We start from the raw sequence: 57,671 nt of genomic DNA, 5'->3' as shown, positions 1-57,671 counted from the left end.
GAGAGGGTCGCGACGACGGCGTAGAGCACGCCCATCGGAGCGACCGGCACCAGCAGGAGCGAGCACACGACCGTCGCCCAGGCGTAGAGCACGACCTGGAGGCCGACCGCCGCCCGGCCCCGCACGACGGACAGCATCGGCACCTCCGCCGCCGCGTAGTCGGCCTGGTAGCGCATCGACAGCGGCCAGTAGTGGGGCGGTGTCCAGAGGAAGACGATCGCGAACAGGATGACGGGGGTCCAGCTGAGCGACCCGGTGACCGCAGCCCAGCCGATCAGCACCGGCATGCACCCGGCCGCACCGCCCCACACGATGTTCTGCGGAGTGCGGCGCTTCAACAGCATGGTGTAGACGAGCACGTAGTAGAGGATCGCGACCAGCGAGAGCACGGCGGCGAGCCAGGTCGTGAAGACCCACAGGAACACCACCGACGCGATCCCGGTCGCGAAGGCGAACACGAGCGCCTCGCGTGGCGAGAGCTCTCCGGTCACCAGCGGGCGACCGCTGGTGCGCTTCATCACCCGGTCGATGTCGCGGTCGATGTAGCAGTTGAACGCATTCGCCGACGCGGCCGAGAACGTGCCGCCGACGAGCGTCGCGAGCACGAGCCACAGATCCGGGATGCTGCGCTCCGCGAGGATCATGACGGGTGCCGTCGTCACCAGCAGCAGTTCGATGACGCGGGGCTTGGTGAGCGCGACGTACGCCCGCAGTTTGCGGAAGGGTGCGATCCGGACCCCTGGGGGGGTCTCGACCGGGCTGTCGACGGCTCCCTGCATGGCTCCTCGGATCGTTCGTGAATCCCAGCAAGTCTAGGCGACCGTGTTTCGTCTCCTTACGCCCGCGCGCAAGAGGCCCGATCCGGCCTCGGTATGCTGGACATCGGTCCCTGCCACCCGGACCGTTCCCCACTGCGAAAGGCCCCTTTTCCGTGCCAGAACTCTCTTGGGATGACGTCGACGCTCGTGCCGTCGACACCGCTCGGATCCTGGCGGCAGACGCCGTCGAGAAGGTGGGGAACGGGCATCCGGGAACGGCGATGAGCCTCGCCCCCGCCGCCTACCTGCTCTTCCAGAAGGTCATGCGCCGCGACCCGGCCGACAACGAGTGGATCGGCCGCGACCGCTTCATCCTCTCTGCGGGCCACTCCTCGCTCACGCAGTACGTGCAGCTCTACCTGGGCGGCTACGGCCTCGAACTCGACGACCTGAAGGCGCTGCGCACCTGGCGTTCGAAGACGCCGGGTCACCCCGAGTACGGCCACACCGACGGCGTCGAGATCACCACCGGGCCGCTCGGCCAGGGCCTCGCCTCCGCGGTCGGCTTCGCCTACGCGTCCCGCTTCGAGCGGGGGCTCTTCGACCCCGACGCGGCCGCCGGCACCAGCCCGTTCGACCACTTCGTCTACGTCATCGCCTCCGACGGCGACCTGCAGGAGGGCGTCACGAGCGAGGCATCGTCGCTCGCCGGCCACCAGCAGCTCGGCAACCTCGTGGTGATCTACGACGCGAATCAGATCTCCATCGAAGACGACACCGACATCGCTTTCACCGAGGATGTGGCGGCCCGCTACGCCGCGTACGACTGGCACGTGCAGACGGTGGACTGGAAGAAGACCGGCGAGTACGTCGAAGACGTGCACGAACTGCACCGCGCGATCGAGGCGGCCAAGGCCGAGACGTCGAAGCCGAGCATCATCATCCTGAAGACGATCATCGGCTGGCCCGCCCCGAAGAAGCAGAACACCGGCAAGATCCACGGATCCGCCCTGGGCGCCGAGGAACTCGCAGCGACCAAGGCGGTGCTCGGGTTCGACCCCGAGAAGCACTTCGACGTCGCCGACGACGTCATCGCGCACACGCGTCAGGCCCTCGACCGTGGGGCGGCCGCGCACGCCGAGTGGCAGAAGTCGTTCGACGCCTGGGCCGCCGCGAACCCCGACCGCAAGCAGCTGCTCGACCGCATCCTGAGCGGTGCGTTGCCCGACGGCGTGGTGGAGGCCCTCCCGGTCTTCCCTGCCGACAAGGAGGTGTCGACGCGCGCCGCGAGCGGCAAGGTGCTGTCGGCGCTCGGCGCCGTCATCCCGGAGCTGTGGGGCGGCTCGGCCGACCTCGCCGAGTCGAACAACACCACCATCGAGGGTGCGCGCTCGTTCATCCCGAGCGAGCACTCGACGCACGAGTGGACCGGCGAACCGTACGGCCGCGTGCTGCACTTCGGCATCCGCGAGCACGCGATGGCGTCGATCCTCAACGGCATCGTGCTGCACGGCAACACGCGCCCGTTCGGCGGCACGTTCCTGATCTTCAGCGACTACATGCGCCCCGCCGTGCGGCTCGCGGCGCTCATGGGCGCCCCGTCGATCTTCGTCTGGACGCACGACTCGGTCGCGCTCGGCGAAGACGGCCCGACGCACCAGCCGATCGAGCAGCTGACGACCCTGCGCACCATCCCGGGGCTGGACGTCGTGCGCCCCGCCGACGCCAACGAGGTCGCCTGGGCCTGGAAGACGATGCTCGAGCGCCGCAAGGGCCCCGCCGGCATCGCGCTCAGCCGGCAGAACCTGCCCGTGTTCGACCGCAGCGTCGTCGCGGGCGCCGAGGGCGTCGCGAAGGGCGCGTACGTGCTCGTCCCGGCGTCGAAGCCCACCCCCGATGTCATCCTCATGGGTTCGGGTTCCGAGGTGCAGTTCGCCGTCGAGGCGGCCGCAGCCCTCGAAGCCGAAGGAATCGCGGCGAGTGTCGTCTCCGTGCCGTGTCAGGAGTGGTTCGCCGAACAGGATGCCGCCTACCGCGAGTCGGTGCTCCCGAGCGCCGTACGCGCCCGGGTGTCGGTCGAGGCGGGCCTGGGGCTCACCTGGCTCCCCTACGTCGGCGACGCCGGGCGCAGCGTCTCCATCGAGCACTTCGGCGCATCCGCCGACTACAAGACCCTGTACCGCGAGTTCGGGATCACCACCGAGGCCGTTGTCGCGGCCGCGAAGGAATCGCTCGCCGCGGCGAGCTGAGAGGCACCTGAAATGACCAGCACCACCCAGCAGCTCTCCGCACTCGGCGTCAGCATCTGGCTCGACGACCTTTCCCGCGAACGCATCGTCTCGGGGAGCCTGCAGAAGCTCATCGACGAACGCGATGTCGTGGGAGTCACCACCAACCCGACGATCTTCGCCGGCGCCCTCGCCAAGGGTCAGGCATACGACGAGCAGGTCTCCGCCCTGGCGGAAGCCGGAACGTCGGCCGCGGACGCGGTCTTCGAGATCACGACGGATGACGTCGCCGCGGCCTCGGAGATCTTCGCGCCGGTCTACGCCCGGTCGGGCGGGGTCGACGGCCGCGTCTCGATCGAGGTCGAGCCGGGTCTCGCCCACGACGCCGCGGGCACCATCACCCAGGCCCAGCAGCTCTGGGCGAAGGTCGCCAAGCCGAACGCCATGATCAAGATCCCCGCGACCGTGGAGGGCCTCGAGGCCATCACCGCGACGATCGCGGCCGGCATCAGCGTCAACGTGACGCTCATCTTCAGCCTCGAGCGGCACCGCGCCGTCATCCACGCCTACCTCGACGGCCTCGAGAAGGCGAAGGCCGCAGGCCACGACATCTCGGCGATCCACTCCGTCGCGTCGTTCTTCGTCTCGCGCGTCGACACCGAGATCGACAAGCGCCTCGAAGCGATCGGAACCCCCGAGGCCCTCGCGCTCAAGAGCAAGGCCGGCATCGCGAACGCGCAGCTCGCCTACCAGCTGTTCGAGCGTGAGTTCGCGACCGACCAGGCGAAGGCGCTCCTCGCGGCGGGCGCCAACCCGCAGCGGCCGCTGTGGGCCTCGACCGGAGTCAAGGACCCGGCGCTGCCCGACACGCTCTACGTCACCGAGCTCGCCGTCGCGGGCGTCGTCAACACGATGCCGGAGAAGACCCTCGAGGCGACGTTCGACCACGCTCCGCTCCACGGCGACGCCGTGACCGGCTCCTACGCCGACGCGCAGAAGGTGCTCGACGACCTCGCCGCCGTGGGCGTCGACTACGACGACGTGACCGCGCTGCTCGAAAAGGAAGGCGTCGAGAAGTTCATCGTCTCCTGGAACGAACTGCTCGACACCGTCACAGCGGCCCTCGAGGCCGCGCGTCCGGAAGCAACACAGTGACCGTCACGATCGCGGCGACCGGCGCCGCGGCGGAGGCGATCGAGCGGGTCGTGCCGCAGCTCGTGTCCGACGGCGTCGCCGGCGCGATCACCGCCCAGGATCCGACGTTGTGGGGCGCGGCCGCCGAAGCCGAAGCCGCCATCCGCCTCGGCTGGACCGAAGCCGTGGCCGTCTCGCGCGGGCTGGTCGACGACATCGCCGCCCTGCGCGAGGATCTGGCCGCCAAGGGCGTCCACCATGTGGTGCTGTGCGGCATGGGCGGTTCGTCGCTCGCGCCTGAGGTCATCACGAAGACCTACGGAGTCGAGCTCGTCGTGCTCGACTCCACCGATCCGGAGCAGGTGCAGGGCGCCCTCGCCGGACCGCTGGCGTCGACGGTGGTCGTCGTCTCCTCGAAGTCCGGCTCGACCGTCGAGACCGACAGCCAGAAGCGGGCGTTCGCCGCCGCGTTCGAGGCCGCCGGCATCGACCCGCTCGAGCGCATCGTCATCGTCACCGACCCCGGCTCGCCCCTCGACCAGGCTGCGCGAGCCGACGGCTACCGGGTGTTCAACGCCGACCCGAACGTGGGCGGTCGCTATTCCGCGCTCACCGCCTTCGGCCTCGTGCCGTGCGGCCTCGCCGGTGTCGACCTCGGTCAGCTGCTCGACGAGGCCGACGCGGTCAGCTACTCGCTCGCGCTCGACAACGAAGACAACCCGGGTCTCGTGCTCGGCGCCGTGTTGGCGGGCACCCGCCCGCTCAAGGACAAGATCGGGATCGTCGCCGACGGCACGCACATCGTCGGGTTNCGGTCAGCTACTCGCTCGCGCTCGACAACGAAGACAACCCGGGTCTCGTGCTCGGCGCCGTGTTGGCGGGCACCCGCCCGCTCAAGGACAAGATCGGGATCGTCGCCGACGGCACGCACATCGTCGGGGGCGGCGACTGGGCCGAGCAGCTGATCGCCGAATCCACCGGTAAAGAGGGCAAGGGCCTGCTGCCCATCGTCCTCGAAACGGACGCGCCGGAGCTCACCCTCGGTCTGCCCGACCTGCAGGTGATCCGACTGGTGAAGGACGCCCGGGCCACCCACGAGGTGACCGCGGGCGAGGTGGAGATCGCGGGCAGCCTCGGCGCCCAGTTGCTCACCTGGGAGTACGCGACGGTCGTCGCGGGACGCCTGCTCGGCATCAACCCGTTCGACCAGCCCGATGTGGAGTCGGCGAAGATCGCGGCCCGAGCGCTGATCGACGACCTCGCCCCTTCCGCTCCCCCGGCCTTCACCGACGGCACCGTCGGAGTCCGCGCCGCGGGTCTGGTGCTGCCCGCCGAGAAGACGGTGGATGCGGCCCTCGATGCGCTGCTCGCGACCGTCCCGGCCGACGGCTACCTCTCGGTTCAGGTCTACCTCGATCGCATCGCCTACCCGGAACTCGAAGAGCTGCGGGCCTCACTCGCCGCGCGCATCGGTCGCCCGGTGACGTTCGGCTGGGGACCCAGGTTCCTGCACTCGACCGGTCAGTTCCACAAGGGCGGCCCCGCCTACGGCAGCTTCCTGCAGATCATCGGCGCGGGCGCGGACGACGTCGCGATCCCCGACCGACCGTTCACCTTCGGGCAGTTGATCACCGCCCAAGCGGCTGGTGACGCGAGCGTGCTCGCCGATCACGGCCGGCCCGTTCTGACGCTCATCCTCGGCGACATCCGAGGCGATGGAGAGAGGCTGCGGGAGCTCAGCGGCCGATGAGCGTGCAGATCTCTGCGGGCTCGAACCCGCTGCGCGTCGCCTCCGACCGGAGGCTCAACCGCATCGCCGGACCGAGCGCGCTCGTCATCTTCGGGGTGACCGGCGACCTGTCGCGCAAGAAGCTCATGCCTGCCGTGTACGACCTGGCGAACCGTGGGCTCCTGCCCCCGGGTTTCGGCCTGGTCGGCTTCGCCCGCCGCGAGTGGACCGACGAGGACTTCGAACAGGTGGTGCTCGAGGCGGTCAAGCAATACGCGCGCACCCCGTTCGACGAAGCCGTCTGGCAGCAACTGCGCCAGGGCATCCGGTTCGTCATTGGCGAGTTCGACGACAATGACGCCTTCGACCGCCTGACCGAGACGCTCGCGGCCCTCGACGCCGAACGCGGCACGATGGGCAACCACGCGTTCTACCTGTCGATTCCGCCGAAGTCCTTCCCGGTCGTCACGGAACAGCTGCGGCGTTCCGGCCTCGCGGAACAGAAGAACGGCGCCTGGCGACGGGTGGTCATCGAGAAGCCGTTCGGCTCCGACCTGACCACTGCACGCGAGCTCAACGACGTCGTCGAGAGCGTCTTCCCGCCGGACAGCGTGTTCCGCATCGACCACTATCTCGGCAAAGAGACGGTGCAGAACATCCTGGCGCTGCGGTTCGCCAACCAGCTCTACGAGCCGATCTGGAACGAGCGCTACGTCGACCACGTGCAGATCACGATGGCCGAAGACATCGGCGTCGGCGGCCGGGCCGGGTATTACGACGGCATCGGCGCCGCGCGCGACGTCATCCAGAACCACCTCCTGCAGCTGTTCGCCCTCACCGCGATGGAGGAACCCGTCTCGTTCGACGCCGGTGACCTCCGCGCCGAGAAGGAGAAGGTGCTGTCGGCCGTGCACCTGCCGAAGGATCTCTCGCTGGTCTCCGCCCGCGGACAGTACGCCGGCGGATGGCAGGGCGGCGAGCGGGTGCGCGGCTTCCTGGAAGAGGACGGGATGAGCCCGACCTCGACCACCGAGACCTACGCGGCGCTGCGACTCGACGTGAACACGCGACGGTGGTCGGGCGTTCCGTTCTACCTTCGCGCGGGCAAACGCCTGGGACGCCGGGTCACCGAGATCGCCGTCGTCTTCAAGCGCGCCCCGCAGTACCTGTTCGCCGAAAGCCAGACGTCGGCGCTCGGCCAGAACGCGCTCGTGATCCGGGTGCAGCCCGATGAGGGGGTCACGATCCGATTCGGGTCGAAGGTACCCGGTGCCGGAATGCAGGTGCGCGACGTGACGATGGACTTCGGCTACGGCCACGCCTTCACCGAGGCGAGCCCCGAAGCCTACGAGCGGCTTATCCTCGACGTGCTGCTCGGCGACCCGCCGCTCTTCCCCCGGCACGAAGAGGTCGAACTGTCCTGGAAGATCCTCGACCCGATCGAGGAGTACTGGGAGAGCATCGGCGGACCGCTCGAGCAGTATCGGCCCGGAACCTGGGGCCCGCCCTCCGCGGACGAGCTGCTCGCCCGCAACGGACACGTCTGGAGGCGGCCGTGATCGTCGATCTGCCCGACACGACGGTCAGCGCCGTTTCCAAGGCGCTCGTCAAGGTGCGCGAGGAGGGTGGGGCCGTCGCGCTCGGACGCGTGCTCACGCTGGTGATCTCCAGCGCCGGACGCACCGACGAAGCCGCGATCGAGGCGGCGAACGACGCCTCCCGTGAGCATCCGATGCGCGTGATCGTGCTCAGCACGACGCCCGACGCCGAGACCCGGCTGGATGCCGAGATCCGGGTGGGTGGCGACGCCGGCGCCAGCGAGGTCGTCGTGCTGCACGCCAGCGGCGAGACGACTTCCGACCCGGAGAGCCTCGTGACGGGCCTGCTGCTCCCCGACGCACCCGTCGTCGTCTGGTGGCCGGGCGAGGCGCCACCCGATCCCCACGCGTCGCCGCTCGGCCGCATCGGAACCCGTCGCATCACCGATGCCGCGGCTGCCGCCGATCCGGTCGAGGCGCTCGTGCGACTCGGAACGCACTACACGCCCGGCGACACCGACTTCGCGTGGACCCGCCTGACCCTGTGGCGCGCCCAGCTGGCGGCAGTGCTGGATCAGCCGCCGTACGAACCGGTGACGGGAGTCTCGGTCATCGGCTCATCCGACTCGCCGTCGACGGAGTTGCTCGCGCAGTGGCTGGGCCTCCAGCTGCAGGTCGAGGTCGACCTCGTCATCAAGCAGCCCGGCGACGGACCCAGCGGCATCCACAGCGTGCGGCTCGACCGCGCGTCGGGGTCGGTCGTCCTCTCGCGCGACGAAGGCGGGGTGGCGACGCTCACGCAGCCGAACCAGCCGACGCACGATATCGCCCTCCCCCGTCGGAGCCTGCGGGACTGCCTCGCCGAGGAGTTGCGTAGGCTCGATCCTGACGAGCTCTTCGGCGACGTCGTGCGACAGGAAGGTTCCCCTCGATGACGAGCGAACGACGCGTGCTGGTTCATCCGGATGCCGCAAGCCTGGAGGCCAGCGTCGCGGCGCGGTTTCTCACCAAGGTGATCGACCTCCTCGACGAGCATCCGACGATCGACGTCTGCCTGACCGGTGGTTCGACTGGGATCGCCGTCCTCGCGGCCGTCGCGCAGAACCCGGCCCGCGAGGGGATCGACTGGTCACGCGTGAGGTTCTGGTGGGGCGACGAGCGTTACCTCCCGAACGGCGATGCCGACCGCAACGAGACGCAGGCCCGCAACGCCCTGCTCGACCACCTCGCGCTTCCGCCGGAGAACGTGCATCCGTTCCCGGCGCCCGGCGATCACCCGACCATCGAGGCCGCGGCCGAGGCCTACGCGACCGAACTCGGCGACACGACCTTCGACATCACCTTCCTCGGGGTCGGACCGGACGGGCACGTCGCCTCGCTCTTCCCCGACCACGCGACGGTGCTGGAGACGACGAAGAAGGTCGTCGCCGAGACGAACTCGCCCAAACCCCCGCCGGAGCGGCTGTCGCTCACCCTCCCGGTGATCAACTCCTCGGAGCGCATTTGGGTGGTTCTCGCCGGCGCCGACAAGGCCGGGGCGCTCGGGCTGGCCCTCGCCGACGCCAACGTCGCATCCGTTCCGGTTGCCGGCGTGCGCGGACGCAAGCGCACCGTCTTCTTCGTCGATCAGGATGCCGCGGCCGAAGTGCCCGAAGGGCTCATCGACCGCGATCGGTACTGGACCGCCAGCGACGAAGGCTAGGCCGTTCCGCCTCCGCGACGCGAGCGCAGCTGATCGAGCGCCTCGTCGAGCAGCTGGGCCGCTTCGGCGTCGCTGCGGCGCTCCTTCACGTACGCGAGATGAGTCTTGTACGGCTCGGTCTTGGCGAGCTGCGGGGGGTTGTCCTTGTCGCGACCGGCCGGCAGTCCCGTCTGCGGGCTGTCGATGACGTCGGGGATCTCCTCGTCGGGAAGGTTCGCGGCGAAGTGGCGCACGATCTCGTTGCCCGCCGCATCCCAGTAGGAGACCGAGATGCGATCGGCGTGATACCCGCGGTCCTGTTCGCCCATAGGACCGGAACCGACTCGCGAGCCACGGATCGCGCTACCACCAGATGCCACGACTACTCCTAGCCAGAGAACTTGACGATGAGCCCCAGCACGACGATGCTCGCGACCCAGAGCAGGGCGAGGATCACGGTGATGCGGTTGAGGTTGCGTTCGGCCACGCCGGACGCGCCGAGGTTCGAGGAGGTGCCGCCGCCGAACATGTCGGAGAGACCACCGCCGCGACCGCGGTGCAAGAGGATGAGCAGGGTCAACAGGAGGCTCGTGATTCCGAGCAGCACCTGGACGATGGTCTGAAGGATGAACATAACCGGCCTATCCTACGATGCTTCTCAGGTTCCGACGTGCTTCTGGAAGCGCACGATGCTGGCGAATTCCTCGAGGAGCAGGCTGGCGCCGCCGACGAGGGCGCCGTCCACATCCGCCTCGCGCATGAAGCCGGCGATGTTCGAGGCCTTCACGCTGCCGCCGTAGAGAATGCGCGTCGCCTCGGCGACGTCGTCGCCGAGCACCTCCGCGACCACCCCGCGCAAGGCGGCACAGACCTGCTGAGCCTGCTCACTGGTGGCCGCCAGGCCGGAGCCGATCGCCCAGACGGGTTCGTAGGCGACGACGATATCGGAGCCCGTGGCCGCACCCTCCAAAGCGACGCGCAACTGCGCCACCGGAACCGCGCTCGGCCCGTGCTGCTCGAGATCCTCAGCCGTCTCGCCGACGCAGATGATCGGAACGATGCCGTGGCGGTGCGCGGCGGCGACCTTGGCGGCGATGTCGGCATCCGTCTCGCCGTGGTACTGACGTCGCTCGGAATGACCGACGATCACGTACTTCGTGTCGAGCGCCTTGAGGAAGGCCCCCGAGATCTCACCGGTGTAGGCGCCGCTGTCGTGGGCCGACAGGTCCTGACCGCCGAACGCGATCGGCAGGTCGTCGGCGTTCACGAGGGTCTGCACGCTGCGCAGATCGGTGAACGGCGGGAACACCGCGACCTCGGCGGTCGCGAAGTCGTGACGCGCGTCCTTCAGCGTCCACGCCAGCTTCTGCACGAACGCGATCGACTGCAGATGGTCGAGGTTCATCTTCCAGTTGCCCGCGATCAGCGGGACTCTCTGGTTCTGGGAAATCATGTCTGCCATCCGAGGACCTCCAGGCCGGGAAGCGTCTTACCTTCGAGAAACTCCAGGCTCGCTCCGCCGCCCGTCGAGATGTGACCGAAACGATCGTCGGTGAACCCGAGCGCGCGCACCGCGGCCGCGGAGTCGCCGCCGCCGACGACACCGAGGCCGTCGACCTCGGTGAGGGCCTGAGCTACTGCTCGGGTTCCTTCGGCGAATGCCGGGAACTCGAACACGCCCATCGGGCCGTTCCAGAAGACCGTGCTCGACGAGCGGATGTGCGCGGCGAATGCCGCGGCCGTCTCCGGTCCGATGTCGAGCCCGATGCCCTCCGCGCCGAATGGCGTCTCCTCGAGGGCCTCGACCGGCGCGACGACGTGGTCGGCATCCGCTGAGAAGCCCGAGGCCATCACGATGTCGGTCGGCAGCACCAGCTCGACGCCGCGTTCCTTCGCCTCCACGACGTAGCGCTTCACGGTCTCGAACTGGGAATCCTCGAGCAGGCTCTTGCCGATCTTGTGGCCCTGCGCGGCCAGGAAGGTGAACAGCATTCCGCCCCCGATCAGCAGGCGGTCGACCTTCGGCAGCAGGGCGTCGATGACGCCGAGCTTGTCGGAGACCTTCGAGCCGCCGAGCACCACGGTGTAGGGCTTCGCGGGTCGAGCCGTGAGGCGATCGAGCACGTCGAGTTCCGTGGCGATGAGCAGGCCGGCCGCGGATGGCAGTGCCTTCGCCAACTCGTAGACACTCGCCTGCTTGCGGTGCACGACGCCGAAGCCGTCCGAGACGAACACGTCGCCCAGGGCGGCGAGCTCGGCCGCGTACGACTCGCGCTCGGCGGCATCCTTCGACGCCTCCCGCGGGTCGAACCGCAGGTTCTCGAGCAGGGTCACCCCCGCACCGATGGTCTCCGGCGCGAAGGCGACCGGCTCCCCCAGCAGTTCGGCCAAGCGCGCGGCGACCGGCGCCAGGCTGTACTTCGGGTCGGGAGCGCCGTCGGGCCTGCCGAGGTGCGACATGGCGACGACCGACGCGCCGGCGTCGCGCAGCTTCCGGATCGTGGGGACCGATGCGCGCACGCGTCCGTCATCCGTGATCCGACCGCCGTCGAGCGGCACGTTGAGGTCGCAGCGAAGCAGCACGACCTTGCCGGCGAGATCGCCGAGGGTCTCGATGGTGCGAAGAGTCATTGTGTCGATGCGCCGAGCCGGGCGGGCTAGAGACGGTCGGCGACGTACTCGGTGAGGTCGACGAGACGGTTGGAGTAGCCCCACTCGTTGTCGTACCAGCTCGAGAGCTTCACCTGGTCGCCGAGAACGCGCAGCAGACCCGCGTCGAAGATCGACGAGTGCGGGTCGGACACGATGTCGCTCGAGACGATCTCGTCTTCGGTGTACTTGAGAATGCCCTTCATCGGGCCCTCGGCAGCAGCCTGGTAGGCGGCCTTGATCGCGTCGACCGAGACGGCCTTCGAGGCCTGCACGGTGAGGTCGGTGATCGAGCCGGTCGGCACCGGCACGCGCAGGGCGAAGCCGTCGAGCTTGCCGATCAGTTCCGGCAGCACCAGACCGATGGCCTTCGCGGCGCCGGTCGACGTGGGCACGATGTTGATCGCGGCGGCACGGGCACGGCGGAGGTCGCTGTGCGGTCCGTCCTGGAGGTTCTGGTCGGCGGTGTAGGCGTGGATGGTGGTCATCAGCCCGCGCTCGATGCCGAACTCGTCGTTGAACACCTTGGCGAGCGGCGCGAGGCAGTTCGTGGTGCACGACGCGTTCGAGATGATGTGGTGCGCCTCGGGGTCGTAGGTGCCCTCGTTGACGCCCATGACGAAGGTTGCGTCTTCGCCGGTCGCCGGTGCGGAGATGAGCACCTTCTTGGCGCCGCCGCCGTCGATGTGCTTGCGGGCATCCTCGGCCTTGGTGAAGCGGCCGGTCGACTCGATGACGATGTCGACGCCATAGTCCGACCACGGCAGCGCGGCCGGGTCGCGCTCTTCGAAGACGCGGATCGGCTTGCCGTTGACGACGATCTGGTCGCCGTCGTACTCGACCGTTCCGTCGAGCCGCCCGGTGATCGAGTCGTACTTCAGCAGATGCGCGAGCGACTTGTTGTCCGTGAGGTCGTTGACGGCGACGATCTCCAGGTCGCTGCCCTTGGCGAGAGCGGCGCGGAGGTAGTTGCGTCCGATCCGTCCGAAGCCGTTGATACCGATCTTGACCGACACAGATGCTCCTTGAAAGTGGTCGTAGGGGGGTGTGGTGGCGGTGCCCGAGGCGGCCGAGAACATGGCCCGGCCGCCTCGAAAGTCCTCTACGACAGTAGCAGCAGCCCCGCGGCTCCCTTGCGCGCCGCCTCGAACCGCGCACCGGCATCCGCCCAGTTCGCGATGTTCCAGAACGCCTTCACGTAGTCGGCCTTGACGTTGACGTAGTCGAGGTAGAAGGCGTGCTCCCACATGTCGAGCTGCAGGATCGGCGTGACGCCGAGCGGCGTGTTGTTCTGCTGGTCGTACAGCTGGTGGATCAGCAGGCGCGAACCCACCGGATCCCAGGCCAGCACGGCCCAGCCGGAGCCCTGGAGGCTGTTCGCGGCAGCGCTGAAGTGACCGACGAACTTGTCGAACGAGCCGAAGAACTCGTCCACCGCGGCAGCGAGTTCGCCCTCGGGCTTGCCCGCGCCATCCGGCGTGAGGTTCTTCCAGAAGATCGAGTGGTTGATGTGGCCGCCGAGGTGGAAAGCGAGATCCTTCTCGAGCTTCGGCACGTTGCCGTAGTCGCCCGATTCACGCGCCTCGGCGAGCTTCTCCAGGGCGGTGTTGGCACCCGCGACATAGGCCGCGTGGTGTTTGTCGTGATGCAACTCCATGATCCTGGCGCTGATGTGCGGCTCGAGTGCCGCGTAGTCGTACGGGAGGTCCGGAAGCGTGTAGTCAGCCATGAACTCAGCCTACGCCGGGGGCGTGGGCGCCCGCCGCGACTAGTCCAGGTCGGGCAACCCGGCGTCGGTACCCGGCACGCCCAGGTCGGAAGCCTTCTTGTCGGCCATCGCGAGCAGGCGGCGGATGCGGCCGGCGACCGCATCCTTCGTCATCGGCGGGTCGGCGTGGTGACCGAGTTCGTCGAGGCTCGCGTCGCGGTGCCCGAGGCGCAACTCCCCCGCGTACCGCAGGTGGTCGGGCACCTCGTCGCCGAGGATCTCCAAGGCTCGCTCCACCCGGGCGCAGGCGGCGACCGCCGCCTGCGCGGATCGGCGCAGGTTGGCGTCGTCGAAGTTGACCAGGCGGTTGGCGGTCGCCCGCACTTCGCGGCGCTGGCGCAGCTCCTCCCAGGCGGCGACACTCGCCCCGGCCCCCATGAGCCGGAGCATCGTGCTGATCGCCTCGCCGTCGCGCACGACGACCCGGAACGATCCGCGCACTTCTCTGGCCTTCGCGGAGACCTTGAGACGTCCGGCCGCGCCGACGAGCGCCATGGCGGCCTCGTTACCGGGGCACACCACTTCGAGGGCGGCCGAACGGCCGGGGTCGGTCAGTGACCCCGTGGCGAGAAAGGCGCCACGCCAGATCGCGGCGAGCTCTTCGCGGGAGCCGGTCGTCAGCCGGTTCGGCAGCCCGCGCACCGGGCGGTTGCGCGCGTCGATGAGTCCGGTCTGGCGAGCGAGCGTCTCCGCGCCGTCGATGACGCGCACGAGGTAGGTGTTGGTGCGGCGCAGGTTGCTGCCCGAGATCACCGAGACCTCGCTGCGCACCCCGTACAGCTCCGCGAGGTCTTTGCGCACGCGTCGGGCGATCTTGGGCGACTCCAGCTCGGCCTCCACCGCGATGCGGTGCGAGATCGTGTGCAGACCGCTCGAGAACCGCAGGAGGGCCGCGAGTTCGGCGGCACGCACCGCCGTCTTGCCCACGTCGACTCCGGCGAGTTCTTCTTTGACATCGGCGGTCAGTGCCACGCAGTCGTCCTTCGGTCTGTCATCAGGTCGGTCATTCTCGACCGAGGTCGCGGTGCTTGACGCTGACCGCGATGCCCGGGAGCACGCTCAGCCGGGCCTTGAGCTCCTCCGCCATCGCCACGGAGCGGTGCTTGCCGCCGGTGCATCCCAGAGCGATCGTAGCGTGCCGCTTGTTCTCGCGACCGTACCCGTCGAGCACCGGGCGGAGTGCCTCGACGTAGCCGTCGATGAACTCCCGGGCTCCCGGAAGCCCGAGCACGTAGTCGCTGACGCGCGGGTCCATCCCGGTGAGCGGCTTGAGCTCCGGAACCCAGAACGGGTTGGGGAGGAAGCGGCAGTCCGCGACGTGATCGGCGTCCGAGGGGAGGCCGTACTTGTACCCGAAACTGAGAATCGTGACCCGGGTCGTCGGCTCGTCGACGGCGGCGAAGTGCTCGGCGACGAGCATCGCCAGTTGGTGGATGTTCAGTTCGCTCGTGTCGATCACCAGATCGCTCTGCGACCGGAGTTCGGCGACCCGGGCCCGCTCGGCGGAGATGCCGTCGAGCAGCGTGCCGTCACCCTGCAGCGGATGCGGACGGCGCACCGACTCGAACCGTCGCACCAGGGCGGCATCGGTCGCGTCGAGGAAGAGCACGCGGGTGTCGTCGGTTCCGCGCAGCGACTCGAGCTCTTGCTGCACGTCGGCGAAGAGCTTGCCGCCGCGGATGTCGACGATCGCCGCGACCCGCGGGATCGTCTCGCCGGTGTGCCGGGAGAGGTCGACGAGCGGGCGCAGCATCTGCGGAGGAAGGTTGTCGACGACGTACCAGCCGAGGTCTTCCAAAGCGTTGCCGACGGTGGACCGGCCGGCGCCCGACATCCCCGTGACGAGCAGGAGCTCGCGACGTGGTGCGCTCGCCTCGACCCGGGTCTGGTCGCCGGTCACTGCCACGGTCACTGCCCTTCGCTGTCTCCGCTCAGCCTACCGACGATCGCCGCGGCGAGGGACGGCCCGACGCCGCGCACCTCGGCGATCTCGTCGACGGATGCCGCACGCAACCGGGCGACCGACCCGAAGTGCGCCAGCAGAACCTTGACCCGCGCCGGCCCCAGACCGGGAACCTCCGACAGCACCGATCCGATGTCGTTCCTGCGCTTCTGCCGCTGGAAGGTGATCGCGAACCGGTGCGCCTCGTCACGGATGCGCTGGATCAGGAAGAGCGCTTCGCTGTTGCGCGGCAGGATGACGGGGAACGAATCCCCCGGAAGCCAGATCTCCTCGAGCCGCTTGGCGATTCCCGCGACCGGGATGTCGTCGATGCCGAGTTCATCGAGCACGGCGGCCGCGGCGTTGACCTGAGGCTCCCCGCCGTCGACCAGGATCAGCCCCGGCCGATAGGCGAAACGCTTCCGGGGCGCTGGATCGTCGGCGGTGGGCTCCGCCTCGTCTTCGGAGAGCCGCGTCAGCCGTCGACGCAGCACCTGGGAGAGCGACTCGAGGTCGTCGGCGTACTCCCTGATCGCGAACTTGCGGTAGGCGTTCTTGATCGGCAGGCCGTCTTCGAAGACCACCATCGACGCCACGATGTTGGTGCCACCGAGATGGGAGACGTCGTAGCATTCGATGCGCAGCGGCGCCTCATCCAGCCCCAGCGCCTCCTGGATGTCGGTGAGCGCCTGGGTGCGCGCGACGTAATCGCCGGTGCGCCGCATCTTGTAGAGCGCGAGTGCCTGCTTCGCGTTCATCGTCGCGGTCTGCAGGATCGCCGCCTTGTCGCCGCGCTGTGCGGCCCGCAACGCGACGGAGCCCTTGCTTCGTCGATCGCCGAGCCACGCCTCAAGGGCCGCGGCGTCGTCGGGCAGCTTCGGCACGACGATCTCCCGGGGCGGCTCGTCGTTCTCGTACGCGGTCTGCACGACGGCTTCGACCAGTTCGCCCACGGTGACGTCGATCTCGGTGTCGACGACCCAGCTGCGGGTACCGGTGATGCGGCCGCCGCGCACCATGAACTGCTGCACGGCGGCGGCGAGTTCGTCGTGCTCGATGCCGAAGACATCCGTGTCGCTGGCGTCTTCCGACAGCACCACGGCGCTGCGCTCCAGAACGTTCTCGAGGGCCTGCAAACGGTCGCGGATGATCGCGGCGCGCTCGTACTCGAAGGCCGCGGCGGCGGACTTCATCTCGCGCTGCAGCAGCGTCACGACGCCTCGGTCGGGATGCGCCATGAACGCGACGAAGTCGTCGACGATCCGGCGGTGCTCCCCGATCGACACCCGGCCCGAGCACGGGCCTCCGCATCGACCGATCTGGCCCGGGAAGCACGGCCGGCCGGTGGCCATCGCGCGCTTGTAGCTCGAGTCGGAGCAGGTGCGGATGGGGAACGCCCGCACCATCAGGTCGATCGTGTCGCGCACCGCCCAGATCTTCGGGTACGGGCCGAAATAGCGGGCTCCGGGGATGCGGCGGTTACGGGTGACCATCACCCGCGGAGCCTCGTCGGCGAGCGTCACGACCAGGTACGGGTAGGTCTTGTCGTCGCGGAACTTCACGTTGAACGGCGGCGCGTACTCCTTGATCCAGGCGTACTCCAGGTCGAGCGCCTCGCGGTCGCTGCCGACGACCGTCCACTCGACCCCCGCCGCGGTGAGCACCATCGCGCGGGTGCGCTGATGCAGGTTGCGCATCGGCTGGAAGTAGTTGCTGAGCCGCTGGCGCAGGTTGATCGCCTTGCCGACGTAGAGCACCCGGCCGCGGGCATCCCGGAAGCGGTAGACCCCGGGTGAGGTGGGGATCTCCCCTGCCTTCGGACGCCACTCGAGCGCATCCGACCGGGTGGAACCGGCCACCTAGCCCGCCTTGCGCGCCGGCACGTCGCTCGCGTCCTCGAGGCGCAGGATCTCGCGGAGGAAGACCCCCGTGTGGCTCTCCTCGACGGTCGCGAGGTGCTCGGGACTGCCGGTCGCGATGACCTGGCCACCCCCCGAGCCGCCCTCGGGCCCGAGGTCGATGACCCAGTCGGCGCTCTTGATGACGTCGAGGTTGTGCTCGATGACGATGACCGTGTTGCCCTTGTCGGCCAGACCGTTGAGCACCATCAGCAGCTTGCGCACGTCTTCGAAGTGCAGGCCCGTCGTCGGTTCGTCGAGCACGTAGACGCTGCGCCCGTTGGAGCGCTTCTGCAGTTCGGTCGCGAGTTTGACGCGCTGCGCCTCCCCACCCGAGAGCGTCGTCGCCGACTGCCCGAGGCGCACGTAGCCGAGTCCGACCTCCACGAGGGTCTTCAGGTAGCGGTGGATGGCGCTGATCGGCTCGAAGAACTCGGTCGCCTCACTGATCGGCATGTCGAGCACTTCGGCGATGTTCTTGCCCTTGTAGTGCACCTGCAGGGTGTCGCGGTTGTAGCGCGCTCCCCCGCAGGTCTCGCACGCGACGTAGACGTCGGGCAGGAAGTTCATCTCGATCTTGATCGTGCCGTCGCCCGAGCAGGTCTCGCAGCGGCCACCCTTGACGTTGAACGAGAAGCGGCCGGGCTGGTAGCCCCGGGCCTTGGCTTCCATCGTCTCGGAGAAGAGGGTGCGGATGCGGTCGAAGACCCCGGTATAGGTCGCCGGGTTGGAGCGCGGGGTGCGCCCGATCGGCGCCTGGTCGACATGCACGACCTTGTCGAGGTGCTCCAGGCCGGTGACGCGCCGGTGCTTGCCGGGCACCTGACGGGCGCCGTTGAGTTCGTTGGCGAGCACCTTGTAGAGGATGTCGTTGACGAGACTCGACTTGCCCGAGCCGCTCACGCCGGTGACGGCGACGAACGCGCCGATCGGGAAGCTCACCGTGACGTCCTGGAGGTTGTTGGCCTTCGCGCCTTCGACGATGATCTGGCGGTTCTTGTCGATCGGGCGACGGCGGGCGGGCATCTCGATCGAACGGCGTCCGGCGAGGTAGTCGCCGGTCACGGATCGCGGGTTGCCCAGCAGCGAGGCGTAGTCGCCCGAGTGCACGACCTCTCCGCCGTGCTCGCCGGCCCCCGGTCCGATGTCGACGAGCCAGTCGGCGGTGCGGATGGTGTCTTCGTCGTGCTCCACGACGATGAGCGTGTTGCCGAGGTTCTTGAGCTTCACCAGGGTGTCGATGAGTCGCCGGTTGTCGCGCTGGTGCAGGCCGATGCTCGGTTCGTCGAGCACGTAGAGCACTCCGGTGAGTCCCGATCCGATCTGCGTCGCCAGGCGGATGCGCTGCGCCTCGCCGCCGGAGAGCGTCGCCGCCGCGCGCGCCATCGTGAGGTAGCCCAGGCCGACCTCGAGCAAGAACTCCAACCGAAGGCGGATCTCGCGCAGCACTTGGGCGGCGATCTGCGCCTGCCGCTCGGTGAGGTCGAGTCGGTCCATGAACTGGTGGGCAGCGGCAAGGCTGAGGTTCGCGACCGCTGAGATGGATTCGCCGTCGACCAGCACGGCGAGTACTTCGGGCTTGAGCCGCTGACCGTCGCACACCGGACACGGGATCTCGCGCAGGTACTCGCCGTAGCGCTGCTTCGACCATTCGCCTTCGGCCTCATGGAACTTGCGCTCGATGTAGGGCATGACGCCCTCGAAGCCCGTCGAGTACTTCACGGTGCGGCCGTAGCGGTTGCGCCACGACACGACCACCTCGAAGTCGTTGCCGCGCAGGATCGCCTGCTGGGCCTCTTCGGAGAGGTTCTGCCACGGGGTGTCGAGGTCGAAGCCCAGGTCTTTGCCGAGGCCCTGCAGCAGGCGGGAGAAGTAGGAGTACATCCCCTTGCCGGCCTGGTTCCACGGCAGCACGACGCCCTCGTTGAGGGTGAGGCTCGGGTCGCCGATGAGCAGGTCGGTGTCGACCGCCATCTTGATGCCCAGGCCCGAGCACTCCGGGCACGCGCCGAACGGGGCGTTGAACGAGAAGGTGCGCGGCTCGATCTCGGTGAGCTGGATGGGGTGGTTGTTCGGGCAGGACAGCTTCTCGCTGAACGTGCGCACACCCGCCGCCCCGTCGACATCCACGAAGTCGATCGTGACGACCCCGCCGGCGAGCCCGAGTGCCGTCTCGACCGAGTCGGTCAGCCGGGTCAGCAGATCGTCGGACGCGACGAGACGGTCGACGACGACCGAGATGTCGTGCTTGTACGACTTCTTGAGTACGGGCGGCTCGGAGAGCTGCACCGTCTCACCGTCGACGACGGCGCGCGAGTAGCCGCCCGCCTGCAGTTCGGCGAAGAGGTCGACGAACTCGCCCTTCTTCTGCGACACGATCGGCGCGAGCACCTGGTAGCGGGTGCCGGTCTCGAGCTCCATGAGCTGGTCGGCGATCTGCTGCACCGTCTGACGCTGGATCTTCTCACCGCACTCCGGGCAGTGCGGCTCGCCGATGCGTGCCCAGAGCAGACGCATGTAGTCGTAGATCTCGGTGATCGTTCCGACCGTCGAGCGCGGGTTGCGGTTCGTCGACTTCTGGTCGATGCTCACCGCGGGCGACAGCCCCTCGATGAAGTCGACGTCGGGCCGGTCGACCTGGCCGAGGAACTGCCGGGCGTAGGCGGAGAGCGACTCGACGTACCGACGCTGGCCCTCGGCGAAGATCGTGTCGAACGCGAGGCTCGACTTGCCGGAGCCCGAAAGCCCGGTGAAGACGACGAGAGAATCCCGCGGGATCTCCAGATCGACGTTCTTGAGGTTGTGAACGCGCGCTCCGCGGACGCTCAGCTTGTGGGCACCCGGGACTGACGCAATCGACACCCCGCAAGTGTACGGAGGGTCACTGACATCCGCCGGGGTGCGCCCGATTCACCGACTAGCGGACGTGGCCCGCGGTCTCCATCTGGCGCAGTTCCTTCTTGAGGTCGCTGAGCTCGTCGCGCAGCCGCGCCGCGAGTTCGAACTTCAGTTCCCCCGCCGCCTGCAGCATCTGCGCGTTGAGGTCGGCGATGATCGACTCGAGTTCGCCCGCGCCGGCGGCCCCGATGCCCTCTCGGCGGAGGTTCGGGGTGGGGCTGCGCCGACGGGAACCGTCGGGCGTCGAGCGGCCGGCGAGCAGCCGCTCGGTGTCGGCGCCTTCGCGCGCGAGCACCTCGGTGATGTCGGCGATGCGCTTGCGGAGGGCGGTCGGTTCGATGCCGTGCTCGGTGTTGTAGGCGATCTGCTTCTCGCGACGCCGGGTCGTCTCGTCGATCGCTCGCGCCATCGAGTCGGTGATGTTGTCGGCGTACATGTGCACCTCGCCGGCGACGTTGCGGGCGGCACGACCGATCGTCTGGATGAGCGACGTACCCGAGCGCAGGAAGCCCTCCTTGTCGGCGTCGAGGATCGCGACGAGCGACACCTCGGGCAGGTCGAGGCCCTCCCGCAGCAGGTTGATGCCGACGAGCACGTCGTAGACGCCGGCCCGCAGTTCGGTGAGCAGCTCAACGCGGCGCAGCGTGTCGACATCCGAATGCAGGTACCGCACGTTGACGCCGTGTTCGGCGAGGAACGCGGTCAGCTCTTCTGCCATCTTCTTCGTCAGCGTCGTGACGAGCACCCGCTCGTCACGTTCGACCCGGATGCGGATCTGCTCGAGTAGGTCGTCGATCTGGCCCTTGCTGGGCTTGACGACGATCTGCGGGTCGACAAGACCGGTCGGCCGGATGATCTGCTCGACCACCCCGTCGGCCATGCCGAGTTCGTACTTGCCGGGGGTTGCCGAGAGGTAGATCTTCTGGCCGACGCGCTCGAGGAACTCCTCCCAGCGCAGCGGACGGTTGTCGAGGGCGCTCGGCAGCCGGAAGCCGTGTTCGACGAGGGTGCGCTTGCGGGAGGCATCCCCCTCGTACATCGCGCCGATCTGCGGCACCGTCGCATGCGACTCGTCGATGACAACGAGGAAGTCGTCGGGGAAGTAGTCGAGCAGCGTGTTCGGCGGCTCCCCCGGAGCCCGCCCGTCGATGTGGCGGGAGTAGTTCTCGATGCCGTTGCAGAAGCCGATCTGCTCCATCATCTCGATGTCGAACGCCGTGCGCATGCGCAGTCGCTGGGCTTCGAGCAGCTTGCCCTGCTTCTCGAACAACGCGAGCTGCTCGGCGAGTTCGACCTTGATCGACGCGATCGCCCGGTGCATCGCCTCCGCGCTCGCGGCGTAATGCGTCGCCGGGAAGACCGACACGGCATCCAGCTTGCGCAGCACGTCGCCGGTGAGCGGATGCAGGGAGTAGAGCGCCTCGATCTCGTCGCCGAACATCTCGATGCGGATCGCGTGCTCTTCGTAGACCGGGATGATCTCGATCGTGTCGCCGCGCACCCGGAACTTGCCGCGCGAGAAGTCGACGTCGTTGCGGTCGTACTGCATGTTGAGGAACCGGCGCACGAGCTTGTCGCGCGAGATGGTGTCACCGACCTGCAGCGAGGTCATGGCGCCCAGGTACTCCTCGGCGGCGCCGAGACCGTAGATGCACGACACTGTCGAGACCACGACGACGTCCCGGCGGCTGAGCAGCGAGTTGGTGGTCGAGTGACGCAGCCGCTCGACTTCGGCGTTGATCGAGCTGTCCTTCTCGATGAAGGTGTCGGTCTGCGGAACGTACGCCTCGGGCTGGTAGTAGTCGTAGTACGAGACGAAGTACTCGACCGCGTTGTGCGGCATCAGCTCGCGGAACTCATTCGCGAGCTGGGCGGCCAGGGTCTTGTTGTGGGCGAGCACGATCGTCGGCCGCTGCACCTGCTCGATGAGCCACGCGGTGGTCGCCGACTTGCCGGTTCCGGTGGCGCCGAGCAGCACGACATCCGTCTCGCCCGCGTTGATGCGCTGGGCCAGCTCCTTGATCGCCTGCGGCTGGTCCCCACTCGGCGAGTAGTCGCTCACGACCTCGAACGGTCGCACGGCGCGGGTGGGTTGCATACCTTCCAGGCTAGGCCGAGCCCCTGACACGCGCCCGCAGGTTCTCCCAGAGCGCATCCGTCTGCTCGAGGGTCTGTTCCAGCGTGCCGTCGGCGTCGATCACGACATCGGCGATCGCGAACCGGTCGGTGTCGGTCGCCTGCGAGTTGATGCGATGCAGGGCTTCTTCACGGGTCATGCCCCGCAGCTCGACCATGCGCCCCACCCGGGTCTCGGTCGCCGCGTGCACCACCACCCGCAGATCGAACTCATCGACGCGTCCTGCTTCGACCAGCAGCGGGATGTCGTAGACGACGATCGCGTCGGGGTCGGCCTCGGCCGCCGCGGCGAACAGTTCGCGCGAACGCGCGAGCACGGCGGGATGCGTGATCGCGTTGAGTTTCTGACGCCCCTCGGGGTCGTTGAAGACGATCGCGCCGAGCGCCGCCCGATCGAGCGAGCCGTCCGCGGCGATCACTCCCGGGCCGAACTCTTCGGCGATGCGCGCGAGCGCGGGCTCCCCCGGCTCGACGACCTGCCGGGCGACCTGGTCGGCATCCACGATCACGGCACCGTGTTCCTGGAGCCTGCGTGCGACGGTCGACTTGCCCGACGCGATCCCGCCAGTCAAGGCAACGAGCAGCATGTGGCTATCGTATGGGCATGCTCGAGCTCCTCACGGGGACCGGCCTCGCGGCCGCCGCCGGACTCAACGCCTACATCCCGCTACTGCTCGTCGGACTGTCGAGCCGGTTCCTCGACTGGATCCAACTGCCGCCGGCCTGGGCGTGGCTCGAGAACGAATGGGTGCTCGTCGTTCTCGGGGTGCTGTTCGTCATCGAGATCATCGCCGACAAGATCCCGGTGGTCGACACCGTGAACGACTGGATCCAGACCGTCGTCCGGCCCGCGGCCGGCGGCATCCTGTTCGGCTCCGGCACCTCGTCGGAGACGGTCGCCGTCACCGACCCCGCCGAGTTCTTCGCGAGCAACCAGTGGGTGCCGATCGTCATCGGCATCGTGCTGTCCCTCGTCGTGCACGCCGGCAAGACGTTCAGCCGACCCGCCGCCAACGCCGTCACCGCCGGGGTCGCAGCTCCCGTGCTGAGCACCCTCGAAGACATCACCTCGGTCGTGCTCAGCCTGCTCGCGATCCTGTTCCCGATCCTCGTGATCGTGGGGGTCGTCGGCCTTGCGGTCGGCCTCGTCGCCCTGTTCCGACGCATGCGGCGGAAGCGTCGCACCGACGACGCGATCGACATCTCGATCCCCGAGCCGCCCGACGCGGACCGCGTCGTCGACGGCGCATAGCGCCTTCGGCGACGCGGCCGGCTCGGCCGACAAACGAAAGGGCCGGACGATCTCTCGTCCGGCCCTTCACATCTGGATGCGACTAGCTGTTGCTCGCGAGCTTCTCGCGCAGCGCGGCCAGCGACTCGTCGTCGGCGAGAGTGCCGGTCGACGAACCCTCGCTCGAGAACGAGTTGCCCGACGGGGTCGACGAGGCGGCGGGGGCATCGGCGATGCCCTTCTCCTCGGCGGCGAGCACCTGGGACTTGTGCAGCTCCCAGCGAGCCTGGGCGGCGGCGTACTCGGCCTCCCACGTCTCGCGCTGAGCGTCGAAGCCCTCGAGCCACTCGCCCGACTCGGCGTCGAAGCCCTCCGGGAACTTGTAGTTGCCCTGCTCGTCGTACTCGGTGACCATGCCGTAGAGCGCGGCGAGACCGGAGTCGAACTCGGTGCCGTTCGGGTCGACCGACTCGTTCGCCTGCTTGAGCGAGAGCGAGATGCGGCGACGCTCGAGGTCGATGTCGATGACCTTGACGAAGACCTCCTCGCCGACCGACACGACCTGCTCGGCCAGCTCGACGTGCTTGCCGCTGAGCTCCGAGATGTGCACGAGGCCCTCGATGCCGTCTGCGACGCGCACGAACGCACCGAACGGAACGAGCTTGGTGACCTTGCCCGGTGCGATCTGACCGATCGCGTGGGTACGGGCGAACACCTGCCACGGGTCTTCCTGGGTCGCCTTGAGCGACAGCGACACGCGCTCGCGCTCCATGTCGACCTCGAGGATCTCGACGGTGACCTCCTGGCCCACCTCGACGACCTCGCTGGCGTGCTCGATGTGCTTCCACGACAGTTCGGAGACGTGCACGAGGCCGTCAACGCCGCCGAGGTCGACGAACGCACCGAAGTTGACGATCGACGACACGACACCCTTGCGGACCTGGCCCTTGGCGAGGTTGTTGAGGAACGTCGAGCGCGACTCCGACTGCGTCTGCTCGAGCAGCGCGCGGCGGCTCAGCACGACGTTGTTGCGGTTCTTGTCGAGCTCGAGGATCTTCGCTTCGATCTCCTGGTCGAGGTACGGCGTGAGGTCCCGCACGCGGCGCAGCTCGATGAGCGAGGCCGGCAGGAAGCCGCGGAGGCCGATGTCGACGATGAGGCCACCCTTGACGACCTCGATGACCTTGCCGGTCACGACGCCGTCGGTGTCCTTGATCTTCTCGACGTCACCCCACGCGCGCTCGTACTGGGCGCGCTTCTTCGACAGGATGAGGCGACCCTCCTTGTCCTCCTTCTGGAGAACGAGGGCTTCCACCATGTCACCGACGTTGACGACCTCAGACGGGTCGACGTCGTGCTTGATGGAGAGTTCGCGGGAGGGGATGACACCCTCGGTCTTGTAGCCGACGTCGAGCAGAACCTCGTCGCGGTCGATCTTGACGACGGTGCCTTCGATGAGGTCTCCGTCGTTGAAGAACTTGAGAGTCTTTTCGACCGCGGCCAGAAAGTCTTCAGCAGATCCGATGTCGTTGATGGCGACCTGCTTGGTAGCCGTGGCGGTCGTTGCGGTTGTCATGTAGTGGTTGCTCCGGGCAGTTGCCTCTGCGAGAGAGGGCATAGTTCGGGCCATTGACGAGAGAGTGCGTGTTGGTTTCGCCGATGGCAGGCGGATACGGATCGCGTCAAACGCGACTCTCTAGCCTAGCGTGCGGGGGTGGATGGCGCCAGCGGCTCAGCGGCGGCGGCGTTCCGCGACGATCTGGCGCACCGCATCCTCGACTCCGGGGTAGGCGAATCGGTAACCCGCGGCCAGCAACCGTTCGGGGACGACCCAGCGGCTCTTCAGAACGAGTTCGGTCTCAGTGCGGATCGCCCACGCCCCCGGCTCGAGCACCCACCTGTGCAGCGGGATGCCGAACGGCACGCGAAGAGCGCGACGGATGCTGCCCATCACCGTGACGCTGTCGACCGGATTCGGCGCCGCGACATTGACGACTCCGTCGATCTCGGGGTGATCGATCAGGAACCGGATGATGCCGAACACGTCGTCGAGATGCACCCACGAGAAGCGTTGACGTCCGCCGCGCGCGCCGTACTCGTGGAAGGTGCCCGCGGCGATCCGCCGTCTCGACCGGAACCACGGTCCGTCGATCTGCGCGCCGCCGAATCCGATGCGCGCGAGGGTGAGCAGCGGGACGAGCACACTGCCGTCGCCCAGCACGATGGCGGTGCGCAGCGCCACCCGGCGGGTGGCGGGCAGGTCGTCGCGCTCGAAGAACGCCTCTTCCCAGGCCCGCGCGATGCTCACCGAGAACCCCGTGCCGAGCTCCCCCGTCGACTCGGTCATCGGCCGGTCCTCGCCGTGCCGGTAGATCGTCGCGGTCGACGAGTTGAGCCAGAGCGCCGGCGGGCGGGCGACCGAGGCCACCGCGTCGCCGAGCGCGCGGGTCGTCTCGACCCGCGACCGCAGGATCTCGGCACGGTTCGCCGGTCCGTAGCGGCAGTTCACGCTCTTGCCCGCCAGATTGATCAGCACCTGCGCCCCGTCGACCGCAGCGGCGATCGCGGCGGCATCCCCCCAGGTCGCGTCGGCACCGGAACGCCCGATCGTGGTGACGTCGTCACCCGCCGCGCGGAACTGCCGCACCAGGTAGCGGCCCATGAAGCCCGACGCGCCCGCGATCGCGACCTTCACGCGGCCTCGATCCGGTAGTCGAACGCGCCAGCGTAGCGGTAGATGACGCCGATCAGCGGGGCGGTCATCGTGAACTCGACTCGCTGACGGTGGCCGTCGCGTCGCTCCACGAGGTGGATGCGGGGCGCGAGCGGGATCGGGATGCGCGCGCCTCCGAGCCGCACCCTCAGCCCGGTCGACCGCAGCTCGAGGCGGCCGTCCACGGTGCGGGCCGCCAGGGTCGCCTCGAACCGCCCGTGCGTGCCCAGAACATCGACCAGCCCTTGCGGCGACATCCGGATCTCATGGCGCATCACCCGCTCTCCCCCGCGGAATCCGAACGCGATCGTGGCGCGCACCGTCCCGTCGCCCGGAACGTTCACGACCTCGAACGGAACGTCGCGCTCCCACACCGGAAAGGCGATCGCCGCCCGTGCCAGCAGTGCGAACACCGGCCACAGCCAGCGCCGCGGCGTGCCGACGTGCTCGAACGTTCCGCTGCCGCGCCCCACGCTCCCCGCCGGGACGGTCGAGAAGTAGGTGGCCAGAGCCGGGTCGAGCTGCTGCAGCCGCGTGCCGAGCGCGAGCTGCCAGGGTGACGTCACGCGCGTGAGGTCACTTGAGCAGCGTCGCCTTCAGGGTGTCGAGTCCGACGCCGCCGATGTCGAGGGCCTTCTTGTGGAAGTCCTTGAACGAGAACGACGCCCCGTCACGGGTCTGCGCGGCATCCCGGATCTGCTCCCAGATGCGCTGCCCGACCTTGTACGACGGAGCCTGGCCCGGCCAGCCGAGGTACCGGTTCACCTCGAATCGCACGAACGAGTCGTTCATGTTGACGTTCTCGCGCATGAAGCCGAGTGCGTAGTCGTGGTCCCAGACGCCGGTGCCGTCGAGACGCGGCTTGCCGAGGTGCACGCCGATGTCGAGAACGACGCGGGCGGCGCGCATCCGCTGGCCGTCGAGCATCCCGAGCCGGTCGGCCGGGTCGTCGAGGTAGCCGAGCTCTTCCATGAGTCGCTCGGCGTAGAGCGCCCAGCCCTCGGCGTGGCCGCTCGTGCCGCCGAGCTGGCGGCGCCAGAGGTTGAGCGTGGCGCGGTTGTAGACGGCCTGTCCGATCTGCAGGTGGTGGCCGGGAACGCCCTCGTGATACACCGTCGTCAGCTCACGCCAGGTGTCGAACTCGGTGACGCCCTCGGGAACGCTCCACCACATCCGGCCGGGGCGTGAGAAGTCGTCGGCGGGACCCGTGTAGTAGATGCCGCCCTCCTGCGTCGGAGCGATCATGCACTCCAGGTTCTTGATCGCATCCGGGATGTCGAAGTGGTGCTTCGAGAGGTCGGCGACCGCCTTGTCGCTCGTCTCCTGCATCCACCGCTGCAGCGCGTCGGTGCCGTGCAGTTTGCGGCTGGGGTCCTTCTCGAGCGCCTCGATCGCGTCGGCGACCGAGCCGCCGGGCACGATCTCGCCGGCGATGCGGGTCTGCTCGGCGACCATGCGGGCCAGCTCTTCGATGCCCCACTCGTAGGTCTCGTCGAGGTCGATCTTCGCCCCGAGGAAGTGCTGCGAGCGCAGGGCGTAGAGGTCGCGCCCCACCCCGTCGACCTCGGTGGCGGCGGGCGCCAGCTCGGTCTCGAGGAACTCGGCGAGCCGGTCGTAGGCCTCGGCCGAGGCCTCGGCGCCCTTCTTCAGGTCCGCGACGAGCGACGCGGGCAGCTCCGCCCCGTCGCCGAGTTTCGCGGCCCCGGTGAAGTCGAAGAAGAAGCCGAGCGGGTCGCCGTGCTTGCGCGCCTGCTGCGCGACCTCGGCGACCTGACGTCGGGCCGGGACCGAACCCGTCGCGATGCCCTTCTTGAGCGTCTCGATGTACCCGTCGATCGCGTCGGGCACGTTGCCGAGGCGGGTGGAGATGACCGACCAATCGGCCTCCGACTCGGTCGGCATGAGGTCGAAGATCTCGCGGATGCCCTGCGACGGCGAGGCGATGACGTTGAGGTCGCGCAGGTGATAGCCGGCTTCTGCGGCCGCGATCTCGAGCGAGAGCTCCGAGGTGATGTCGGTCTTGGTGACCTCGTCGACCTCGTCGACGGGGTTCGCCGCGGCGAGGGCGCTGACCACCTTCTTGGCTTCGGCGACCAGCTTGTCGTGGCCGGCCGGGGAGTAGTCGCCGATCTCGCCGATGCGCCCCTCCACCCCCATCCAGATCGCGGTGTCCGGGTCGAGGTCGACCATCGTGGCCACCCAGTCTTCGGCGATCTTGTCGATGGGCGTGGCGGAACGGCTGGGCTGAGCGGTCATGTCCTCAGCCTACGACGGAGCCTCCCGACGGGTCAGTCTTCGGTGAGGTCGCGTTCCAGGAGAGCGATCAGGGCGTCGACCGCCGCGGGGTCGTCGGCACTGACGACGACTTCGTCGCCGTGACTGACGTCGAGCGACAGGATGCCGAGGATGCTGGCGGCGTTGACGCTGCGCCCGTGCGCCTCGAGCAGCACCGGCACTCCGGTGCCGGCGGCCGCGAGGCTCACGAGCGATGCGGGTCGGGCGTGCAGTCCGATGCGGGACGCGACGACGGCGGTGCGAGTGGGCATGGGATCCTCCTCGATCGGTCGCGCGTCAGGACCCGGTGGGGGGACGCGTTCCCGACATTCTGCCCGCCCGCCCCGACATCCGTCGAGGGATGGATGCTGGGGGTTTACAGTGAGCCGGCGCGAGTGAGCCCCGGGTCAGTGGGCCGCCGCGTCCCAGTTGGGGCCGGAGCCGACCTGGACGTCGAGGGGGACGCTGAGATCGGCGGCGTGCGCCATCCGATCGGTGACGATCGCGGTGACCTCGTCGACCTCGGCGGCGACCACCTCGAGGACGAGTTCGTCGTGCACCTGCAGCAGCATGCGCGACGCGAGGCCGCGCTCGCGGATGTCGGCGTCGATTCCGAGCATCGCGATCTTGATGACGTCGGCGGCCGAGCCCTGGATCGGCGAGTTGAGAGCTTGCCGCTCGGCGTTCTCCCGCAGGGTGCGGTTCGTCGACGTGAGGTCGCCGAACGGGCGGCGGCGACCGAACAGCGTCGTCGTGTAGCCGTCGATCCGGGCCTGCTCGACGACGCCGCGCAGGTAGTCGCGCACGCCCCCGAACCGCGCGAGGTAGTCGGCGATGAGCTCTTTGGCCTCCGAGACGTCGATGCGCAGCTGCTTGCTGAGGCCGAACGGCGACAGCCCGTAGGCGAGACCGTACGACATCGCCTTGACCTTGGTGCGCATCGTCGGCGTCACGTCGGCCGGGTCGACCCCGAAGACGCGGGCGCCGACGAAACGGTGCAGGTCTTCCCCGGAGTTGAAGGCCTCGATGAGGCCGGCATCTTCGGAGAGATGCGCCATGATGCGCATCTCGATCTGCGAGTAGTCGGCGGTGAGCAGGGTGTCGAAGCCCTCCCCCGGCACGAACGCGGTGCGCACCTCGCGGCCGACCTCGGTCTTGATCGGGATGTTCTGCAGGTTCGGGTCGTTCGAGGCGAGGCGCCCGGTCGCCGACCCGGTCTGCTCGTAGTTGGTGTGCACCCGGCCGTCGGGGCCGAGACCCTTCTGCAGCGTCTCGACGATCTGCTTGATCTTGGTCGCGTCACGATGCTGCAGCAGCAGTTCGAGGAACGGATGCGGGTGCAGGTCTTGCAGGTCTTGCAACGACTGGGCGTCCGTCGAGAAGCCGGTCTTGTTCGACCGGGTCTTCGGCATACCGAGCTGATCGAACAGCACCTCCTGGAGCTGCTTCGGCGAGCCCAGGTTCACCTCGCGGCCGATCTCGGCGTAGGCGCGGGCCGCGATGTCGGCCACCTGAGTGCCGAGCCGCTCGTTGAGGCCGGAGAGCACGGTTGCGCTCACCGTGATGCCCTGCACCTCCATGCGCGCGAGCACGGGGCCGAGCGGCACCTCGATGTCGTGCAGCACGCGCAGCGACCCCGGGTCGAGACGGCCGGCGAGTTCGACGGCGAGACGGCGCACGAACCAGGCCTCGCTCGCCGGGCTCAGCGCTTCCGTCTCGGGCACCAGCTGGTTCGGGTCGGGCTGCGGGAGGTTCTCGCCCAGGTAGTAGTAGACGAGCGAGGCGAGCGTCTCGGACTTCTGCGAGGGACGCAACAGCCACGCCTGAAGCGCGGGGTCGAGGTCGACGCCGCCCAGCTCCACCCCGGCCGCCGCGAGAGCCTTTCCTTGGCGCTTCGCGTCGTAGACGTGCTTGGGCGACGATCCGGCCAGCCAGGCCTCCAGCACGGCGTCACCCCAGGGCACCCACGCCGAATCGGACTCCCCCGCGATGCCCACACCGTCGACGGTCCCGTTGAGGAGGGCGACCCGCACCCCCAACGGGGCCGTGCCGCCGTCGGAGTGCTTGTCGAGCCACGCCTCGAGGTCGACGCCGGCCGGCGTCTGCACCGGCGGCAGCTCGCTTGCCGTCGCTCCGCCGCTCGTCAGCTTCGCCTCGTCCGTCACACCCTCGATCTTGAGCAGTCGTTCGAGCAGCGCCTTGAACTGGAGCCGCCCGAACAGCTCGGTGACCGCCTCGACGTTCATCGGCTTCCGCGCGAGGTCAGCCGGGGCGTACTCGAGCTCCATGTCGGTGACGAGCCGGTTGAGTTTGCGGTTGCGGATGGCGCGGTCCTGCTGGTCGCGCAGGTAGCCGCCGACGACGCCCGTGATCTCGTCGGCGTGGGCGAGCAGGTTGTCGAGAGAGCCGTACTGCTGGATCCACTTGACGGCCGTCTTCTCGCCGACCTTCTCGATGCCGATGAGGTTGTCGCTGGTCTCTCCGACGAGGGCGGCGATCTCGGGGTACTGCTCGGGTTCGATGCCGTACTTCTCGACCACCGCATCCCGGTCGTAGCGCTTCAGCTCCGAGACGCCGCGGGCGTTCGGGTAGAGCAGGATGATGTCGTCGTTGACCAGCTGGATCGTGTCGCGATCGCCCGAGGTGACGAGCACTTGGAACCCGTCGGCGGCGCCCTTGGTGGCGAGCGTCGCGATGATGTCGTCGGCCTCGTAGTTGTCGACCTCGAGGGTCGGGATGTTCATCGCCGCGAGGGCCTCCTGCAGCAGCGGGATCTGGCCCTTGAACTCCGGCGGGGTCTCGCCGCGGGTGCCCTTGTACTCGGGGTACTCCGCCGTGCGGAACGACACCCGCGACTTGTCGAAGGCGACCGCGAGGTGCGTGGGCCGTTCGTTCTGCAGCAGCAGGTTGAGCATCGACAGGAACCCGTGGATGGCGTTCGTGTGCTGACCGTCACGCGTGACGAACGAGTCGACCGGGAGGGCGTAGAACGCGCGGAACGCGAGTGAATGGCCGTCGATGAGCAGGAGCGTAGGCTTTTTCGAGTCCGGCACGGCGTAAGCCTAGCCGCCGCATCCGACAGCCCTGGAGGGCCCGCACGTGACCCAGTACCCCGCCGATCTGCACCCCGATCTGCTTGCCCGGTTCTCGAACAACGGCGGTGCGCTGCCGGTGAAGATGGGGATCGAGTACGACATCCTCGGGGCGGACTACTCGGTCGCGCGGATGCCCGTCGAAGGCAACACGCAGGTGGTCGGCATCCTGCACGGCGGAGCGCACGTCGTGCTCGGCGAGTCGCTCGGCTCGCTCTCGTCGGCCATCCACGGTGGACCGGACTACGTGGCGGTCGGGATCGAGATCAACGCGAGCCACACGCGTTCGATCGACTCCGGGTGGGTGACCGGCACCTGCACCGCGATCTCACTCGGCCGCACGCTGTGCACGCACGAGATCGTCATCACCGACGAGGCCGGCAACCGCCTCTCGACGGTGCGGATGACGAACTTCCTGAAGAAGATCCGCTAGCCGCGCCGCCTCTTCGGCGGAACTACCTGTTCGGCGGCACTACTTCTTGGGCGCGAGTTGCTCGATGATCGCCAGAGCGACATCGTGCATGGTCAGGCGGCGATCCATCGACGCCTTCTGAATCCAACGGAACGCCTCGGGCTCCGACAGGCCCATCTTCTCGTTGAGCAGACCCTTCGCCCGGTCGACGAGTTTCCGGGTCTCGAACCGCTCGACCATGTCGGCGACCTCGGCTTCGAGGGTCACGATCTGCTGGTACCGGCTGAGCGCGATCTCGATCGCGGGCAGCAGGTCGTTCGGAGTGAACGGCTTCACGACATACGCCATCGCGCCGGCCTCGCTGGCCCGCTCGACGAGTTCCTTCTGGCTGAACGCGGTGAGGAGCACGACGGGGGCGATGTGGTTCTTGGCGAGGCGCTCGGCCGCCGAGATGCCGTCGAGCTGCGGCATCTTGACATCCATGACGACGAGGTCGGGCTTCAGCTCGGTTGCGAGCTGCACGGCGGTCTCGCCATCACCCGCTTCGCCGACGACCTCGAACCCGTTGTCGCGCAGAATCTCGACGATGTCCATGCGGATGAGCGACTCGTCTTCGGCGACGACGACGCGGCGCGGCGCGGTCGGAACTTCGGTGGCATCACTCACAGATCGAGCCTACGGTACGTTGAGGATGTGCCGTGCGCCCGCAGCGCACGTGCGCCGGATTGGCGGAATGGCAGACGCGACCGACTCAAAATCGGTTGTCCGTGAGGACGTGTGGGTTCAAGTCCCACATCCGGCACCCTGGGAAGCGGGAGAGGCACGCGCGTGTTGAACCCGGCATGACCGAGTTCGCTCACCTGGCGGCACACATCGCCACCACCGAGACCGTCACGATCGTCACGACCCGCTCCAGCGGCGACGAGGTCGCCACCCCGATCTGGGCGGTCACGGTCGACGGCGTGCCGTACGTGCGCTCGGCCTACGGCGAGAAGGCGGCCTGGAATCGACGGGCGCGTTCCGGCCGGCCGGTCGCGTTCACGCTGGCCGACGGCCGCAATGCCGAACGCGACGCCCGGGCCGCGCTCGCCGACCGGCGTCTCGCGGTGACGGTGCGGCACATCGCGCACGACGCGCCGGAACAAGACGCGGTGGATGCGGCGTTCCGGGCCAAGTACGGACACACCCCGCACATCGGCGCGGTCGTCAGCGACGACGCCCGTGCACTCACCCTCCGAGTCGAGCCCGCCTAGTGGCCGAACTCGTCTAGTCCTCGATCGCCGTGAACCGAGGGCCGGAGTAGCCGTCACGCTCGACGGACTCCCCCCACATCGCTGCGGGCCGCACCCAGAGCCGCTCGTCGCCTTCTCGGTGGTAGACGACGAACGGCTCCTCGGTTTCGCTGTGGGTCGCGGTGTTCACGACGACGTAGACCGCGCCCTTGAAGTGCCGGTAGCGGCCGGGTCGGATCTCAGCGGGTGCGACGCTAGTCAGCGTGCTTTCCCGACTCCCAGACGGGGCGCTTCGGCTTGATCGCCGATCCGATGACGTGCACGCGCATGTCGTTCGTCGACCCGGGCACGCCGGGAGGGGATCCCGAGATCACGACGACCTTGTCACCCTCCTCCGCGAGCCCCGCGGCGAGAAGCACCTCGTCCACCTGCTTGTACATGGCGTCGGTGTGGTCGACGCGCTCGACGAGGAAGGACTCGATGCCCCAGGTGAGGTTCATCCGGCGACGGATCGCCTCGTCGGTTGCGAACGCCTTCATCGGGATGCGGAAACGCAACCGCGACATGCGGCGCGCCGAGTCGCCCGACTCGGTGAAGACGCAGACGTACTTGGCGTCCACGAAGTCGGCCACCTCGGCGGCGGCGAGGGTGATCGCCCCGCCCTGGGTGCGCGGCTTGGTGCCGAGCGGCGGGATGCGCTCGAGCCCGTGGTCTTCGGTCGACGCGATGATCCGCGCCATCGTCTGCACCGTGACGACCGGATACTTTCCGACACTCGTCTCGCCGGAGAGCATGACCGCGTCGGCACCGTCGAGCACCGCGTTGGCGACGTCGGAGGCCTCGGCGCGGGTCGGCACCGGGTTGTCGGTCATCGACTCGAGCATCTGCGTCGCGACGATGACCGGCTTCGCCATGCGGCGGCTCAGTTCGATCGTGCGCTTCTGCACGATGGGCACCGCCTCGAGCGGCAGCTCGACGGCGAGGTCGCCGCGGGCGACCATGATGCCGTCGAAGGCGTCGATGATCTCCTCGAGGTTGTCGACCGCCTGCGGCTTCTCGATCTTGGCGATGACGGGGATGCGGCGGCCCTCTTCGGCCATGATCTCGTGCACGCGGGTGACATCGGCGGCGTTGCGGACGAACGACAGGGCGATGTAGTCGGCGCCGAGCTTGAGGCCCCAGCGCAGGTCGTCTTCGTCCTTCTCCGACAGCGCGGGGACGTTGACCGCGACCCCGGGCAGGTTGATGCCCTTGTTGTTCGAGACCGGACCGGCGACGATGCACTTCGTGACGACGCGCACGCCGTCGGTCGAGACGACCTCGACCTTGACCTTGCCGTCATCGATCAGCAGGAAGTCGCCCGGCGCGACGTCGCCCGGCAGGCCCTTGTAGGTGGTGCCGACGAGATCCTTCGTGCCGAGCACCTCTTCGGTCGTGATCGTCAGGATGTCGCCGACCTCGAGCTGGTGCGGGCCGTCGGCGAATTTGCCGAGCCGGATCTTCGGACCCTGGAGGTCGACGAGCACCGCGACCGGGGCGCCGAGATCCTCCGCCGCCTTGCGCACGTTCGCGTAGACCTCGTTGTGCACCTCGTAGGTGCCGTGGCTGAGGTTCATGCGAGCGACGTTGACGCCGGCTTCGATGATCGCTCGAAGGGATTCGTAGCTGGATGTCGCGGGCCCGAGGGTGGCGACGATCTTGGCTCTTCTCATGGGGTGGCGGGGTTACTTTCTCATGGTGGCGGTGGCGAAGCGGGAAAGTCAGACGGTGAGGGCGCGATCGGTCGGGCGCACCGGGAAGGGCAGCTGCGTCTCGCCTTCCAGGTAGCGGTCGACGGCGGATGCCGCGGCGCGGCCCTCGGCGATGGCCCAGACGATGAGCGACTGCCCGCGACCGGCGTCGCCGGCGACGAACACGCCCGCCTCGCTGGTGGCGTAGTCGCCGTCGCGCTCGACGGTGCCGTTCTCGAACGGCACGCGCAGCTGGCCGTGCAGGGTGTCGCTCTCGGGTCCGGTGAAGCCCATCGCGATGAGCACCAGGTCGGCCGGGATCTCGCGCTCGGTGCCCGACTTCGGCACCCGCCGGCCGTCGAGGTACTCGGTCTCGGCGACCCGCAACGCGCGCACCTCACCGGCCTCGTTGGCGAGGAACTCCACGGTCGAGGCGAGGTACACCCGCTCGCCGCCCTCCTCGTGGGCGCTGGAGACCTCGAACAGGGTCGGCGTCGTCGGCCACGGCTGGTGCTCGGGGCGCTCCGCGGGCGGCTGGATGCCGATGGCCAGGTTGGTGACGCTGAGAGCGCCCTGGCGGTGGGCGGTGCCGATGCAGTCGGCGCCGGTGTCGCCACCGCCGATGACGACGACGTGGCGCCCCTCGGCGGTGATCTGCGCGGCGACCTGGTCACCCGCGACGACCTTGTTCTGCTGCACGAGGTAGTCCATCGCGAAGTGCACCCCGAGCAGGTCGCGGCCCGGGATCGGCAGGTCCCGCGGAACGGTCGCGCCGGTCGCGATGACGACCGCGTCGTATCGCGATCGGAGGTCATCCCAGGCGATGTCCTCACCGATGGTGACGCCGGCCCGGAAGCGCGTGCCCTCGGCCTGCATCTGCGCGAGTCGCGCATCCAGCCGCTTCTTCTCCATCTTGAAGTCGGGGATGCCGTAGCGCAGCAGGCCGCCGATGCGGTCGTCGCGCTCGTAGACCGCCACGGTGTGTCCGGCCCGGGTGAGCTGCTGTGCGGCCGCGAGTCCCGCCGGCCCGGAGCCGACGACGGCGACGGTCTTGCCGGTCAGCCTCTCCGGCGGATGCGGGGTGACCCAGCCGTTCGCCCAAGCCTGGTCGATGATCGACACCTCGACCTGCTTGATCGTGACCGCGGGCTGGTTGATGCCGAGCACGCAACTCGCCTCGCACGGCGCCGGGCACAGGGTGCCGGTGAACTCCGGGAAGTTGTTGGTGGCATGCAGGCGCTCGATCGCCTGGCGGCCCTCGCCCCGCCAGATGAGGTCGTTCCACTCCGGGATGAGGTTGCCGAGCGGGCAGCCGGAATGGCAGAACGGGATGCCGCAGTCCATGCAGCGCCCGGCCTGACGCCGCAACTGGGTCGGGTCCTGGTTCTCGTAGACCTCTTTGAAGTCCATGATGCGCACCGGCACCGGCCGGCGCTTCGGCAGCTCGCGCTCCTGGACCTTGAGGAATCCCTTGGGATCAGCCACCGGTCACCTCCATGATCCGTGACCAGACGACGTCGCCGTCGGGGTCGAGGCCTTCTTCGATCGCGTCGGCGCGCGCCTTGATGACGGCGGCGTAGTCGCGGGGCAGCACCTTGACGAACGCGGCCATCGTCGCATCGGGGTCGGCGAGCATCTTCGCCGCGAGTGCGGAGTCGGTCTCGGCCACGTGCTTGCGCAGCAGGTCGGTGAGGATCTCCACGTCGGCGCTCTCCAGCGGCATGAGCGACAGCTCACCGTTGGCGAGGGCATCCCGGTTGACTCGCTCGGGGCGCAGGTCGTACACGTAGGCCGTGCCTCCCGACATCCCGGCGCCGAGGTTGCGCCCGGTCGTTCCGAGGATCACCGCGAGACCGCCGGTCATGTACTCGAGGGCGTGGTCGCCCACCCCTTCGACGACGGCGGTCGCGCCCGAGTTGCGCACCAGGAACCGCTCCCCCACGACGCCGCGGATGAACATGCTGCCCTGCGTCGCGCCGTAGCCGAGAACGTTGCCGGCGATGACGTTGCGCTCGGCGGCGAAGACGGCGGAGTGCGGCGGACGCAGGATGATCTGGCCGCCCGAGAGACCCTTGCCGACGTAGTCGTTGGAGTCGCCCTCGAGACGCAGGGTGATGCCGTTGGGCATGAACGCGCCCAGCGACTGGCCCGCCGACCCGGTCATCGACACCTGGATCGTGCCCTCGGGAAGGCCGTGCTCACCGTGGCGCTTGGTGACCTCGTGGCCGAGCATCGTGCCGACGGCACGCTCGGTGTTCTTCACCGGCAGCTCGATCGTCACGGGCTCACCGTTCTCGAGGGCGGCGGCGGCGCGACGGATCAGCTCGACGTCGAAGTGCTCGTCGAGTTCGTGCTTCTGCGCCACCCGGTTGCGACGCGGCTCGTCCTCGGCGAACACCGGCCCGACGAGGATCGGGCTGAGGTCGAGCCCGTCGGCCTTCCAGTGCTCCACGGCGCGGTCGACATCGAGCAGGTCGGCGCGACCGATCGCCTCGTCGAGCGACCGGAACCCGAGCTCCGCGAGGTACTCGCGCACCTCCTGGGCCAGGTACTCGAAGAACGTCTCGACGAACTCGGGCTTGCCGGTGAACCGGGCACGCAGCTCCGGGTTCTGGGTCGCGACGCCCACGGGGCAGGTGTCGAGGTGGCAGACCCGCATCATGACGCAGCCCGAGACGACCAGAGGTGCGGTGGCGAATCCGTACTCCTCGGCCCCAAGCAACGCGGCGATGATGACATCCCGACCGGTCTTGAGCTGGCCGTCGACCTGCACGACCACCCGGTCGCGCATGCCGTTGAGCATGAGCGTCTGCTGGGTCTCGGCGAGGCCGATCTCCCACGGGGTGCCGGCGTGCTTGAGCGAGTTGAGCGGGCTCGCGCCGGTGCCGCCGTCGTGACCCGAGATGAGCACGACATCGGCGAGTGCCTTCGACACACCCGCGGCGACCGCGCCGATTCCCGACTGCGAGACGAGCTTCACGTGGATGCGCGCCTCGGGGTTCGCCCGCTTCAGGTCGAAGATCAGCTGCTTGAGGTCTTCGATCGAGTAGATGTCGTGGTGCGGCGGCGGCGAGATGAGCGCGACGCCGGCCGTGGAGTGCCGGGTGCGGGCGATCCACGGGTACACCTTGGTGGCCATCAGCTGGCCGCCCTCGCCGGGCTTCGCGCCCTGCGCCATCTTGATCTGGATGTCGGTGGCGTTCGTGAGGTACAGGCTCGTGACGCCGAACCGGCCGCTCGCGACCTGCTTGATCGCGCTCCGGCGTGCCGGGTCGAGAAGCCGGTCGACGTCTTCGCCGCCCTCGCCGGTGTTCGAGCGTCCGCCGATGCGGTTCATCGCGATCGCGAGGGTCTCGTGAGCCTCCTGCGAGATCGAGCCGTAACTCATCGCACCCGTGTTGAAGCGCGCGATGATGCTCTCGATCGGCTCGACATCGTCGAGCGGGATCGGCTTGCGCTCGTCGTCCTTGAACTTGAACAACCCGCGCAGGGTCATCAGGTTCTCGGCCTGCTCGTCGACGAGCCGCGTGTAGTCGCGGAAGATGTCGTACCGGCGGGCGCGCGTCGAGTGCTGAAGCCGGAACACCGTGTCGGGGTTGAACAGGTGGGAGGGCCCCTCGCGGCGCCACTGGTACTCGCCGCCGACCTGCAGGCGCTCGTGCACGGTGATCGCGCCGTCTTCCGGGTACGCCGCCGCATGCCGGGCGGCGTTCTCGGCCGCGATCACGTCGATGCCGACGCCCCCGAGCAGGCTCGTGGTCCCCGTGAAGTACTGGTCGACGAACTCCTGGCTGAGGCCCACGGCTTCGAACGCCTGCGCTCCGGCGTACGATCCGACGACCGAGATGCCCATCTTGGACATGATCTTCAGCACGCCCTTGCCGAGCGCCTTGATGAGGTTCTTGACCGCCTTCTCGGGCGTGACCCCGGAGATCATGCCCGAGTTGACGAGCTGCTCGGCAGTCTCCATCGCCAGGTACGGGTTGATCGCCGACGCGCCGTAGCCGACGAGCAGCGCGACGTGGTGCACCTCGCGCACGTCACCGGCTTCGACCACGAGACCGACCTTCATCCGCGTCTCCTGTCGGATGAGGTGGTGATGCACCGCCGAGAGCATGAGCAGCGACGGGATCGGCGCGAGGTCGGCGTTCGAGTCGCGGTCGGAGAGCACCAGGAACTGCGCGCCGTCGGCGATCGCGTCGTCGGCCTCCTCGCACATCCGGGCCAGCCGATCGGCCATCGCCTCGGTGCCCTCGTCGATGCGGTACAGCCCCTTGATGACCCGTGCCAGCTTCGGCCCGCGCTGGCCGGGCTCGGCCGGCCCTTCGATGTGCTGGATCTTCGCGAGCTCGTCGTTGTCGATCACCGGGAAGTCGAGCACGACCTGGCGGGCGTGCTCGGGCGTCGCGGTGAGCAGGTTGCGCTCCGGACCGAGGCCGAGCTTCATGCTCGTGACGACCTCTTCGCGGATGCTGTCGAGCGGCGGGTTCGTCACCTGCGCGAACGCCTGGGTGAAGTAGTCGAACAGCAGCCGCGGGCGGTCGCTCAGCACCGCGATCGGGGTGTCGGAACCCATCGCCCCGAGGGGCTCGGCGCCGTTGATCGCCATCGGCGTCAACAGGATCCGCACCTCCTCCTCGGTGTACCCGAAGGTGCGCTGACGACGCACGACCGACGCGGGAGTATGCGAGATGTGCTCCCGCTCCGGCAGGTCGGCCAGTTCGATGCGGCTTTCGTCGAGCCAGTCCTGCCACGGTTCGGATGCCGCCAGCTCGGCCTTGACCTCGTCGTCTTCGACGATGCGCCCCGCGACGGTGTCGACGAGGAACATCTTCCCCGGACGCAGCCGTCCCTTGCGCACGATGCGGTCGGGCGGGAAGTCCAGAACGCCGATCTCGCTCGCCAGCACGACGAGGCCGTCGTCGGTCACCAGGAAGCGGCCCGGCCGCAGGCCGTTGCGGTCGAGCGTCGCCCCGACGAACTCGCCGTCGGTGAAGACGAGCGCGGCGGGGCCGTCCCACGGCTCCATGAGCATCGAGTGGAACTCGTAGAAGGCGCGACGGGCCGGGTCGATGTCGACCTGGTTCTCCCAGGCCTCCGGCACCATCATCATCATCGCGTGCGGCAGCGAGCGGCCGCCGAGGTTGAGCAGCTCCACGACCTCGTCGAACGATGCCGAGTCGGACGCGCCGGGGGTGACGATCGGGAACACCGGCTTGAGGTCGCCGAGCAGCTCGCTCTCCAGCTGCGACTGGCGGGCCCGCATCCAGTTGCGGTTGCCTTCCACGGTGTTGATCTCGCCGTTGTGGGCGATCATGCGGAACGGCTGGGCGAGCGGCCACGACGGGAACGTGTTCGTCGAGTACCGGGAGTGCACGAGAGCGAGCTTCGAGACGAAGCGCTCGTCGGAGAGGTCGGGGTAGAACGGCTCCAGCTGGAGGGTCGTCACCATGCCCTTGTAGACCAGGGTGCGTGCGCTCAGCGAGGGGAAGTAGGCGCCCAGCTCCCGCTCGGCCCGCTTGCGCAACCGGAAGGTGAGCCGGTCGAGCTGGATGCCGGACAGCGGCTGGCCGTGCGCGTCGCCGCGGGTGGCCTCGACGAACACCTGCTCGAAGACCGGCGCGGCTTCACGCGCCAGGGTTCCGAGGTGCGCGGGGTCGGTGGGCACGTCGCGCCACCCGATGACCCGCAGCGACTCCTGCTCGGCGATGGTCGTGATCGCCGCCTTCTGCGCGTCGCGCTCGGTCTTGTCGGTGGGCAGGAACGCCATCCCGACCGCGTACCGTCCGACGGGCGGCAAGTCGAAGCCCGCGACCGCGCGCAGGAACTGGTCGGGGATCTGGGTGATGATGCCGGCACCGTCGCCGGTGCCCGCGTCGGATCCGATCGCCCCGCGGTGCTCGAGGTGCCGCAGGGCATCCAGAGCCTGCGTGACGATGTCGTGGCCGGCCGTTCCGCGCAGCGTGGCGACCATGGCGAGGCCACAGGCGTCCTTCTCTGACGCAGGGTTGTAAAGCCCCTGCGCCTGCGGAACGGTGCTGAACCGTTCGTATGCGCTCTGAACCATGGGTACCGTCCTCACGATGGTGCTGGAGTGGGACTGCGCTGGCCCAACGGATGCTGTGTGGCGACGTGTCGACGAAGGCCACGGGCCGCGAGGGGTGCGCGGAGGCGGGACTATTTTCGGGAAGCTCCGCTTGTGGCAGGCGCCGGAGTCGTGGATCCGGCGCCATCGCCGGTCTCATCGTCCGTGTAGATCTCGTCGGAGTCTACCGCAGAGTCGGGCGTCCACTCTTTGCCGGGCAGGTAAACGCTCGGTTCGATGCCCGGATGCCGCTTCGTCTGCACGACGATCACGATGATGCCGACCAGGATGAAGAGCAGCGCGCCCCACACGTTGGAGCGGATGCCGAAGAGCGTTTCGCTCGGGTCGAGGCGGATCGACTCGAACCACGCGCGGCCGATGCCGTACCAGATCGCATAGAGGCCGACCATCTTGCCCCAGTGCCACGCGTCGCGACGCGTGAACGTGGGCCACACCGGCAGGAACTTGCCGATGCCCGACTGAACCTTGCCGAGCGAGACCCGGTTCTCGATCAGCATCAGCACGCCGAAGCCGGCGAGCAGCCAGATGATCTCGTAGAGGAAGGTCGGGTGGAAGAGGGCGTCTGCGGGGATGCCGACCGGGATCGCCGGGTTCGGGCGGTCGATCTCGAGGCCCCACGGCAGGTCGGTGGGGAGGCCGAACAGCTCCTGGTTGAAGTAGTTGCCGAGGCGGCCGAAGGCCTGGGCGAGCAGCAGCGTGGGGGCCATCGCGTCGACGGCGGCCGTGAAACGCAGGCCGGCGAGTCGGCAGGCGATGTACACGCCGAGGCCGCCGAACAGCACGGCGCCGAAGATCGCCACGCCGCCTTCCCAGACGGCCCAGACGCTGCCGGGTTCGAAGGCGTTCCAGGTGTTCTTGCCCTCGCCGAAGAAGTCGTCGGGGTGAGTGGCGACGTGCCAGATGCGGGACCCGACGATTCCGAACACGACGGCCCAGATCGCGAGGTCGATGACGATCCACGGCTCGGCGCCGCGGGCGGTCAACCGGTAGTTGGAGACGGTGATCGCGACGGCGATGCCGAGCAGGATCGCCAGGGCGTACACGTGGATGACGAACTGCTCGGGAAACCACGGAAGAACGCCCACGAGTGCGTCGTGGATGAACCCCAGAGGGATCTCGAACGACGACCAGTCGGACGGCGGGCTGGGAAGGCTCGTCGGGATCACGTCGGCGAGTCTACTTCCTGGTCGCGGTCGTGCCGGACGCGAGCTCGGCGGCCTTCGCGGCGACTCCCGCGACGCCTCCGTCGGCCAGCGCGCTCACCAAGGCCGAGCCGACGATCGCGCCGTCGGCGTAGCCGAGAACCTCGGCGACCTGCTCGCCCGTCGAGATGCCGATCCCGACACAGACGTTCTCCGCGCCGACGCCCCGCAGGCGCGCCACGAGCGAACGCGCGGCGGCGTCGACATCCTGTCGCGCTCCGGTGATGCCCATCGTCGAGACGGCGTAGACGAAGCCACGGCTCGCCTCGACGGTCGTCTTCAGGCGCGCATCGGTGGATGACGGCGCCGCCAGGAAGACGCGGTCGAGACCCGTGCGGTCGCTCGCCGCGATCCACTCGTCGGCGGAATCCGGGGTGATGTCGGGGGTGATGAGTCCCGCTCCCCCGGCGTTCACGAGCGCGTCGGCGAAGGCATCCACTCCGTACTGCAGCACGGGGTTCCAGTAGGTCATCACCAGCACCGGGATGTCGACCCGCGCGCGCACCGCTTCGACGGCGGTGAAGACATCGCGCACCCGGAACCCGCCGGCGATCGCGGCCTCGGTGGCCTTCTGGATCGCGAGCCCGTCCATCACGGGATCGCTGTAGGGCAGCCCGAGTTCGAGCGCGTCGACGCCGTTCTCGGCGAGCGCGACCGCGGCGTCGATGCTCGTGCCGAGGTCGGGGAACCCGACCGGGAGGTAGCCGATGAGGCTGCCGCGGCCGTCGTCGCGGTTCTGCGCGATGCGGGTCGCGACCGAAAGGGTGGGAACGGTCACGACTGCTTCGCTCCCTCGTCGAACAGGTCGAACCAGGCTCCGGCCGTGGCGACGTCTTTGTCACCACGACCGGAGAGGTTGACCAGGATGGTGGCGTCCGGCCCGAGTTCGCGACCGAGCCGCAGAGCGCCGGCGAGGGCGTGAGCGGACTCGATGGCCGGGATGATGCCTTCGGTCATCGACAGCAGGCGGAGGGCATCCATCGCCTCGGTGTCGGTCGCCGGCAGGTAGGTCGCGCGGCCGCGGTCGTTGAGGGCGGCATGTTCGGGGCCGACCCCCGGGTAGTCGAGTCCGGCCGAGATCGAGTGCGACTCGATCGTCTGCCCGTCGTCGTTCTGCAGCACGTAGGACCGTGAGCCGTGGAGTACGCCCGGTCGACCCCGTTCGATGGTCGCCGCGTGCTTCTCGGTGTCGACGCCGTCACCGGCCGCCTCGATCCCGTACAACTTCACGTCGGCGTCGTCGAGGAACGCGTGGAAGATGCCGATGGCGTTCGAGCCGCCGCCGACGCAGGCCATGACGGCATCCGGGAGTTTGCCGGTGAGCTCGAGTACCTGCTGACGCGCCTCCTCGCCGATGATCTTCTGGAAGTCGCGCACCATCGCCGGGAACGGATGCGGGCCCGCCGCCGTTCCGAAGATGTAGTTGGTGGTCTCGACGCTCGTCACCCACTCGCGGTAGGCCTCATTGATCGCGTCCTTCAGCGTGCGGCTGCCGGTCGTGACCGACACGACTTCGGCACCGAGCAGCCGCATGCGGGCGACGTTGAGCGCCTGACGCTGGGTGTCGACCTCGCCCATGAAGATCGTGCACTCGAGCCCGAAGAGCGCGGCCGCCGTCGCGGTCGCGACGCCGTGCTGGCCGGCTCCGGTCTCGGCGATGACGCGGTTCTTGCCGAGGCGCCGGGTGAGCAGCGCCTGGCCGAGCACGTTGTTGATCTTGTGCGAGCCGGTGTGGTTGAGATCCTCCCGCTTGAGGATGATGCGCGCCCCGCCGGCATGCTGGGCGAACCGCGGCACCTCGGTGATGATCGAGGGGCGGCCGGTGTAGGTGCGATGCAGTTCGGCCAGCTCGGCAGCGAACGACGGGTCGGCTTTCGCCGCCTCGTAGGCGGCCGCGAGTTCGTCGATCGCCGCGATGAGCGACTCGGGCATGAACCGGCCGCCGTAGGCGTCGAAGAACGGGCCGGGGCGGTCCCTGAGCGACTCCGTCTGCTCGGTGGGTGGGGTCACTTTCCGGCCTCCAGGAAACTCTTGAGCGTGGCGACCGGGTCGTCGCCGGTGACGAGCGCTTCGCCGATGAGCACGACATCCGCGCCGGCAGCGCGGTAGTGGGTGACATCCGCGGCGTCTTTCACGGCCGACTCGGCGACGCGGACGACACCCGACGGGATGCGATCGGCGAGCGTTCCGAACAGGTCACGGTCGAGTTCGAAGGTCGAGAGGTCGCGGGCGTTGATGCCGACGATCGAGGCTCCGACGTCGAGGGCACGCTCGACCTCTTCGGCGGAGTGGGCTTCGACGAGCGGGGTCATGCCGAGCTCGAGAATGAGCGCATGCAGTTCGTGCAGCACGGGCTGCGTGAGCGCCGCGACGATGAGCAGCACGAGGTCGGCGTCGGCGGCACGGGCCTCGAACACCTGGTACGGCTCGGCGATGAAGTCTTTGCGCAGAACCGGCAGGTCGACCGCGGCTCGCACGTCGGTGAGGTCCTGCAGGGACCCGCCGAAGCGGCGCCCTTCGGTCAGCACGCTGATCGCGCTCGCGCCGCCGGTCTGGTACGAGACGGCGAGGGATGCCGGGTCGGCGATCTCGGCGAGGGCGCCTCGCGACGGGCTCGCCCGTTTCACCTCGGCGATGACCTTCACCCGTTCGGCGGGAGCCAGCGCGGCGAGAGCATCGCGAGCGGGCGGTCGCGCCAGAGCTGCGGCTTCGACCGCCGGGAGCGTCAAGGTCGCCCGGCGCGCCGCGGCGTCGTCGACGGCACCGGCGACGAGCTCCGCGAGCAGGTCAGGAATGGTTCTTCGGGACGTAACGCGGCCCCTTGACGCCGTAGCCGAGCTTCGCGAGAACGAGACCCAGCAGCAGACCCAGGACGACGACGCCCGCCGAGATCCAGACGAGCAGCGCCTGGTCGAACCAGAACGCGAACGTGCCGCCGGTGATGCCGATCAGCATGACCACCACGGCAACCCAGGCCGCGGGCGAATGTCCGTGACCGGGCTCGTTCTCGTCGCTCATCTGTGAATCTCCTTCTCCTGCTGAGGTGCAGCCGTAGTCTACCGAGTCTCGACACGCCGCTCGGCGGCTACTCGACCCCCGCCGGATCGGTCGGATCGTCGCCCGCGCTGAGGGCGTCCCAGCTGCGGGCAGGATCGTCGCTCGCCCGCTCGCCCTCGACGCGGGAGCGTGAATACCGGGCCCCGGTCGCCGGCCAGCTGCGGATCGTCGTGGCGACCCAGGCCGCGACGAGCACCTGCAGGGCGCCACCGACGATCGCGACCACGGTGAGCGCGTCGAGTTCGGGGAGGAATACCGCCACCGCGACGACGCAGGCGCCAAGCAACGCGATCAACACGGCGAGGATCGCCCGGAACGCCGGACCGGCGAGCAGCATCGCGAGCACCGCGGCGGCGGCGGCGAGAGCAAGTGCTCCGAATGCGGCGTTCGACCCGGCCGCGATCGCGGTCACGACGATCGGGACCGCGAGAGCAAGCAGGGCGATGAGGCGCAGGCGCGACGGGGTCATCGGATGCGGCGCATCGCGTTGGCGACCGCGACCGCTCGCAGCGGTGCCGCCGCCTTGTTCTGGGCTTCGCGGTGCTCGCTCATCGCATCCGAATCGGCGACGAGGCCGGCGCCGGCCTGCACGCGGGCGAGGCCACCGACGATCGTCGCCGTACGGATCGCGATCGCGAGGTCGGCATCCCCGGCGAGGCCGAAGTAGCCGACGACGCCGCCGTAGACCCCGCGCTGCGCGGGTTCGAGCTCGTCGATGATCTCCAGCGCCCTCGGCTTCGGGGCCCCGGAGAGGGTGCCCGCCGGGAACGTCGCGCGGAACACGTCGATGCTCGTCGCGTCGGGCCGCAGGTCGCCTTCGACGGTCGAGACGAGATGCATGATGTGGCTGAAGCGCTCGACCTGCATAAACTCGGTCACCTCGACCGATCCGGCGACGCAGACCTTCGAGAGGTCGTTGCGCGCGAGGTCGACGAGCATGAGGTGCTCGGCCTGCTCCTTCGGGTCGGCGAGCAGCTCGTCGGCGAGGTCGACATCCTGTTCGGGCGTCTCGCCGCGCGGCTTCGATCCGGCGATCGGATGCGTGATGACCCGTCCGTCCGCGACCTTGACGAGCGCCTCCGGGCTCGACCCGACGATCGCGTAGCCCGAACCGTCGGGGGCCTCGAGCGTCAACAGGTACATGTACGGGCTCGGGTTGAGCGTGCGGAGCACCCGGTAGACGTCGATCGGCTCGGCCGTGATGGCATGGTCGAAACGCTGCGAGATCACCACCTGGAAGACGTCGCCGTCGCGGATGTACTGACGGGACCGCTCGACGGCGGCCAGGAAGTCGGCCTTCGGGGTGCGGGCGATCGGCTCCGGCACGATGTCGAGATCGATGTCGGCGAGCCAGGTCTCGGTGGGCTGCGCGAGGCCGGTCTGCAACTCGTCGAGTCGTCGCTGCGCGTCGGCCCACAACGTCTCTTCGTCGTCGGTGCCGTCGTTGAGCACCGCCGCGATGAGGATCGCGGAGCCGGTGCGGTGATCGAGCGCGACCAGTTCGGAGACGAACGAGAACGCCTGCCCCGGGACCTCGTAGTCGGCCGGCGGTGCATCCGGCAGCTTCTCGAGCTGGCGCACCGCTTCCCAGCCGATGAAGCCGACGAGTCCGCCGGTGAGCGGCGGATGGCCGGCGACCTGCGGCGTGCTCCAGCGCTCGTAGAGGTGGTTGAGAGCATCCAGGGATGTCGTGGGAGCGTCGGCGCCGAGGGCACGCTCGGCGGAGAGCCCGTAGTCGAGCCAGGTGACTGCCCCGGCATCTTCGGTGAGAACGCCGAGCGAACCGACGCCGACGAACGACCAGCGTGACCAGATGCCGCCCTGTTCCGCCGATTCCAGCAGGAACGTCCCGGGCTTGCCGACCGCGAGCTTGCGGTAGACGCCGATCGGCGTCTCACCGTCGGCGAAGAGGCGGCGCAGCACCGGGACGACGCGGTGCCCGGCGGCGATCGCCGCGCGGAAGTCAGCGCGGGAGGTGCTCCCGGCCGAAGTGGTCGTCGTGGTCACGCGTCGATTGTCTCAGGTTTCACCTTGGGTCTTCGGCGACAGAACAGAGCTCTCCCCGGGCGTGCGGTTCATTGCTTTCGGCGGAGGGGGTGCTTGCTGGTGAGTTCGATGGGCTTTCGAATACCCGACCCTCGGGATGGTGGGTGCATGAGCCATGTCCCGCCGGGTCGGTCGGGTGGTCGGATGTTCCAGCCCATGTTGTGGGTGAGGAGGTGGTGGAAGCGGCAGAGGAGGATTCCGTTTGCGATGTCGGTGGGTCCGCCGTTGTCCCATTCGGTGGCGTGGTGGGCTTCGCACCAGGAGGGTGGGCGGTCGCAGTCGGGGTGGGCGCAGCCGCCCCAGATCGCGGCGAGGGCGATCCGCTGCCGGGTGGTGAAGAGTCGTTGGGTGAGTCCGACGTCGATGGGACCGTCGGGGTGGAAGATCACGGGGACGTAGCCGTCAGCACAGACGTGGCGTTCGACGGTGGCGATGGACACGGCGGCGGTTTGCCCTTCGAGGTGCCCGGCACCTTCGCGGCGGTGCAGGTCGCGGGCGTCGACATGGACCCGCACGGCGGGTTTGCGGATCCCGAAAATGCGTCCGGGGTCGGCGGCGGCGGCGATGCGGATCATCTCCACGAGCGCGTCGAGGGCGAGTTGTTCGGTGGTGCGGGGGTCGTTCTCGATGGCGTCGGCGCGGGCGCGTTCGGTGTCGTCGAGGAAGCGGGGTCCGTTGCGGCGGGGTGCGGTGACGCAGTCGATCGCGTCGGTGACCAGAGCCGCCGATTCCGGGTCGAGGAGTCCGAAGATGCTGGTCATCCCATCCGGGCGTGGGGTGAGGCGCAGGAATCGTTTCTGCCGCAGCGCCTGCTCCCGGTCGGCGATCCCGGCGGCATCCAGTTCGTCTCGCATCTCCCGGGCGAGGCGGGCGACCTTCTCCGGCGGCAGCGTCGCGGCCTCGGCGACGAGGGTCTGGGCGGCGTCGAGCAGGTCATCCGCCCCCAGTTCCGGAGTCGGCGAGCCGAGTCCGGTGACGATCGCGGCCGCCGCCCCCACCGACACCTCACCGGAAGCGACCCCGGCCGCGACATCCGTCAACCACACCGGCGGAGCATCCAACAGCCGCCCCACCGTGACCAGATCCCGGGCATCCCGCACCGACTTGCCCGTCAGGCTCGACACCAGCCCTTCCGGCCCGCGCGCCCCCGTCGAGGCCGCCAACCCCTCATAGCCGGCATCCCGCGACGACCGCCGATCGATCTCCCCCGCGAACGCGGCGACCACCGACTCCGCGGAACGCACATGCGCCGCCCACCGCCGCATCCCCACCATCAACTCCTGATGCGACGCACGCGCCAACCCGGAGAGGTCAGGGACCTCGATCACAGGCACGGCAGGCAGGCTCACGCCGATCTCCCAGTTCACAGTTCGTCATTCAGAACGGAATGCTCGGCACGAGCAAGACCACCCTATCGAACGTATGTTCGACTCGCAACCCTTGTGCACAGGGGGATCGACACGCCGCCTGCGGCGGCTACTCAACCGCCGACAGTCGGGGCCAAAGGGTCGACGTCGAAGCAGGAGTGGGCGCCGGTGTGGCAGGCGGGGCCGACCTGGTGCACCGTCACGAGCAGGGTGTCACCGTCGCAGTCGAGAGCGGCGGCGCGCACGTGTTGCACGTTGCCGCTCGTGTCGCCCTTGCGCCAGTACTCCTGCCGGCTGCGCGACCAGAAGGTCACCCGGCCTTCGGTGAGGGTGCGACGCAGTGCTTCGGCATCCATGTAGCCGAGCATGAGCACCTGCTTGGTCGACTCCTCTTGGATGATCGCGGGCAGCAGCCCGTGGCTGTCGAACTTCACTCGATCGAGAACGTCGTTCATCGCACCACGATCCCTTCTGCCCGCAGGGCGTCTTTCACGTCGCCGACGGTGAGCTCTCCGCTGTGGAAGACGGATGCCGCGAGCACGGCATCCGCGCCCGCCGCGACGGCAGGGGCGAAATCGCCGACGGCGCCCGCTCCCCCGCTGGCGATCACCGGAACGCTGCTCAGCTCACGCACGAGTCCGACCAGCTCGAGGTCGAAGCCCTGTTTCGTGCCGTCGGCGTCGATCGAGTTGACCAGCAGCTCGCCGGCACCCCGCTCGATCACCTCGCGCGCCCAGGCGAGCGCGTCGATGTCGGTCTCGGTGCGTCCGCCGTGGGTCGTCACGACGAAACCGCTCGGCGTACGGGGGCTGCGTTTCACGTCGAGTGAGAGCACGAGCACCTGCGCCCCGAACCGGTCGGCGATCTCACCTACGAGTTCGGGCCGGGCGATCGCGGCGCTGTTGACGCCCACCTTGTCGGCGCCACTCGCCAGCAGTCGGGCGACATCCTCGGGGCTGCGCACGCCCCCGCCGACGGTGAGCGGGATGAACACCTGCTCCGCCGTCGCAGTGACGGTCGCGTACATCGTGGCGCGGGCATCCACGGTGGCGGTGACGTCGAGGAAGGTGATCTCGTCGGCGCCCTGCTCGTAGTACGTGCGGGCGAGGTCGACGGGATCGCCCATGTCACGCAGGTTCTCGAAGTTGACGCCCTTGACGACGCGCCCCTCGGTGACGTCGAGGCACGGGATGACGCGGATCGCAAGCGACACGGCGGACTCAGATCCGTGCGGCGTGGATCGACGACACGAGGATGGCGCGCGCACCGAGGGCGTAGAGCGCATCCATCACCTCGTTGGTGTCGTCGCGCGGCACCATGACCCGCACCGCCACCCAGCCGGTGTCGCGCAACGGCGAGACGGTCGGCGACTCGAAGCCGGGCGTGATCTTCGACGCCTTCTCGATGAGCTCGGCCGGCAGGTCGTAGTCCATGAGCACATAGCGGCGGGCGACCATGACCCCCTGCAGGCGGCGGCGGAAGGTCTCCAGCCCGTCGATGTCGTCACGAGCGGCGATCAGCACCGCGGTCGATTCCAGGATCACCGGGCCGAAGATCTCCAGTCCCTGCTTGCGCAGGGTGGATCCGGTCTCGACGACGTCGGCCACGGCATCCGCGACACCGAGCCGCACCGCCGACTCCACCGCGCCATCGAGGTGCACGACCGTCGCGCGCACCCCTTGCGCTTCGAGGAAGTCTTCGACGAGGCCCGAGTAGCTGGTCGCGACCCGGGTGCCGGCCAGATCGGAGAGCTTCGTGAACTCCCCCACCGGTCCGGCGAACCGGAAGGTCGAGGCGCCGAAGTCGAACTCGTCGATCTCCACCGCGGTCGAGTGCGAGTCGAGCAGCAGGTCGCGGCCGGTGACGCCGACATCGAGGGCGCCCGACCCGACGTAGGTCGCGATGTCGCGCGGACGCAGATAGAAGAACTCCACGTCGTTGCGCGGGTCGGGAACGATCAGCTCTTTGGGGTCGCGGCGCACCGCGTAGCCCGCCTCGCGGAGCATGTCCACGGCGGTCTCGGAGAGGGTGCCCTTGTTGGGCACGGCGATTCGAAGCATTGGGCGCAAGTCTTTCAGTCGGAGGGTCTCAGGCGGGAATGGTCTCGACACGCCGCTTCGCGGCTACTCGACCACCGATCAGAGATGTCGCCCGACGTCCTCGAGGGTGAGGTTCTTCGCGAGCATCAGCACCTGCAGGTGGTAGAGCAGCTGGGAGATCTCCTCGGCGGTGCGCTCGTCGCTCTCGTACTCGGCCGCCATCCACACCTCGGCGGCCTCTTCGACGATCTTCTTGCCGATCTCGTGCACGCCGGCGTCGAGGTACGCGACGGTTCCGGAGCCCTCCGGCCGCGAGGCTGCGGTGCGGGAGAGCTCCTCGAACAGCCCGTCGAAGGTCTTCACAGCCCCCAGGGTAGCGGGCTCGTGTCGTGCCTGCCGCCGCCCTCGACGGGCTCGAGCCGCACGATGACGGCCTTCGAGACCGGTGTGTTGCTCTCCTCCGACGCGCTCGCCAGGGGCACGAGAACGTTGGCTTCGGGATAGTACGCGGCAGCGCAGCCCCGCGCGGTGGGATACGCGACGACCCGGTAGTTGCGCAGCACCCGGTCGGGTTCGTCCTTCCACTCGCTGAAGATGTCGACGCGTTGGCCGTCGGCGAGCCCCATTTCGAACAGGTCGTCGGGGTTGACGAAGATCACGTCGCGGCCCTTCTTGATGCCGCGATACCTGTCGTTGAGCGAGTAGATCGTGGTGTTGAACTGGTCGTGCGAGCGCAGCGTCTGAAGGATGAGGCGACCCGGCGGCCGCTCGAGGTGCTCGAGCTCGTTGACGGTGATCATCGCCTTGCCGGTGCGCGTGTCGAACCGGCGCTCGTCACGCGGACCGTTCGGCAGGATGAACCCGCCCTTCTTGCGGATCACCGTGTTGAAGTCGGCGAAGCCGGGCACGACTCGGGCGATGCGCTCGCGGATCGTGTCGTAGTCGCGCTCGAAGGCATCCCATTCGATGCCGTACCGGTCGCCCAACGTCGCTTTCGCCATCCGGGCCACGATGGCCACCTCAGAGAGCAGATCGTCGCCGACGGGCTTCACGGCGCCGTGCGAGGCGTGCACCGCGCAGACGCTGTCTTCGACCGAGACGAACTGCGGCCCCGACTCCTGGAGGTCGATCTCGGTACGTCCGAGCGTCGGCAGGATGAGTGCTTCGTCGCCGGTGACGACGTGCGAGCGGTTGAGTTTCGTCGACACCTGCACCGTGAGCGAGGCGCCGCGCATCGCGGCTTCGGCGGCGGCGGTGTCGGAGATCGCGCCGACGAAGTTGCCGCCCATCGCGATGAACACCTTCACGTCACCGCGCTGCAGCCCTTCGACGGTCTGCACGGCGTCGTAACCGTGTCGACGGGGCACCGAGAAGCCGAACTCGGCATCCATCGCATCCATGAAGCGGTCGGGCATCTTCTCCCAGATGCCCATGGTGCGGTCGCCCTGCACGTTGGAGTGCCCGCGGATCGGGGATGCCCCGGCACCGGGCTTGCCGATGTTGCCGCGCAACAGCAGCAGGTTGACGATCTCCTTGATCGTCGCGACCGCCTTCTTCTGCTGGGTGAGTCCCATCGCCCAGGTGATGATCACCTTGTCCGCGGCCAGGTACTCCTCGGCGAACGCCTCGATCTCAGCCGGGGTGAGTCCCGTGGCCTCGAGCACGGCGGCCTCGTCGAGACCGGCGATGTGGCTGGCGAACTCGTCGAGCCCGGACGTGTGGGCGGCGAGGAACTCGTGGTCGAGCACGGTGCCCGGTGCCGCCGCCTCGGCCGCCAGCACCCGCTTCGATGTCGCCTGCAGCAGGGCCATGTCGCCGCCCGAGCGGATCTGCAGGAACCGATCGGCGATCGCGGTGCCCTTGCCGATGATGCCGCGCACCTTCTGCGGGTTCTTGTAGCGGATGAGCCCCGCTTCGGGCAGCGGGTTCACGGCGATGATCCGACCGCCGGCGCGCTTGCAGTCCTCGAGTGCCGACAGCATCCGCGGGTGATTCGTGCCGGGGTTCTGGCCCATCACGATGACGAGGTCGGCCTGCGCGAAGTCGTCGTACGCAATCGTCGACTTGCCGATGCCGAGGGTCTCGCTCATCGCGGTGCCGGTGGATTCGTGGCACATGTTCGAGCAGTCGGGCAGGTTGTTGGTGCCGAACGCCCGCACGAACAGCTGGTACAGGAACGCCGTCTCGTTCGCGGTGCGGCCCGACGTGTAGAACGCCGCCTCGTCGGGGCTGCTCAGGGCGTTCAGCCGCTCGGCGATGGTCGCGAACGCGCGGTCCCAGGTGATCGGCTCGTAGTGATCCGACCCTGCCGGCTTGTACACCGGTTCGGTGAGGCGCCCCTGCTGTCCGAGCCAGTACTCGTCGCGGTCGAGCAGGCTCGTCAGGGAGTTCTCGGCCCAGAACGAGCGCGGCACGGTGACCGGCGTCGCCTCCCAGGTGACGGCCTTCATGCCGTTCTCGCAGAACTCGAGCGTGTTGCGGTGCCCGGGGTCGGGCCACGCGCAGCTCATGCAGTCGAAGCCGTCCTTCTGGTTGATGGCGAGCGACAGTTTTGCGGTGCGCACGACGCCCATGTCGTGCAGGGCGGGCTCCATCGAGTTGAGGATGGCCGGAACCCCGACCGCCCACGGCTCGTTGTGGCCGACCTTGATGTCGGGGTACGCCTCGGTGGGTTCCTCGGTCATCGAGCCGCCTCCACGAGGTGCGGCACGGCGACGCGTTGCTCGCCCGCGTAGACCACCATCGTGCGGCCCCGCATGAACCCGACGACGGTCATGCCCGACTCCTGGGCGAGGTCGATGGCGAGCGACGACGGCGCCGACACGGCGGCGAGCATCGGGATGCCTGCCATCGACGCCTTCTGCACCAGCTCGAAACTCGCCCGCCCCGACACCTGCAGCACCATTCCGGAGAGAGGCAGCATCCCTTCGCCGTGGGCCCAGCCGATGACCTTGTCGACGGCGTTGTGGCGGCCGACGTCCTCACGAAGCACGAGCATCTCGCCGGTGCGGCCGTCGAAGAGTGCCGCGGCGTGCAACCCACCGGTCTTGTCGAAGACGTCCTGTCCCGCGCGCAGACGGTCGGGGAAGGATGCCAGCAGTTTCGCGTCGATCACCAGCGGGTCGTGCGCGACCGGGTGGTGCGACGCGGTGCGTACGGCGTCGATGCTCGCCTTGCCGCACAGCCCGCAGGAGGAGGTCATGTAGAAGTTGCGTTCCAGGCTCGGGTCGGGCGCCGCGACGCCGTTCGCGAGGGTCACGTCGAGCACGTTGAAGGTGTTCTCGCCGGTCTCGGTGACGCCCGCGCAGTAGCGGATGGCGGCGATCTCGCCCGCGTGGGCGACGATGCCCTCGGAGATCAGGAATCCGGCCGCGAGGTCGAAGTCGTGCCCCGGCGTGCGCATCGTGATGCTCAGCGAGGTTCCCCCCACCCGGATCTCCAGCGGCTCTTCGACCGCGAGCAGGTCCTCGCGCCGGGAGACGGTCGTGTCAGCGGAGCTCTCGCCCAGCGTGATCCGGGTGACCCGCTTCCTTGCGGTGATTCTTCCCATGTCCAATACCTATCACGATAGTGATGCGCTTCGACCCGCGACTTAGAGTGTTCGGCATGATCGTCGACGCTCTCATTCTCGCAGGGGGGCGATCATCGCGGCTGCATCATTCCGACAAACAGAAACTGCAGATCGGCGGAACGACGCTGCTCCAGGGGTCGGTCGATGCCGTCTTCGCCTCCGGGGCGCGTCGGGTGATCGTCGTCGGTGACGAAGGCACGGATGACGCACCCGCGGTGCGCGAGGAACCGGCGTTCGCGGGTCCCGTAGCGGCCATCGCCGCTGGACTCCGCGCCCTGCCGGGTGACGCCGATGCGGTGCTCGTGATCGCCTGCGACATGCCCGGGGTGGCGTCCGCTCTACCGACACTTCTCGGGGCGTTCACGGGCGACGGTGTGATCGCGGTGGATCGGGGTCGCCGTCAGCAGCTGACGATCGCCGTGAGCCCGGACGCCCTCAAGGCGGCGATCGCACGCCTGCCGACCATCATCGACGCCTCGATGCGCGCGCTACTCGGTAGCCTCGATCTCGTCGAGGTCGTCGTGCCGGAAGGCTCGACCGACGACATCGACACCTGGGACGACGCCGCGCGATTCGGCGCCGCACCCGCAGCGACAGGAGTCCCCCATGACCACCCATGAACCTGAACGTCCCGACGAGACCGACGGCATCCTCACCGACTGGGCCGACGAGGTGCGCGCCGCACTCGGCATCGAGACCGATGTCGATATCCGCTCGGTCCTCGGCCTCGCCGGAGTCGTCGCGCACTCGGTCATCCGCCCGGCCGCCCCGCTGACGACCTACCTCGTCGGGTTCGCCGCGGGACGCGCCGCCGCACTCGGCGAGGATCCGGACGCGGCCGCTGCGGAGGCCATGCGCATCTCGAAGGATCTGGCGGCCCGCCGCTCGTGAGCCACCCCGATCGCCTCGCCTGGCCGGAGGCGCGCCGCCGCGCGGCCGCCGCCGCTTCGCCTCTCGGCAGCGAGGAGGTCGCGCTCGACCAGGCTCTGGGCCGCGTGTTGCGCCGCGACGTGGCTGCCGGGATCGACATCCCGCACTACGCCTCCGCGGCCATGGACGGCTGGGCGGTGGCCGGTCCCGGCGACTGGCAGCTGCGCGACGGCGGCCCCCTGCGTCACGGTGAGGCGACCCCGATCGTTACGGGGGGGCTGCTTCCGGCGGGAGCGGATGCCGTGGTGCGCAGCGAGAACGGGCACGTCGACGGCGACCGGCTCGTGCTCGACCGACCCGAGTCCCGCGACCACATCCGTCCCCCCGCAGAGGAAGCCCGATCCGGCGAGGTGCTGGTCAGCGCCGGAACCCGCCTCTCCCCCGCGCACCTCGCCCTCGCGGCGGCCGCCACCGCCGACCGGCTCGAGGTGGCGCGGCAACCCACCGTGACGACGGTGTTCACGGGCGACGAGGTCGTGCTCGCGGGAATCCCCGCCGCGGGGCAGGTGCGCGACAGTTTCGGCGCGACGATTCCCACCATCCTGCGGATGCTCGGCGCGTCACCCGCCCGCAGCCTGCGGATCGGCGACGACCGTGAGGCGACCGTCCAGGCGCTGCGCGACGCGGGCACCGACCTCGTCGTCACGACCGGCGGCACCGGCGGTTCGCACGCCGACCACGTCCGGCGCGCGCTCGACGACCTCGGCGCCGACTACCTCGTACCCGGGCTCGCCTCCCGACCGGGCGGCCCGACGCTGCTCGCCCGCATCCCGAACGGCCCACTCGTACTCGGGCTCGCCGGCAACCCGCTCGCCGCGATGCTCGGGCTGTTGTCGCTCGGCGATGTGCTGATCGCCGGATTCACCGGTCGCGCGGTCGCACCCCTCGTGAAGGTGCCGGTCCCCGCGTCGGTGAAGCGGCATCCCGAAGCCACCCGCCTCGTGCCCGTCCGTGCGGGGCTCGATGAAGTCGAGTGGACCGGTGCCGCGATGATGCGCGGCCTCGCCGCCGCGACCGGGGTACTCGTGGTTCCCCCGGTCGGCGACGCCGAAGTGCTGCCGCTGCCCTGGGCTTAGGCCCTCGGGTCAGGCGACGCCGAGCAGGTCGATCACGAAGACCAGGGTGCGACCCGAGAGACGGTGTCCGCCGCCGGCCGGACCGTACGCCCACGCGGGCGGGCAGACGAGCTGGCGACGACCGCCGACCTTCATGCCGGGGATGCCTTCCTGCCAGCCGCGCACGAGCCCGTTGAGCGGGAACTCGATCGACTCGCCGCGGTTCCACGAGGAGTCGAACTCTTCGCCGGTCTCGAAGTCGACGCCCACGTAGTGCACGGTGACCCGGGCACCGGGAGTCGCCTCCGCGCCGTCACCCACCTCGATGTCGGTGCTCACGAGTTCGGTCGGGGCGGGGCCTTCGATGAAGTCGATCTCCGGCTTGGTCTTGTCTGCCACTAGCGGTCCTCAGTTCTCTGTAAGTGCTGGCAAGTCCACGCTAGCCGCGATCGGAGGGAGCGTGCTGCGGCTCCGCATCAGACTCGCGAACGTCCCGCCACGTCTCGGTCAAGAACTCCGCGATCGCAACTGCGGTGTTGAACATCAAGCGTGCGTGTCGGGGCTCAGCTGGGCTCACATCCACTTGACCGTGGCCTGCTCCGAGCGCGTTGCGAGTCTGCGTCATCCCTTGAATCACCTCCGCTAGCCCATTGAGGATTCGATCCTCTCGCACACCCCTTGTTAGCCCGAGCGCGTCGGACACCATGCGATAGAGTGCCTCGAAATGCTCCCTCGAGTGCGCAACTCCTCGTTCGGTGAGTATCTGCTTGAAGAGGCTTTCCAACAAGTTCTTTGCTTCGGACAGCGCTGCTGAAGGGTCGCCTTCCATGTCACGAGCGATCCGGCGGAGTTGTTGCTGTATCGCCCGATTGTCGCCGAGGTCGGCATCTTCCACGAGCGAGACGGTGCTGGGCGCGTGAAAGCCCGGCGCGACCGACTTTCCTGCTTTTCCACTCGCGTGTCTCAAGTCTTCAGCGGTGAACCTGTCTCCGAAGGTCTGCGAAAGAAGCCGAGAGACGTATGCGGCCGAGTTGTGGCCGTCGATTCGGCCAGGGAACAGATAGCCCTTGTGCGTCAGGATCTCGTCGGCCAGCGTGGGCGGGACCTCCAGCCACGGTGCCTTGCGGGTGCCCTGTGCCTTGATTACATAGTCACCGTCATCGTTAACGCGAAGGTCGCGAACGTGAGCCCGAGCGATTTCGCCAGCCTTCATCCCGACGTCGGTCGCAAGTCGGATCATCAGTCGCTCGCGGGG

At 68.7% G+C, this 57,671-nt stretch carries 51 protein-coding genes, 1 tRNA gene and 1 pseudogene (2 of these 53 only partly in view); 13 read left to right on the top strand and 40 right to left on the bottom strand.

Annotation, left to right across the window (positions count from 1 at the left end; translation table 11 throughout):
- A protein-coding gene (locus IE173_RS03970; protein ID WP_191282029.1) for a heme o synthase crosses the window boundary here: on the bottom strand, nt 1-779 show its 5' portion. It extends 163 nt beyond the left edge of the window; 779 of the gene's 942 nt are visible here — the first part of the coding sequence; its start codon is at nt 777-779; its stop codon lies off the left edge, out of view.
- Between the two features lie 152 nt (nt 780-931).
- Here IE173_RS03970 and tkt point away from each other — a divergent pair, with 152 nt between their 5' ends.
- The 6 genes and pseudogenes from tkt (at nt 932) to pgl (ending at nt 9,089) form a co-directional block, all read left to right on the top strand.
- Nucleotides 932-3,007: a transketolase gene (tkt, locus tag IE173_RS03965; RefSeq protein ID WP_191282028.1), complete on the top strand. Its 2,076-nt coding sequence runs from the start codon at nt 932-934 to the stop codon at nt 3,005-3,007.
- Nucleotides 3,008-3,019: 12 nt separating this feature from the next.
- Nucleotides 3,020-4,141 carry a transaldolase gene (tal, locus tag IE173_RS03960; protein WP_191282027.1) on the top strand — a complete coding sequence of 374 codons (1,122 nt, stop codon included), beginning with the start codon at nt 3,020-3,022 and terminating at the stop codon, nt 4,139-4,141.
- Nucleotides 4,138-5,870 (top strand): annotated as a pseudogene (locus IE173_RS15445) (glucose-6-phosphate isomerase). Before tal ends, IE173_RS15445 begins: the two are co-directional and overlap by 4 nt.
- Nucleotides 5,867-7,408 carry a glucose-6-phosphate dehydrogenase gene (gene zwf, locus IE173_RS03945; protein WP_191282024.1) on the top strand — a complete coding sequence of 514 codons (1,542 nt, stop codon included), beginning with the start codon at nt 5,867-5,869 and terminating at the stop codon, nt 7,406-7,408. The pseudogene IE173_RS15445 and the gene zwf overlap by 4 nt, the downstream one beginning before the upstream one ends.
- On the top strand, nt 7,405-8,322 hold the full coding sequence (locus IE173_RS03940; protein ID WP_191282023.1) for a glucose-6-phosphate dehydrogenase assembly protein OpcA: 918 nt from the start codon (nt 7,405-7,407) through the stop codon (nt 8,320-8,322). The genes zwf and IE173_RS03940 overlap by 4 nt, the downstream gene beginning before the upstream one ends.
- Complete coding sequence (gene pgl, locus IE173_RS03935; RefSeq protein ID WP_191282022.1) at nt 8,319-9,089, top strand: 6-phosphogluconolactonase; 771 nt, start codon at nt 8,319-8,321, stop codon at nt 9,087-9,089. Before IE173_RS03940 ends, pgl begins: the two co-directional genes overlap by 4 nt.
- On the opposite strand, the gene IE173_RS03930 is transcribed toward pgl, so the two are convergent.
- The 12 genes from IE173_RS03930 to coaE form a co-directional block, all read right to left on the bottom strand.
- Entirely contained in the window at nt 9,086-9,448 is a 363-nt protein-coding gene (locus tag IE173_RS03930; RefSeq protein ID WP_191282021.1) for an RNA polymerase-binding protein RbpA, read from the bottom strand. The two genes, pgl and IE173_RS03930, sit on opposite strands and share 4 nt — an antisense overlap.
- An 8-nt stretch (nt 9,449-9,456) precedes the next feature.
- Nucleotides 9,457-9,702: a preprotein translocase subunit SecG gene (secG, locus tag IE173_RS03925; RefSeq protein ID WP_191282020.1), complete on the bottom strand. Its 246-nt coding sequence runs from the start codon at nt 9,700-9,702 to the stop codon at nt 9,457-9,459.
- A gap of 24 nt (nt 9,703-9,726) precedes the next feature.
- Complete coding sequence (tpiA, locus tag IE173_RS03920) at nt 9,727-10,521, bottom strand: triose-phosphate isomerase (RefSeq protein ID WP_191282019.1); 795 nt, start codon at nt 10,519-10,521, stop codon at nt 9,727-9,729.
- Nucleotides 10,518-11,699, bottom strand: coding sequence for a phosphoglycerate kinase (locus tag IE173_RS03915; RefSeq protein ID WP_191282018.1), 1,182 nt, complete (start codon nt 11,697-11,699; stop codon nt 10,518-10,520). Before IE173_RS03915 ends, tpiA begins: the two co-directional genes overlap by 4 nt.
- A 26-nt stretch (nt 11,700-11,725) precedes the next feature.
- Nucleotides 11,726-12,733, bottom strand: a complete 1,008-nt coding sequence (gene gap, locus IE173_RS03910) for a type I glyceraldehyde-3-phosphate dehydrogenase (RefSeq protein ID WP_191282017.1) — start codon at nt 12,731-12,733, stop codon at nt 11,726-11,728.
- 86 nt (nt 12,734-12,819) lie between these two features.
- Nucleotides 12,820-13,446 carry a superoxide dismutase gene (locus IE173_RS03905; RefSeq protein WP_191282016.1) on the bottom strand — a complete coding sequence of 209 codons (627 nt, stop codon included), beginning with the start codon at nt 13,444-13,446 and terminating at the stop codon, nt 12,820-12,822.
- Nucleotides 13,447-13,485: 39 nt separating this feature from the next.
- Nucleotides 13,486-14,457, bottom strand: coding sequence for a DNA-binding protein WhiA (whiA, locus tag IE173_RS03900; RefSeq protein ID WP_191282015.1), 972 nt, complete (start codon nt 14,455-14,457; stop codon nt 13,486-13,488).
- Between the two features lie 31 nt (nt 14,458-14,488).
- Nucleotides 14,489-15,397: an RNase adapter RapZ gene (rapZ, locus tag IE173_RS03895; protein ID WP_373298444.1), complete on the bottom strand. Its 909-nt coding sequence runs from the start codon at nt 15,395-15,397 to the stop codon at nt 14,489-14,491.
- Nucleotides 15,394-17,286 (bottom strand): excinuclease ABC subunit UvrC, encoded by a 1,893-nt coding sequence (gene uvrC, locus IE173_RS03890; RefSeq protein ID WP_191282014.1) that lies wholly within the window; start codon nt 17,284-17,286, stop codon nt 15,394-15,396. The genes rapZ and uvrC overlap by 4 nt, the downstream gene beginning before the upstream one ends.
- Nucleotides 17,287-20,187: an excinuclease ABC subunit UvrA gene (gene uvrA / locus IE173_RS03885; protein ID WP_191282013.1), complete on the bottom strand. Its 2,901-nt coding sequence runs from the start codon at nt 20,185-20,187 to the stop codon at nt 17,287-17,289.
- 55 nt (nt 20,188-20,242) lie between these two features.
- Nucleotides 20,243-22,321 (bottom strand): excinuclease ABC subunit UvrB, encoded by a 2,079-nt coding sequence (uvrB, locus tag IE173_RS03880; protein WP_191282012.1) that lies wholly within the window; start codon nt 22,319-22,321, stop codon nt 20,243-20,245.
- Nucleotides 22,322-22,331: 10 nt separating this feature from the next.
- Nucleotides 22,332-22,946, bottom strand: a complete 615-nt coding sequence (gene coaE / locus IE173_RS03875) for a dephospho-CoA kinase (protein ID WP_191282011.1) — start codon at nt 22,944-22,946, stop codon at nt 22,332-22,334.
- Nucleotides 22,947-22,963: 17 nt separating this feature from the next.
- On the opposite strand from coaE, the gene IE173_RS03870 reads away from it, so the two are divergent.
- Nucleotides 22,964-23,611 (top strand): DUF4126 domain-containing protein, encoded by a 648-nt coding sequence (locus IE173_RS03870; protein WP_191282010.1) that lies wholly within the window; start codon nt 22,964-22,966, stop codon nt 23,609-23,611.
- An 82-nt stretch (nt 23,612-23,693) separates the two neighbouring features.
- Here the strand turns inward: IE173_RS03870 and rpsA are convergent, their stop codons facing one another.
- From rpsA to polA, 6 genes are all read right to left on the bottom strand, one after another.
- A complete protein-coding gene (rpsA, locus tag IE173_RS03865; protein ID WP_191282009.1) occupies nt 23,694-25,166 on the bottom strand; it encodes a 30S ribosomal protein S1 in 1,473 nt (490 codons plus the stop codon).
- Between the two features lie 156 nt (nt 25,167-25,322).
- On the bottom strand, nt 25,323-26,285 hold the full coding sequence (locus tag IE173_RS03860; protein ID WP_268248895.1) for an epimerase: 963 nt from the start codon (nt 26,283-26,285) through the stop codon (nt 25,323-25,325).
- Nucleotides 26,282-26,869: a DUF4166 domain-containing protein gene (locus IE173_RS03855; RefSeq protein ID WP_191282008.1), complete on the bottom strand. Its 588-nt coding sequence runs from the start codon at nt 26,867-26,869 to the stop codon at nt 26,282-26,284. Before IE173_RS03855 ends, IE173_RS03860 begins: the two co-directional genes overlap by 4 nt.
- A gap of 10 nt (nt 26,870-26,879) precedes the next feature.
- Nucleotides 26,880-28,559, bottom strand: coding sequence for a DUF885 domain-containing protein (locus tag IE173_RS03850; RefSeq protein ID WP_191282007.1), 1,680 nt, complete (start codon nt 28,557-28,559; stop codon nt 26,880-26,882).
- Nucleotides 28,560-28,591: 32 nt separating this feature from the next.
- Complete coding sequence (locus tag IE173_RS03845; RefSeq protein ID WP_191282006.1) at nt 28,592-28,849, bottom strand: HPr family phosphocarrier protein; 258 nt, start codon at nt 28,847-28,849, stop codon at nt 28,592-28,594.
- A gap of 135 nt (nt 28,850-28,984) precedes the next feature.
- Entirely contained in the window at nt 28,985-31,630 is a 2,646-nt protein-coding gene (gene polA / locus IE173_RS03840; RefSeq protein ID WP_191282005.1) for a DNA polymerase I, read from the bottom strand.
- 46 nt (nt 31,631-31,676) lie between these two features.
- On the opposite strand from polA, the gene IE173_RS03835 reads away from it, so the two are divergent.
- On the top strand, nt 31,677-32,102 hold the full coding sequence (locus tag IE173_RS03835) for a PaaI family thioesterase (protein WP_229841865.1): 426 nt from the start codon (nt 31,677-31,679) through the stop codon (nt 32,100-32,102).
- 39 nt (nt 32,103-32,141) lie between these two features.
- Here IE173_RS03835 and IE173_RS03830 read toward each other — a convergent pair whose 3' ends face one another.
- Nucleotides 32,142-32,747, bottom strand: coding sequence for an ANTAR domain-containing response regulator (locus tag IE173_RS03830; RefSeq protein ID WP_191282004.1), 606 nt, complete (start codon nt 32,745-32,747; stop codon nt 32,142-32,144).
- Nucleotides 32,748-32,800: 53 nt separating this feature from the next.
- Between IE173_RS03830 and IE173_RS03825 the strand changes: the two genes are divergently transcribed.
- A tRNA-Leu gene (locus IE173_RS03825) sits at nt 32,801-32,883 on the top strand.
- A 40-nt stretch (nt 32,884-32,923) separates the two neighbouring features.
- Nucleotides 32,924-33,334 (top strand): DUF2255 family protein, encoded by a 411-nt coding sequence (locus IE173_RS03820; protein ID WP_191282003.1) that lies wholly within the window; start codon nt 32,924-32,926, stop codon nt 33,332-33,334.
- Between the two features lie 13 nt (nt 33,335-33,347).
- On the opposite strand, the gene IE173_RS03815 is transcribed toward IE173_RS03820, so the two are convergent.
- The 18 genes from IE173_RS03815 to fdhD form a co-directional block, all read right to left on the bottom strand.
- The gene (locus IE173_RS03815; protein ID WP_268248899.1) at nt 33,348-33,551 is read right to left on the bottom strand and encodes a DUF1653 domain-containing protein; all 204 of its coding nucleotides are present in this window, start codon (nt 33,549-33,551) and stop codon (nt 33,348-33,350) included.
- Between the two features lie 16 nt (nt 33,552-33,567).
- Entirely contained in the window at nt 33,568-35,025 is a 1,458-nt protein-coding gene (gene pyk, locus IE173_RS03810) for a pyruvate kinase (RefSeq protein ID WP_191282002.1), read from the bottom strand.
- A gap of 48 nt (nt 35,026-35,073) precedes the next feature.
- Entirely contained in the window at nt 35,074-36,528 is a 1,455-nt protein-coding gene (locus tag IE173_RS03805) for a glutamate synthase subunit beta (protein WP_191282001.1), read from the bottom strand.
- Nucleotides 36,521-41,110 (bottom strand): glutamate synthase large subunit, encoded by a 4,590-nt coding sequence (gene gltB, locus IE173_RS03800; RefSeq protein ID WP_191282000.1) that lies wholly within the window; start codon nt 41,108-41,110, stop codon nt 36,521-36,523. Before gltB ends, IE173_RS03805 begins: the two co-directional genes overlap by 8 nt.
- Nucleotides 41,111-41,220: 110 nt before the next feature.
- Complete coding sequence (locus IE173_RS03795; protein ID WP_191282478.1) at nt 41,221-42,312, bottom strand: prolipoprotein diacylglyceryl transferase; 1,092 nt, start codon at nt 42,310-42,312, stop codon at nt 41,221-41,223.
- A 13-nt stretch (nt 42,313-42,325) separates the two neighbouring features.
- A complete protein-coding gene (gene trpA, locus IE173_RS03790; RefSeq protein ID WP_191281999.1) occupies nt 42,326-43,129 on the bottom strand; it encodes a tryptophan synthase subunit alpha in 804 nt (267 codons plus the stop codon).
- A complete protein-coding gene (gene trpB / locus IE173_RS03785) occupies nt 43,126-44,283 on the bottom strand; it encodes a tryptophan synthase subunit beta (protein WP_229841925.1) in 1,158 nt (385 codons plus the stop codon). The genes trpA and trpB overlap by 4 nt, the downstream gene beginning before the upstream one ends.
- Before the next feature lie 74 nt (nt 44,284-44,357).
- Nucleotides 44,358-45,137, bottom strand: coding sequence for an indole-3-glycerol phosphate synthase TrpC (gene trpC, locus IE173_RS03780; RefSeq protein WP_191282477.1), 780 nt, complete (start codon nt 45,135-45,137; stop codon nt 44,358-44,360).
- Nucleotide 45,138: 1 nt separating this feature from the next.
- Nucleotides 45,139-45,369: a DUF6704 family protein gene (locus tag IE173_RS03775; protein ID WP_191281997.1), complete on the bottom strand. Its 231-nt coding sequence runs from the start codon at nt 45,367-45,369 to the stop codon at nt 45,139-45,141.
- A gap of 67 nt (nt 45,370-45,436) precedes the next feature.
- Nucleotides 45,437-45,877 (bottom strand): Trp biosynthesis-associated membrane protein, encoded by a 441-nt coding sequence (locus IE173_RS03770; RefSeq protein ID WP_191281996.1) that lies wholly within the window; start codon nt 45,875-45,877, stop codon nt 45,437-45,439.
- Complete coding sequence (locus tag IE173_RS03765; protein ID WP_191281995.1) at nt 45,874-47,415, bottom strand: anthranilate synthase component I; 1,542 nt, start codon at nt 47,413-47,415, stop codon at nt 45,874-45,876. The genes IE173_RS03770 and IE173_RS03765 overlap by 4 nt, the downstream gene beginning before the upstream one ends.
- Nucleotides 47,416-47,483: 68 nt before the next feature.
- Complete coding sequence (locus IE173_RS03760) at nt 47,484-48,803, bottom strand: HNH endonuclease signature motif containing protein (protein ID WP_191281994.1); 1,320 nt, start codon at nt 48,801-48,803, stop codon at nt 47,484-47,486.
- A gap of 131 nt (nt 48,804-48,934) precedes the next feature.
- Nucleotides 48,935-49,276 carry a phosphoribosyl-AMP cyclohydrolase gene (gene hisI / locus IE173_RS03755; RefSeq protein WP_191281993.1) on the bottom strand — a complete coding sequence of 114 codons (342 nt, stop codon included), beginning with the start codon at nt 49,274-49,276 and terminating at the stop codon, nt 48,935-48,937.
- Nucleotides 49,273-50,034 carry an imidazole glycerol phosphate synthase subunit HisF gene (hisF, locus tag IE173_RS03750; RefSeq protein ID WP_229841862.1) on the bottom strand — a complete coding sequence of 254 codons (762 nt, stop codon included), beginning with the start codon at nt 50,032-50,034 and terminating at the stop codon, nt 49,273-49,275. The genes hisI and hisF overlap by 4 nt, the downstream gene beginning before the upstream one ends.
- 7 nt (nt 50,035-50,041) lie before the next feature.
- The gene (hisG, locus tag IE173_RS03745) at nt 50,042-50,881 is read right to left on the bottom strand and encodes an ATP phosphoribosyltransferase (protein ID WP_191281991.1); all 840 of its coding nucleotides are present in this window, start codon (nt 50,879-50,881) and stop codon (nt 50,042-50,044) included.
- A 78-nt stretch (nt 50,882-50,959) separates the two neighbouring features.
- Nucleotides 50,960-51,223 carry a phosphoribosyl-ATP diphosphatase gene (locus IE173_RS03740; protein WP_191281990.1) on the bottom strand — a complete coding sequence of 88 codons (264 nt, stop codon included), beginning with the start codon at nt 51,221-51,223 and terminating at the stop codon, nt 50,960-50,962.
- Entirely contained in the window at nt 51,220-53,544 is a 2,325-nt protein-coding gene (locus IE173_RS03735) for an FdhF/YdeP family oxidoreductase (protein ID WP_191281989.1), read from the bottom strand. Before IE173_RS03735 ends, IE173_RS03740 begins: the two co-directional genes overlap by 4 nt.
- The gene (gene fdhD, locus IE173_RS03730; protein ID WP_191281988.1) at nt 53,541-54,410 is read right to left on the bottom strand and encodes a formate dehydrogenase accessory sulfurtransferase FdhD; all 870 of its coding nucleotides are present in this window, start codon (nt 54,408-54,410) and stop codon (nt 53,541-53,543) included. Before fdhD ends, IE173_RS03735 begins: the two co-directional genes overlap by 4 nt.
- Nucleotides 54,411-54,466: 56 nt before the next feature.
- Between fdhD and mobA the strand changes: the two genes are divergently transcribed.
- The 3 genes from mobA to IE173_RS03715 are packed head-to-tail and all read left to right on the top strand — an operon-like array spanning nt 54,467 to nt 56,437.
- Complete coding sequence (gene mobA, locus IE173_RS03725) at nt 54,467-55,051, top strand: molybdenum cofactor guanylyltransferase (protein ID WP_191281987.1); 585 nt, start codon at nt 54,467-54,469, stop codon at nt 55,049-55,051.
- Complete coding sequence (locus IE173_RS03720) at nt 55,038-55,322, top strand: DUF6457 domain-containing protein (RefSeq protein ID WP_229841861.1); 285 nt, start codon at nt 55,038-55,040, stop codon at nt 55,320-55,322. The genes mobA and IE173_RS03720 overlap by 14 nt, the downstream gene beginning before the upstream one ends.
- Nucleotides 55,319-56,437 (top strand): molybdopterin molybdotransferase MoeA, encoded by a 1,119-nt coding sequence (locus tag IE173_RS03715; protein WP_191281986.1) that lies wholly within the window; start codon nt 55,319-55,321, stop codon nt 56,435-56,437. The genes IE173_RS03720 and IE173_RS03715 overlap by 4 nt, the downstream gene beginning before the upstream one ends.
- 9 nt (nt 56,438-56,446) lie before the next feature.
- On the opposite strand, the gene IE173_RS03710 is transcribed toward IE173_RS03715, so the two are convergent.
- Both IE173_RS03710 and IE173_RS03705 read right to left on the bottom strand, forming a co-directional pair.
- Nucleotides 56,447-56,815, bottom strand: coding sequence for an FKBP-type peptidyl-prolyl cis-trans isomerase (locus tag IE173_RS03710; RefSeq protein WP_191281985.1), 369 nt, complete (start codon nt 56,813-56,815; stop codon nt 56,447-56,449).
- Between the two features lie 40 nt (nt 56,816-56,855).
- Nucleotides 56,856-57,671 carry the 3' portion of an abortive infection family protein gene (locus IE173_RS03705; RefSeq protein WP_191281984.1) on the bottom strand. The gene runs 372 nt beyond the window's last position, so 816 of the gene's 1,188 nt are visible here — the last part of the coding sequence; its start codon lies off the right edge, out of view; the stop codon is at nt 56,856-56,858.

Origin of the sequence: Pseudolysinimonas yzui, assembly GCF_014653215.1 — a bacterium.
GTDB lineage: Bacteria > Actinomycetota > Actinomycetes > Actinomycetales > Microbacteriaceae > Pseudolysinimonas_A > Pseudolysinimonas_A yzui.
This window is presented reverse-complemented; position numbering and strand designations above follow the sequence as displayed.

Coding starts and splice junctions, on each gene's coding strand:
- tal (WP_191282027.1), top strand. CDS start 3,020: ATGACCAGCACCACCCAGCAGCTCTCCGCACTCGGCGTCAGCATCTGG.
- zwf (WP_191282024.1), top strand. CDS start 5,867: ATGAGCGTGCAGATCTCTGCGGGCTCGAACCCGCTGCGCGTCGCCTCC.
- pgl (WP_191282022.1), top strand. CDS start 8,319: ATGACGAGCGAACGACGCGTGCTGGTTCATCCGGATGCCGCAAGCCTG.
- secG (WP_191282020.1), bottom strand. CDS start 9,702: ATGTTCATCCTTCAGACCATCGTCCAGGTGCTGCTCGGAATCACGAGC.
- tpiA (WP_191282019.1), bottom strand. CDS start 10,521: ATGATTTCCCAGAACCAGAGAGTCCCGCTGATCGCGGGCAACTGGAAG.
- IE173_RS03915 (WP_191282018.1), bottom strand. CDS start 11,699: ATGACTCTTCGCACCATCGAGACCCTCGGCGATCTCGCCGGCAAGGTC.
- IE173_RS03905 (WP_191282016.1), bottom strand. CDS start 13,446: ATGGCTGACTACACGCTTCCGGACCTCCCGTACGACTACGCGGCACTC.
- uvrB (WP_191282012.1), bottom strand. CDS start 22,321: ATGCAACCCACCCGCGCCGTGCGACCGTTCGAGGTCGTGAGCGACTAC.
- coaE (WP_191282011.1), bottom strand. CDS start 22,946: ATGCTGCTCGTTGCCTTGACTGGCGGGATCGCGTCGGGCAAGTCGACC.
- IE173_RS03870 (WP_191282010.1), top strand. CDS start 22,964: ATGCTCGAGCTCCTCACGGGGACCGGCCTCGCGGCCGCCGCCGGACTC.
- rpsA (WP_191282009.1), bottom strand. CDS start 25,166: ATGACAACCGCAACGACCGCCACGGCTACCAAGCAGGTCGCCATCAAC.
- IE173_RS03850 (WP_191282007.1), bottom strand. CDS start 28,559: ATGACCGCTCAGCCCAGCCGTTCCGCCACGCCCATCGACAAGATCGCC.
- IE173_RS03845 (WP_191282006.1), bottom strand. CDS start 28,849: ATGCCCACTCGCACCGCCGTCGTCGCGTCCCGCATCGGACTGCACGCC.
- IE173_RS03820 (WP_191282003.1), top strand. CDS start 32,924: ATGACCGAGTTCGCTCACCTGGCGGCACACATCGCCACCACCGAGACC.
- pyk (WP_191282002.1), bottom strand. CDS start 35,025: ATGAGAAGAGCCAAGATCGTCGCCACCCTCGGGCCCGCGACATCCAGC.
- gltB (WP_191282000.1), bottom strand. CDS start 41,110: ATGGTTCAGAGCGCATACGAACGGTTCAGCACCGTTCCGCAGGCGCAG.
- trpB (WP_229841925.1), bottom strand. CDS start 44,283: ATGCCCGAGTCGCTCATCGCGGCGATCGACGAACTCGCGGCCGCCTAC.
- IE173_RS03775 (WP_191281997.1), bottom strand. CDS start 45,369: ATGAGCGACGAGAACGAGCCCGGTCACGGACATTCGCCCGCGGCCTGG.
- IE173_RS03770 (WP_191281996.1), bottom strand. CDS start 45,877: ATGACCCCGTCGCGCCTGCGCCTCATCGCCCTGCTTGCTCTCGCGGTC.
- hisI (WP_191281993.1), bottom strand. CDS start 49,276: ATGAACGACGTTCTCGATCGAGTGAAGTTCGACAGCCACGGGCTGCTG.
- hisG (WP_191281991.1), bottom strand. CDS start 50,881: ATGCTTCGAATCGCCGTGCCCAACAAGGGCACCCTCTCCGAGACCGCC.
- IE173_RS03735 (WP_191281989.1), bottom strand. CDS start 53,544: ATGACCGAGGAACCCACCGAGGCGTACCCCGACATCAAGGTCGGCCAC.
- fdhD (WP_191281988.1), bottom strand. CDS start 54,410: ATGGGAAGAATCACCGCAAGGAAGCGGGTCACCCGGATCACGCTGGGC.
- mobA (WP_191281987.1), top strand. CDS start 54,467: ATGATCGTCGACGCTCTCATTCTCGCAGGGGGGCGATCATCGCGGCTG.
- IE173_RS03720 (WP_229841861.1), top strand. CDS start 55,038: ATGACCACCCATGAACCTGAACGTCCCGACGAGACCGACGGCATCCTC.